This is a genomic window from Streptococcus mitis (assembly GCF_005144795.1).
Lineage (GTDB): Bacteria > Bacillota > Bacilli > Lactobacillales > Streptococcaceae > Streptococcus > Streptococcus mitis_BB.
Window position 1 is genome coordinate 57,672 of the sequence record NZ_SWFJ01000009.1, and the last position, 57,671, is coordinate 115,342.

Annotated in this window: 61 protein-coding genes and 1 pseudogene (1 of these 62 only partly in view); 15 read left to right on the top strand and 47 right to left on the bottom strand. The window is 38.8% G+C overall.

The window, feature by feature from the left end; translation table 11 throughout:
- The 6 genes from FBF73_RS07335 to FBF73_RS07360 form a co-directional block, all read right to left on the bottom strand.
- A protein-coding gene (locus tag FBF73_RS07335) for a toxic anion resistance protein (protein ID WP_136937385.1) crosses the window boundary here: on the bottom strand, positions 1-791 show its 5' portion. 457 nt of this gene lie to the left of the window's left edge; only the first 791 of its 1,248 coding nucleotides appear in the window; the start codon lies at positions 789-791; the stop codon falls past the left edge of the window.
- 21 nt (positions 792-812) lie between these two features.
- Positions 813-1,619, bottom strand: coding sequence for a hypothetical protein (locus tag FBF73_RS07340; RefSeq protein WP_136937386.1), 807 nt, complete (start codon positions 1,617-1,619; stop codon positions 813-815).
- A gap of 767 nt (positions 1,620-2,386) precedes the next feature.
- Complete coding sequence (locus tag FBF73_RS07345; protein WP_136937429.1) at positions 2,387-2,614, bottom strand: 16S rRNA processing protein RimM; 228 nt, start codon at positions 2,612-2,614, stop codon at positions 2,387-2,389.
- A gap of 38 nt (positions 2,615-2,652) precedes the next feature.
- The gene (locus FBF73_RS07350; protein WP_136937387.1) at positions 2,653-2,895 is read right to left on the bottom strand and encodes a hypothetical protein; all 243 of its coding nucleotides are present in this window, start codon (positions 2,893-2,895) and stop codon (positions 2,653-2,655) included.
- A 44-nt stretch (positions 2,896-2,939) separates the two neighbouring features.
- Positions 2,940-3,209 (bottom strand): hypothetical protein, encoded by a 270-nt coding sequence (locus FBF73_RS07355; RefSeq protein ID WP_136937388.1) that lies wholly within the window; start codon positions 3,207-3,209, stop codon positions 2,940-2,942.
- Positions 3,202-3,468, bottom strand: a complete 267-nt coding sequence (locus tag FBF73_RS07360; protein WP_169435196.1) for a hypothetical protein — start codon at positions 3,466-3,468, stop codon at positions 3,202-3,204. Before FBF73_RS07360 ends, FBF73_RS07355 begins: the two co-directional genes overlap by 8 nt.
- 677 nt (positions 3,469-4,145) lie before the next feature.
- Here FBF73_RS07360 and FBF73_RS07370 point away from each other — a divergent pair.
- A pseudogene (locus FBF73_RS07370) lies at positions 4,146-4,398 on the top strand (tyrosine-type recombinase/integrase); the annotation flags it as partial.
- Positions 4,399-4,681: 283 nt separating this feature from the next.
- On the opposite strand, the gene FBF73_RS07375 reads toward FBF73_RS07370, so the two are convergent.
- The 13 genes from FBF73_RS07375 to FBF73_RS07435 all read right to left on the bottom strand — a co-directional run bounded on the left by FBF73_RS07375 (position 4,682) and on the right by FBF73_RS07435 (position 11,471).
- Complete coding sequence (locus tag FBF73_RS07375; protein ID WP_088847271.1) at positions 4,682-4,897, bottom strand: hypothetical protein; 216 nt, start codon at positions 4,895-4,897, stop codon at positions 4,682-4,684.
- 53 nt (positions 4,898-4,950) lie between these two features.
- The gene (locus FBF73_RS07380) at positions 4,951-5,232 is read right to left on the bottom strand and encodes a hypothetical protein (protein ID WP_136937390.1); all 282 of its coding nucleotides are present in this window, start codon (positions 5,230-5,232) and stop codon (positions 4,951-4,953) included.
- A 464-nt stretch (positions 5,233-5,696) separates the two neighbouring features.
- Positions 5,697-6,116: a DUF1492 domain-containing protein gene (locus FBF73_RS07385; protein WP_061865001.1), complete on the bottom strand. Its 420-nt coding sequence runs from the start codon at positions 6,114-6,116 to the stop codon at positions 5,697-5,699.
- Positions 6,117-6,212: 96 nt separating this feature from the next.
- Positions 6,213-6,539: a hypothetical protein gene (locus FBF73_RS07390; protein ID WP_061865002.1), complete on the bottom strand. Its 327-nt coding sequence runs from the start codon at positions 6,537-6,539 to the stop codon at positions 6,213-6,215.
- A gap of 122 nt (positions 6,540-6,661) precedes the next feature.
- Positions 6,662-7,291 (bottom strand): hypothetical protein, encoded by a 630-nt coding sequence (locus FBF73_RS07395; RefSeq protein WP_061865003.1) that lies wholly within the window; start codon positions 7,289-7,291, stop codon positions 6,662-6,664.
- A 12-nt stretch (positions 7,292-7,303) separates the two neighbouring features.
- Positions 7,304-7,699 carry a minor capsid protein gene (locus tag FBF73_RS07400; RefSeq protein ID WP_004263713.1) on the bottom strand — a complete coding sequence of 132 codons (396 nt, stop codon included), beginning with the start codon at positions 7,697-7,699 and terminating at the stop codon, positions 7,304-7,306.
- Between the two features lie 89 nt (positions 7,700-7,788).
- A complete protein-coding gene (locus FBF73_RS10005; protein ID WP_004263715.1) occupies positions 7,789-7,959 on the bottom strand; it encodes a hypothetical protein in 171 nt (56 codons plus the stop codon).
- Between the two features lie 457 nt (positions 7,960-8,416).
- A complete protein-coding gene (locus FBF73_RS07410; protein WP_136937391.1) occupies positions 8,417-9,271 on the bottom strand; it encodes an ATP-binding protein in 855 nt (284 codons plus the stop codon).
- Positions 9,272-9,283: 12 nt separating this feature from the next.
- Complete coding sequence (locus FBF73_RS07415) at positions 9,284-10,129, bottom strand: phage replisome organizer N-terminal domain-containing protein (RefSeq protein WP_136937392.1); 846 nt, start codon at positions 10,127-10,129, stop codon at positions 9,284-9,286.
- Between the two features lie 9 nt (positions 10,130-10,138).
- Positions 10,139-10,405, bottom strand: coding sequence for a DNA-binding protein (locus FBF73_RS07420; protein WP_136937393.1), 267 nt, complete (start codon positions 10,403-10,405; stop codon positions 10,139-10,141).
- A gap of 14 nt (positions 10,406-10,419) precedes the next feature.
- Positions 10,420-10,623, bottom strand: coding sequence for a hypothetical protein (locus tag FBF73_RS07425; RefSeq protein ID WP_136937394.1), 204 nt, complete (start codon positions 10,621-10,623; stop codon positions 10,420-10,422).
- Positions 10,616-10,942, bottom strand: a complete 327-nt coding sequence (locus FBF73_RS07430) for a hypothetical protein (protein WP_136937395.1) — start codon at positions 10,940-10,942, stop codon at positions 10,616-10,618. Before FBF73_RS07430 ends, FBF73_RS07425 begins: the two co-directional genes overlap by 8 nt.
- A gap of 340 nt (positions 10,943-11,282) precedes the next feature.
- Positions 11,283-11,471 carry a helix-turn-helix domain-containing protein gene (locus tag FBF73_RS07435; protein WP_136937396.1) on the bottom strand — a complete coding sequence of 63 codons (189 nt, stop codon included), beginning with the start codon at positions 11,469-11,471 and terminating at the stop codon, positions 11,283-11,285.
- A 156-nt stretch (positions 11,472-11,627) separates the two neighbouring features.
- Between FBF73_RS07435 and FBF73_RS07440 the strand changes: the two genes are divergently transcribed.
- Together FBF73_RS07440 and FBF73_RS07445 are read left to right on the top strand one after the other, a co-directional pair.
- Positions 11,628-12,098 (top strand): helix-turn-helix domain-containing protein, encoded by a 471-nt coding sequence (locus FBF73_RS07440; RefSeq protein WP_136937397.1) that lies wholly within the window; start codon positions 11,628-11,630, stop codon positions 12,096-12,098.
- Between the two features lie 173 nt (positions 12,099-12,271).
- On the top strand, positions 12,272-13,435 hold the full coding sequence (locus FBF73_RS07445; protein WP_136937398.1) for a tyrosine-type recombinase/integrase: 1,164 nt from the start codon (positions 12,272-12,274) through the stop codon (positions 13,433-13,435).
- A 385-nt stretch (positions 13,436-13,820) separates the two neighbouring features.
- Here FBF73_RS07445 and FBF73_RS07450 read toward each other — a convergent pair whose 3' ends face one another.
- Positions 13,821-15,152: a hypothetical protein gene (locus tag FBF73_RS07450; protein WP_136937399.1), complete on the bottom strand. Its 1,332-nt coding sequence runs from the start codon at positions 15,150-15,152 to the stop codon at positions 13,821-13,823.
- Positions 15,153-15,202: 50 nt separating this feature from the next.
- On the bottom strand, positions 15,203-15,379 hold the full coding sequence (locus FBF73_RS10260; protein WP_419991806.1) for a DUF7720 family protein: 177 nt from the start codon (positions 15,377-15,379) through the stop codon (positions 15,203-15,205).
- Positions 15,380-15,693: 314 nt separating this feature from the next.
- On the opposite strand from FBF73_RS10260, the gene FBF73_RS07455 reads away from it, so the two are divergent.
- From FBF73_RS07455 to FBF73_RS07470, 3 genes are all read left to right on the top strand, one after another.
- Positions 15,694-16,152, top strand: coding sequence for a hypothetical protein (locus tag FBF73_RS07455; RefSeq protein WP_136937400.1), 459 nt, complete (start codon positions 15,694-15,696; stop codon positions 16,150-16,152).
- A gap of 291 nt (positions 16,153-16,443) precedes the next feature.
- Positions 16,444-17,424, top strand: coding sequence for a hypothetical protein (locus tag FBF73_RS10045; protein ID WP_206146677.1), 981 nt, complete (start codon positions 16,444-16,446; stop codon positions 17,422-17,424).
- Between the two features lie 8 nt (positions 17,425-17,432).
- Positions 17,433-17,846: a hypothetical protein gene (locus tag FBF73_RS07470; protein WP_136937401.1), complete on the top strand. Its 414-nt coding sequence runs from the start codon at positions 17,433-17,435 to the stop codon at positions 17,844-17,846.
- Positions 17,847-18,169: 323 nt separating this feature from the next.
- Here FBF73_RS07470 and FBF73_RS07475 read toward each other — a convergent pair whose 3' ends face one another.
- The gene (locus FBF73_RS07475; RefSeq protein WP_136937402.1) at positions 18,170-18,496 is read right to left on the bottom strand and encodes a helix-turn-helix domain-containing protein; all 327 of its coding nucleotides are present in this window, start codon (positions 18,494-18,496) and stop codon (positions 18,170-18,172) included.
- Positions 18,497-18,679: 183 nt separating this feature from the next.
- Here FBF73_RS07475 and FBF73_RS07480 point away from each other — a divergent pair, with 183 nt between their 5' ends.
- From FBF73_RS07480 to FBF73_RS07500, 4 genes are all read left to right on the top strand, one after another.
- A complete protein-coding gene (locus tag FBF73_RS07480; protein ID WP_136937403.1) occupies positions 18,680-19,519 on the top strand; it encodes an excalibur calcium-binding domain-containing protein in 840 nt (279 codons plus the stop codon).
- Positions 19,512-19,949 (top strand): thioredoxin domain-containing protein, encoded by a 438-nt coding sequence (locus FBF73_RS07485; RefSeq protein WP_136937404.1) that lies wholly within the window; start codon positions 19,512-19,514, stop codon positions 19,947-19,949. Before FBF73_RS07480 ends, FBF73_RS07485 begins: the two co-directional genes overlap by 8 nt.
- A 62-nt stretch (positions 19,950-20,011) precedes the next feature.
- The gene (locus FBF73_RS10140) at positions 20,012-20,965 is read left to right on the top strand and encodes a hypothetical protein (protein ID WP_240798248.1); all 954 of its coding nucleotides are present in this window, start codon (positions 20,012-20,014) and stop codon (positions 20,963-20,965) included.
- A 6-nt stretch (positions 20,966-20,971) separates the two neighbouring features.
- On the top strand, positions 20,972-22,075 hold the full coding sequence (locus FBF73_RS07500) for a DUF6287 domain-containing protein (RefSeq protein ID WP_136937405.1): 1,104 nt from the start codon (positions 20,972-20,974) through the stop codon (positions 22,073-22,075).
- Between the two features lie 241 nt (positions 22,076-22,316).
- Here FBF73_RS07500 and rpsD read toward each other — a convergent pair whose 3' ends face one another.
- The 10 genes from rpsD to FBF73_RS07550 all read right to left on the bottom strand — a co-directional run bounded on the left by rpsD (position 22,317) and on the right by FBF73_RS07550 (position 32,963).
- Positions 22,317-22,928, bottom strand: coding sequence for a 30S ribosomal protein S4 (gene rpsD, locus FBF73_RS07505; protein WP_000092756.1), 612 nt, complete (start codon positions 22,926-22,928; stop codon positions 22,317-22,319).
- A gap of 194 nt (positions 22,929-23,122) precedes the next feature.
- Positions 23,123-24,175 carry a sensor histidine kinase gene (locus FBF73_RS07510; RefSeq protein WP_136937406.1) on the bottom strand — a complete coding sequence of 351 codons (1,053 nt, stop codon included), beginning with the start codon at positions 24,173-24,175 and terminating at the stop codon, positions 23,123-23,125.
- Complete coding sequence (locus FBF73_RS07515) at positions 24,172-24,870, bottom strand: response regulator transcription factor (RefSeq protein WP_000520650.1); 699 nt, start codon at positions 24,868-24,870, stop codon at positions 24,172-24,174. The genes FBF73_RS07510 and FBF73_RS07515 overlap by 4 nt, the downstream gene beginning before the upstream one ends.
- Before the next feature lie 123 nt (positions 24,871-24,993).
- A complete protein-coding gene (locus tag FBF73_RS07520; RefSeq protein WP_136937407.1) occupies positions 24,994-27,246 on the bottom strand; it encodes an SSURE domain-containing protein in 2,253 nt (750 codons plus the stop codon).
- Positions 27,247-27,370: 124 nt separating this feature from the next.
- A complete protein-coding gene (locus FBF73_RS07525) occupies positions 27,371-28,036 on the bottom strand; it encodes a potassium channel family protein (protein WP_084923581.1) in 666 nt (221 codons plus the stop codon).
- Between the two features lie 13 nt (positions 28,037-28,049).
- The gene (locus FBF73_RS07530; RefSeq protein ID WP_125411704.1) at positions 28,050-29,429 is read right to left on the bottom strand and encodes a TrkH family potassium uptake protein; all 1,380 of its coding nucleotides are present in this window, start codon (positions 29,427-29,429) and stop codon (positions 28,050-28,052) included.
- A 33-nt stretch (positions 29,430-29,462) separates the two neighbouring features.
- Positions 29,463-30,227 carry a nucleoside phosphorylase gene (locus FBF73_RS07535; protein ID WP_125411705.1) on the bottom strand — a complete coding sequence of 255 codons (765 nt, stop codon included), beginning with the start codon at positions 30,225-30,227 and terminating at the stop codon, positions 29,463-29,465.
- 272 nt (positions 30,228-30,499) lie between these two features.
- Entirely contained in the window at positions 30,500-31,123 is a 624-nt protein-coding gene (locus FBF73_RS07540) for a TetR/AcrR family transcriptional regulator (protein WP_000361928.1), read from the bottom strand.
- A 39-nt stretch (positions 31,124-31,162) separates the two neighbouring features.
- A complete protein-coding gene (locus FBF73_RS07545; RefSeq protein ID WP_136937408.1) occupies positions 31,163-32,245 on the bottom strand; it encodes an ABC transporter permease in 1,083 nt (360 codons plus the stop codon).
- A 1-nt stretch (position 32,246) separates the two neighbouring features.
- On the bottom strand, positions 32,247-32,963 hold the full coding sequence (locus FBF73_RS07550) for an ABC transporter ATP-binding protein (protein ID WP_136937409.1): 717 nt from the start codon (positions 32,961-32,963) through the stop codon (positions 32,247-32,249).
- Between the two features lie 614 nt (positions 32,964-33,577).
- Here FBF73_RS07550 and FBF73_RS07565 point away from each other — a divergent pair.
- On the top strand, positions 33,578-33,811 hold the full coding sequence (locus FBF73_RS07565; RefSeq protein WP_136937410.1) for a hypothetical protein: 234 nt from the start codon (positions 33,578-33,580) through the stop codon (positions 33,809-33,811).
- Between the two features lie 248 nt (positions 33,812-34,059).
- Here the strand turns inward: FBF73_RS07565 and FBF73_RS07570 are convergent, their stop codons facing one another.
- Positions 34,060-35,310 carry a carbohydrate-binding domain-containing protein gene (locus tag FBF73_RS07570; RefSeq protein ID WP_136937411.1) on the bottom strand — a complete coding sequence of 417 codons (1,251 nt, stop codon included), beginning with the start codon at positions 35,308-35,310 and terminating at the stop codon, positions 34,060-34,062.
- 229 nt (positions 35,311-35,539) lie between these two features.
- On the opposite strand from FBF73_RS07570, the gene FBF73_RS07575 reads away from it, so the two are divergent.
- Together FBF73_RS07575 and FBF73_RS07580 are read left to right on the top strand one after the other, a co-directional pair.
- Positions 35,540-36,316 carry a polyphosphate polymerase domain-containing protein gene (locus FBF73_RS07575; protein WP_136937412.1) on the top strand — a complete coding sequence of 259 codons (777 nt, stop codon included), beginning with the start codon at positions 35,540-35,542 and terminating at the stop codon, positions 36,314-36,316.
- Entirely contained in the window at positions 36,309-36,992 is a 684-nt protein-coding gene (locus FBF73_RS07580) for a DUF4956 domain-containing protein (RefSeq protein ID WP_136937413.1), read from the top strand. The genes FBF73_RS07575 and FBF73_RS07580 overlap by 8 nt, the downstream gene beginning before the upstream one ends.
- A gap of 151 nt (positions 36,993-37,143) precedes the next feature.
- Here the strand turns inward: FBF73_RS07580 and FBF73_RS07585 are convergent, their stop codons facing one another.
- The 9 genes from FBF73_RS07585 to FBF73_RS07630 all read right to left on the bottom strand — a co-directional run bounded on the left by FBF73_RS07585 (position 37,144) and on the right by FBF73_RS07630 (position 46,057).
- Complete coding sequence (locus tag FBF73_RS07585; RefSeq protein ID WP_000200261.1) at positions 37,144-37,701, bottom strand: sugar O-acetyltransferase; 558 nt, start codon at positions 37,699-37,701, stop codon at positions 37,144-37,146.
- A 106-nt stretch (positions 37,702-37,807) separates the two neighbouring features.
- Positions 37,808-38,662: a VOC family protein gene (locus tag FBF73_RS07590; RefSeq protein WP_136937414.1), complete on the bottom strand. Its 855-nt coding sequence runs from the start codon at positions 38,660-38,662 to the stop codon at positions 37,808-37,810.
- Positions 38,663-38,879: 217 nt separating this feature from the next.
- Positions 38,880-39,917 (bottom strand): aldose epimerase family protein, encoded by a 1,038-nt coding sequence (locus tag FBF73_RS07595; protein WP_136937415.1) that lies wholly within the window; start codon positions 39,915-39,917, stop codon positions 38,880-38,882.
- 312 nt (positions 39,918-40,229) lie between these two features.
- Positions 40,230-41,396 carry an SIS domain-containing protein gene (locus tag FBF73_RS07605; RefSeq protein ID WP_136937416.1) on the bottom strand — a complete coding sequence of 389 codons (1,167 nt, stop codon included), beginning with the start codon at positions 41,394-41,396 and terminating at the stop codon, positions 40,230-40,232.
- 252 nt (positions 41,397-41,648) lie between these two features.
- Positions 41,649-42,053 (bottom strand): PTS sugar transporter subunit IIA, encoded by a 405-nt coding sequence (locus FBF73_RS07610; protein ID WP_080977736.1) that lies wholly within the window; start codon positions 42,051-42,053, stop codon positions 41,649-41,651.
- 3 nt (positions 42,054-42,056) lie between these two features.
- The gene (locus tag FBF73_RS07615; protein WP_049502319.1) at positions 42,057-42,878 is read right to left on the bottom strand and encodes a PTS system mannose/fructose/sorbose family transporter subunit IID; all 822 of its coding nucleotides are present in this window, start codon (positions 42,876-42,878) and stop codon (positions 42,057-42,059) included.
- Positions 42,865-43,770: a PTS mannose/fructose/sorbose/N-acetylgalactosamine transporter subunit IIC gene (locus tag FBF73_RS07620; protein WP_049491985.1), complete on the bottom strand. Its 906-nt coding sequence runs from the start codon at positions 43,768-43,770 to the stop codon at positions 42,865-42,867. Before FBF73_RS07620 ends, FBF73_RS07615 begins: the two co-directional genes overlap by 14 nt.
- 26 nt (positions 43,771-43,796) lie before the next feature.
- Positions 43,797-44,273 carry a PTS sugar transporter subunit IIB gene (locus FBF73_RS07625; RefSeq protein WP_000156971.1) on the bottom strand — a complete coding sequence of 159 codons (477 nt, stop codon included), beginning with the start codon at positions 44,271-44,273 and terminating at the stop codon, positions 43,797-43,799.
- Entirely contained in the window at positions 44,270-46,057 is a 1,788-nt protein-coding gene (locus tag FBF73_RS07630; protein WP_136937417.1) for a glycoside hydrolase family 35 protein, read from the bottom strand. Before FBF73_RS07630 ends, FBF73_RS07625 begins: the two co-directional genes overlap by 4 nt.
- A 322-nt stretch (positions 46,058-46,379) precedes the next feature.
- On the opposite strand from FBF73_RS07630, the gene FBF73_RS07635 reads away from it, so the two are divergent.
- Entirely contained in the window at positions 46,380-47,096 is a 717-nt protein-coding gene (locus FBF73_RS07635; RefSeq protein WP_136937418.1) for a GntR family transcriptional regulator, read from the top strand.
- 298 nt (positions 47,097-47,394) lie between these two features.
- On the top strand, positions 47,395-51,795 hold the full coding sequence (locus FBF73_RS07640; RefSeq protein ID WP_136937419.1) for a G5 domain-containing protein: 4,401 nt from the start codon (positions 47,395-47,397) through the stop codon (positions 51,793-51,795).
- Positions 51,796-51,850: 55 nt separating this feature from the next.
- Here the strand turns inward: FBF73_RS07640 and purB are convergent, their stop codons facing one another.
- The 5 genes from purB to purE all read right to left on the bottom strand — a co-directional run bounded on the left by purB (position 51,851) and on the right by purE (position 57,568).
- Positions 51,851-53,149, bottom strand: a complete 1,299-nt coding sequence (purB, locus tag FBF73_RS07645; RefSeq protein WP_136937420.1) for an adenylosuccinate lyase — start codon at positions 53,147-53,149, stop codon at positions 51,851-51,853.
- Between the two features lie 18 nt (positions 53,150-53,167).
- Entirely contained in the window at positions 53,168-54,247 is a 1,080-nt protein-coding gene (locus FBF73_RS07650) for a hypothetical protein (RefSeq protein WP_136937421.1), read from the bottom strand.
- Positions 54,248-54,259: 12 nt separating this feature from the next.
- Positions 54,260-55,828, bottom strand: a complete 1,569-nt coding sequence (locus FBF73_RS07655; protein WP_136937422.1) for an AAA family ATPase — start codon at positions 55,826-55,828, stop codon at positions 54,260-54,262.
- A gap of 170 nt (positions 55,829-55,998) precedes the next feature.
- On the bottom strand, positions 55,999-57,090 hold the full coding sequence (purK, locus tag FBF73_RS07660; protein WP_136937423.1) for a 5-(carboxyamino)imidazole ribonucleotide synthase: 1,092 nt from the start codon (positions 57,088-57,090) through the stop codon (positions 55,999-56,001).
- On the bottom strand, positions 57,077-57,568 hold the full coding sequence (gene purE / locus FBF73_RS07665; RefSeq protein ID WP_136937424.1) for a 5-(carboxyamino)imidazole ribonucleotide mutase: 492 nt from the start codon (positions 57,566-57,568) through the stop codon (positions 57,077-57,079). The genes purK and purE overlap by 14 nt, the downstream gene beginning before the upstream one ends.
- Positions 57,569-57,671: the final 103 nt, after the last annotated feature.

The following is a 57,671-nucleotide window of genomic DNA, read 5'->3' on the forward strand; positions in this document are numbered from 1 at the left end:
ATCTGAGGTGTTGTTGCCCAGGCAACATAGAGACGGCTGACATACTCAGTATGTTGTTGTTCAAGGGTATTGACCACTTCAGCCATGCGGGCCAATTCTTGTGACTTGGTTTGGTATTCTACCGTACTTGTATCGAGTTGGTCAACTTGAGCCTTTAGTTCGGCAGCGCGCTTGCCAGCTTCTGTCTGGCTGGCTTCGATAAAGGAAATCACTCCCACTAGATTTTCAATGGATTTGGTATTATCCTCAATCAACATCTCAGCTGAGACGATATTTCGAGCTAGCACATCTTCTTGCTTGACCACTGCGGCAGCCATGCCATCCAGCTTTTGCTCTACTGTTTTTGAGTCAAAGTAAAATTCTTGTAGCGTATTTTTACTCTTGTTAAACAATCGTTGCAAAAAGTTTGGCTTCTCTTCTAACTCAGCAATTTCAGCGTTCTTGTATTTGACGACAAAACCTTGCAACTCACGGTTGGTATTCTTGAGTAGATCATCTACTTGGGGAATCTGCAGTTTCTTTTGTTCTGACAAGATACGATTGACTGTATTGTTCACACCTTCTACAGCAGATTGCCCAAAATCTAAGAGAGCATTTTGATTGGTGACAAACTGGTCGACTAACTGCGGCACGTGCGACTTGATTCCTTCTTGCTGCTCAGGGCTCAACTTTTCAAGGAAGGTCAAGGTCTTGTCTGAGCCAGTATTGGTCTCGATGATTTGGGTTGTTTTATCCACCTTAGCTACCGTATTATTGGCAATCTGGTCAATATCGAAATTAAATTCTGTCATGGTTACTCCTTTGTTTCTAACCTATTCTTTACGATCTTTTTCTAGGATACGCAGACTGATATCAAAATCACGCATATCTGTTTCATTGAGTTCTCTCAACACCTGGTCCAGCTCAAGGTCAAATTGTTCGATGGCTGCTTTAGCTTGTTGCAAACGTTCTTCTGCCCGATTATAGTTTTTAGGATTGGCCTTAATCTTTAAATAGCCTTCTAGAATCGTTTGGAATTTCTCCATCTTCAAACTATGAATGGCAGTCAATTCTTCCTTATCCCCCTCGGCAGAGGTAGCAATCTTGTCTAAAATAGCCTGATGGTCAATAGCAATATTGGCCAAGGTCTGGGATAATTCTGGAGCTAGTTCCTCTGGCTCCGCATTTTCAAGGTCTACCTGACTTTCCCTATCCAAACGTTCTAGCTGAACATCGATGTTTGCCCTTACTGTACGAACCTTTTTATCAATACGATTATAGACATCATCATCGATATAGGACTTGAGACGATCTGCCTCCTGATGGATTTCTCGCAGTTCGATCAATACTTGATTAGCCAAACTCTTATAGGAATCTGAGCCTTTCTCTACCAAGACTCCCTCTAACTGCTGAATATCTTTGTCCGCCTGGCGAATCCGAGCTTTTAAAAGCTCAATCCGATCGTCTAGAGAGGCATCCTGCAAAAGTGGATAGCGCCAACGTTTATAGAGACGATAACCACCATAACCTAGCAGGACACAAGCCGCAAGTGGGAGAGCATATTGAACCAAAAGGCCCAGTAAGAACAAGAAGCCCCAAAAATAGAGACAACCTTTCCAAAAACCATTACCCGATTTCATAAACATTCCTTATTTTCAATTTATAAGTCTATTTTAGCACAAAAGACAAAAATGAGGGCGGAAATCCCCTAGAAAAGAGTTGATTTCTTTGCTGTAGAATGGAGGCTAGAAGCGCATATGCTAATTTCAGTGAAGCGGACTCAAACCACAAACATACTCTGGGGAAATATCAAAACAAAAGCTTGAAATATCGAAAGGGTTGTGTTAGAATGAACTTATAGTGATGATAATTGTCTAACAAGGCAACAAAAAGCCCCAACGTTCCCGCGTTGAGGTTTTTTTGGCTTATTGCCCCTTAAAGGTTATTTCTTGCGTGAGTTAAGCCATTTCTCAAACAAGGTTGTCAAAATATTGACTACTAAGGGTGCTAGAAAAATTGTGATGATAATTTCTAACATCGGCAACACCTCCCTTCCTTAAAGTGAGGGGGCAAAATATTATATCATACCAGATTTATATCATCAACATCGCGTCATTATTGGCATAGATAGACTCAGATACACCAATAACCTCACTAGCAAATCTCTATACAAACCCAGAAATCAACATTTTAAGACAAAGCAAAAAGCCCTAGATTCGTTTCTAAGCGCTGATTTATTTGCAAGGATAGGCAGGACTGTCGGAGCTCCTGCATTTCTCGACCCACTATAAGTGGCGCGTTGGTGACAGATTCTCAACCTCTATCCTTCATGTCTTCATTATATCACTTTTTCTCAACTTTCAATCCGTGCATTTCAATTTATTACCTATCTTTTCTCTAGTGTCCTTCAACCATATTGCACTTCCACCTCACTCATGATTTCCAGCAAAGTTTTCCCATTAATCTGTAAAGAAATTAACTCATCAAAAGATGACACTTTAAATTCATTATCTCCAAGCACGACTACAATGTCATAAACAGAATTAGGAAAAATACCACATACTTGACCCTTATAATCAAAAGAAGCGTCCCAACCATTGTCATACAATGCTCGTAAATCATCTAATATTGCCATCATATATATTGATTCTCCTCTATAAGATATTCCACAACTTATCCAAAGGCATACGAAAATTTATCTGGCAACTCTTTTCCTAACTTAATACTTTTACTTAAAGTATCTTTTACAAACGAAGCGAATTGTCCTAAATCGTCTCCAACATAGCTATATTCCAAAGTAATTTTATCGATAGTTGCAATACCTTTACAACCTCCACTCACAATAGAATACTGCCTCTTAGACGAGCTATCTTCTATTTTGTACATAGTAATAATTTGTTTATCAATCTTTATCATTTTCTATTTATTGTAAAATAAGGCACTGGAATTATTCTTGACTCTCAAAAATATAATTGCAACAAGGTATCGAAATCGTCTTCGAAAACATTTTGACTATTCTGTTTTATTTGCTCAATGATTTTATCCTTTTTATCTCTGTCCAAAGGGAGTGTTTCAAACGCTTCTTCTTTTACTAAGAATTCACCATTTTCTCCCTGGAATTCTTTTGTAATTTTTCTAATATGACTCTCGAAATCGATAGATTGAAGTTCTTCGTCGTTGATGTTATCTTCAATCGCATCTAGCAACAAATTGATTGAAATTTTAATCATCTTTAAATACTTCCCTATGCGTAAATACCGCCACTTTATTCATCAAGTCGTCCTCTGTGTAGTCAATTGTAAAAGTATCTAAATTAAAGATAGATTTAGGTGGAGTTGCACAAATCATAGGGACACTATGTACCCTATACTCGTTTTCCCCAATTCTAACAAACTGATTGATTTTCAAATCTGAAAAATCAGGATTCTCAACAGTAATAGAAACAAGACGATGCGCTATTTTATAAACATCAATTATCTTATTTTTCATGTTTAACTTATCCATAATTATTATTTCAATACTTGCGTTCTAGGGAATCAAAACCAATTTTTAGATTTAATACTATAAAATAAATCTAAAATAGATTAGGGAGTACTTTCTTAAACAATAAAGAAGGTTTATCTTGGTCTGGATAAACTTAGTCAACCCACTCATCAATTTGATTATAAAAAATCAAGAGCTCTTTGCTTTGTGGTATTATCAAATCTAAAACGAAATCTCCTTTACTTTAACTTCATTATAAACTTTCCTAGCCTAATATTCAATCAACAAGATACCATTACAATAGCTTTTTAGCTTCTTTTCTACTTCGTCAGTGGTCAAGCTCCTACTCATTTATGATATAATTAGTTTAAAGAGAAGTGAGGTAGAAATGATAGTGTCGCTACGCAACTTCATAGTATGAGATGACGGGACAGGCACACCGTCCACTACTCTCGAGCGCTTAGATTATGCTAAGTGCTTTTTTACATTTTCTCGATGTTCGCTCTTGGTTCAAGTCCATTCTCCATACTATTTGGTAAGGAATTAAGAGGCATTTTTATCTCTCCTATCTCCTTGTCATTCTGCGAGCAACTAAGGCAAGTTATTACTTTGCTTATCTGCTTATCATTTTGTAAGCAACAAAACCAAAAGAACAGACTTTTAAACTTCTCTTATTTCCTCAATACCCAAACAATAAAATACTAGCCACTCGTTTAAACACACGTTTCAAACATGCTGGTGTACCTAATATTGGATTCCATGGTTTTAGACACACACGCTAGTCTCTTGCTAAACTCTGGAATACCATATAAAGAATTACAACACCGTCTAGGTCATTCTACATTAGCTATGACTATGGACACTTACAGTCATCTCTCCAAAGAAAAAGCAAAAACAGCCGCCTCATTTTATGAGAAAGCTGTTAGTTCGTTATAAGTGATGACAAAAATGATGACAAACCCAGAGATCAACATTTTAAGACAAAACAAAAAGCCCACTGTTGTAGGCTTTCTGTAAGATATTTCTTAAAATTAAAGCATTTTGTTATCTTGCAGTGATTAGGTACAGAAAAACAGGCCTAAGCCTGCTCTAAATCTAACTTGATTTTCTCAAAAACTATTAAATTCAAATAAGCTGAGAAAACATAAAGGGGAACAAAAAGGGGACTTAAATTGATGAGTTCAGTAAGCAAGTAAATTGCACCTGTCATAGGTGCTTTTTATTTTACCTCTTGAATAGTACTGATTTCAGTCTCAAAGAGAGAAATCTCAGTTGGTTCATCAGGGCTAGGATTGTCAATGAGGATAGTGATTTCATCTTGCTCATCATTGTCCATTTCGTCAATAAAATCTGTGACAAAACCTTTTATGACTTTACCGTCACTAGTTACTACCTGAACTCTTGAACGTAGGTAGTTCCAAAGTTGTTTACTCATTTACGGTCTCCTTTCCCATAGTGTTTTTTGCAGGTAAAAACGCCTAGAATAAACTAAGAGCTATGGTTTACTAACTGTTTTGCTTTTTTGTAGTAAGGTGTTAGGAAATTGATAAATCCTTGTTTATCACTTGGGTCATGTTCCTCTAAGAACATCATCAACTCAAAGTCATTGAGAGCGTCAAACATTTCAGGGTTTTCATTGTCCCAAGCCTCAGCAAAGTCTTCATCTTCTCCAAAAAGGGCGTTAAACTTAAAGGAGAAATCCCAAAAATTATCAATCTGACCACTGACTGCTTGCTTTAGCATGTCTAATACTTGTTGACTGTATTTCATAACACTAGACCTCTTTTCTTGAGTTCAGCCATGATAGCCTCTTCATCTTCTTTTGAAAACGTAGTAAACCTCAAATGTGATAGCTCTTCGTCAGTCATTTCAGAAGGGATTAAGGGAGCAGGCTTTTTAAGATTTCAGCTGCTTACTTGTTTTAACGCTTCTTCCAAATTCATAGACTTTACTCCTCTCTTAAATTCATTTCTAAAACAATGATACCTTTGTTCTAGTTCTTTACTTTGTACTCATTGTTCTATCTTAATTTTACCACAACTCTTATACCTCACCAAAACCTCACCATTGTAAAACTTCGGTACCTAACCCTTACCTCACCGTTTTCTAACCCTCGGTAAACCTCTCCACCTTGCGGTAATCTTAGGGTTCTATCACTAGAAAAAAGGCCCTGTACCTTTGTAAAACCTTAGTATTTTTAAACTCAGTCTTAGGACTTTTTACATAGGTATAAATCAATCTGCATGTACCAGACCAGCCAAGTGTTCTATAGCTTCCTGCCTTACACGATATATCGAAGATTTAGATTTCCCTATTTCCTCAGCAACCTCCCAAGCGTCGAGATCATTCAAGTAAAAAAGCCTTAGAACAGAACGCTCAAACGGATTGGCCAGCTTATCGATCAGCCTAGATATTTCCATTCTCTCTTCAGTAAGTCGCTCAATTCTCTGTAAAGTGTCCTCTTTTAGCTTTAGAACACTTATAAGGTTATTCTCGGCCGTATTTACCCTGCTTGTTTGTACCCTGGTAGTGCTCAGTTCTTGCTTTTTGATAATACCACTTTCTAAAGCTGCAAGCTCTAAATATAAGCCCTCTATTTCTTTATTGATCCACTTGACGCCCTCTAGTTTTTCTTTTACCTGCTCTGGTGTCATGCCTTGGCCTCCTTTATGGTATAATAATATTATTGAGATTATAGCTGAGGCGGGGTGCCTTGGCTTTTTTGTTTTAGTTAAGTCCAAAAACGGACATTACTCATAGTATTCAACGTACTCAGGATCTCCGAAAAGACTTTCTGGCAATCCACAAACATCTATTAGGCGTTGTACTACTTGTACGTCTATCATTATCTCGCCCTTTTCTGTTATGTGATAGTATTTCTTATGTAAAGAGCCTAAATATACTCCATTTTTATAGATTGAAAGGCTGCCACTTCTACCAGGTAAAAGTCCTGTATAACGATTATATAAACCGTGTTTCATAGCATTATTGTTTCCATACTTCGGTTGTCTATTCCCTCGATTACCTCTAGCAACTTGATTACCTGGTAAAAAACGCCCTCTAACATCTCTCTCCATTTAGCACCCTCTCACCGTGTTCGTTTCGGAAATTATACTTCATTGGAACGCTCTAAACGCTCCGTAAACCGTTCTAAAAAGTGTATCAGGGTATTTTATCGCTGATACACTTTTGACTAGTTTTACAAGCTCTCAGATAGCCCTAGAGCCGTATCAAAATGATTAGAGTATGTTTCTAAAGCTGTATTTAATTCATCACTAGCTAAAACTAACATGAAAGCTAGATCACTTGCTGAACCGTTACTATCAATGATTGGAGTATCATGATAGCTCTTAGCATGTTGCTTGAATACCTTTAACAGTTCAGCTAGCCTATCTTCTTTCAGGATATAGCTAGGTAAAGCAATGTTGTTAGCTGCTCCGATTTCATGTAATTTCTTAATGGCCAACGGGTTACGCTTGTATTTCTCTAAGTAACTTAGTAGCTCCTGTTCCGATACTTTCATAGTGCTCAGCAAGTTCAACTCAGCAACATTATCAGCCGTTACTGTTTCGTACTCTGATTTAATTTTCTCTAGTTCTGTCTGTTCAAAGTTCTCTAGCTTAGCTAGAATATTGACAAACTCAGTATCTGAGTACTGATCGGCCTCTTTTTTAAAGTTCTCCAGGCGTAGCTCAGCCTCAGACTGATATAAAACCTGATTTCGAACTTTTTCCCAAAGTTCTTTTTTCATTGTTCCATAAGCCTCAATCTTTTGCTGCTTATAAGTGCCTAGGCTGTAAATTTGTGCCTTTATTTGTTGTAGTGTCATGGTAATTCTCCTTTATTTCAATTCTAGCGCTCTTTTAGCTACTTGTTCCCAGTCCTTAGAATATAGAGCGCTAGCTTTTTTATCCCATCTCGGTCCTGTTCCTGGGGCTTTTTTATATTTTAGTAGTTCCTCTTTATTCGCAAAGAAAAACTTACGCTGTTTATCTGAAACGAACCCTTTCCGTTTCTTGCCGTAAAACTGCATTCTTGCATACGGCGCATTATAGACTATTCTCCCATTGGCCTTAGTTAAGTTTCCTCTTAGTTCTCCAGATCGCCTAGGTATAAAACGGTGCATGTCCATAACCATCTGATTAGTAACTGCCTCTTTGGCTCTCGCTAATCCCATAGGTGTTACTTTACGCTCAATACCTTTTAGATTTACCTTTACTTTTACTCCTGTTCCCAAAGTCCCTCCTTTCTATGACTAAAACAAAAAGAGACATGACAAAGAGCAGTTAAACTCTTATATCATGCCTCTAGTTTTCTAGTCAGCAGCTAAATTTTTTCTTTTTGCCTTGTTTCCTTTTGAATGGGTTTACCATCTTGTGTTTTGATGATTAGACTACCAAACTCTGGTAACTTGGCTGACTCAATTATACCATTTTTTGAGAATAAAACAAAGCCTCTATCAAGCAAATCTTTAAGCTGTTCTGTCTTTTGTATCATATTAAACCTCCTCTATCTCGGGTGTACCTCCAGGTACGCCTGTAAACATTAAATAGTTTGGCCTGTAGTTATAGCTAGGCTACAACAAGTGTCCAAACGGGTACAGTTGTAAGCTGACCCATTTTAGGGCTATCTTTGAGCGACAAATATGTCGAAAAGTCTTCGGTTCCTGTATAACCGTTATTAGTTTTGTTTGCTACTCATTTTTGAGTCACAAATCTGTTAAGCAAAAATGACTAATAGCTTGAAAGATAAGTAAATGTTGTAATACTTGGAGCCCTAAAGCGTTGATATAACTGATATTTTTAACTATTCAACGCTTTTTACTACCCTTTTTAGTGTACTTTAGCTCATTTTTGAGCTTTTTTGAGTTCCATTTTTGGAATGCAAAGCCTGCACCTTTTAAGGGTGCACCTGCACCCAGTGCATACTTTTTTAACCTGCGTAGTTTTGAGTGCTAAAAAGGTAATCTTCTCTTGTCCTCTGCCGTCTCTGGATAAGTAAAGAAGTTTCTTCCCACTCCCTCCATAAGTCGGCTTACTATTGCAGAGTCATAAGTCTTTTTAAGCTGCTCCCCTGTCAGATTGGTATTGACAATCGTCCTTACCCTACTATCTAGCAACTCAAACAAAAACCGTTGACGGCTATTAGCGGCCTCTTTGCCTTGATTTCCAAAGGTGCTTTCTTTCCCTAAATCATCCAGGAAGAGAAAATCTACACCCGTTAGCAGTTTCATCATCTGCCCCTGGTTTCGCTGGTTCTCATTATAATCTACTCCGCTCTCTATCAGCCTAAAGAGATTAGCTACAGGATAAAAAAGCACGCTCTTAGGTTCTCCTATAGCCTTAAAATCCTCATTGAGTTTTCTAGCTATACTGATAGTTAAGTGACTTTTACCTACACCATGAGAACCCTGTATGATAGAATTCCCCTTTCCTCCCTGCTTAAAATAATACTCATTCAAGTATAAACCAAAATCATGGGCTTTCTTGTCAGTATCATTACTTACAGTAAAGGTTTTATAGCTCGCCTCTTTTAATTTAGGAGGTATAATGCTCCTAGCTTCTAACAAGGAATAACTAGTAGCTAATTCAGCGTTCAGCTCTTCTTGGCAAGCAGTATCAGCCTTTTCTTTCTCGATCTTTGGATTCATACACATAGGACAAGCTAACACATAGTGTAACTCTGTATTGTCAGTCGCCTTGACCTTATTCACTGTTTTCCATAGGTAAATACCATGTATTGGACAAGTTTGGGGACTAATTTCCACACGTTCGTTTAGGCGTTCACCTACTTTATATTCTTTCTGCATATCACATACCTCTTAAAATCCTAAATCATCAGCCTTACCTAGCTCACTGAAAGGAACGCCATTAGATTTTTGTGCATGCTTGTCCTTGTACTCTTTGGTGTTCTGTTTTGCTTGTTCTACAGTCTTGATACCTTGCCCCTGCAATCTCTCCAATATTGAACGAGTGTAACGAATATTACGCCCACCGCTCAGGATCGTCTCATCTAGTGCATACATCAGCAAGGCTTGTCCGTGAGTTTGTAGCAAGTCCTCAACTTCTGACACGATTGTCCCATTAACCGACATTTCACCAAAAGCTTGTTTGAGTTTTTCAAAGATTGGATTTTTACCACCGCCAGCACCAACATTTTTTGAGGCGTTAGCCTCTTCTTGCTCTAGCTGTAGCTCTATCTCTTTCTCTATATCTATCTCTTTCTCTATCTCTGTCTTACACGTAGTTAACAATGTAAGATTATCAGATGACATTGTAAGGTTTTCTTTGTTTTCTCGTTGCTGTTTCCGATATTCTCGCATATATGCTGCTTGGTTGGTTTCCTGCTGTACCAGGGCTTTAGCCTGGGGTAGTTCTGCGTTTTTATCTTCGTCAATCTGTATTAAACCGCATTTTGTAAAGTATGCCATGGTCATATCTATATCATCTTCTGATACATCTAATTTTAGGGCTAACTCTTCCTTGAGATTGTCAAAGTAGCCCTCATAGTATAAAATACAATCACTTTCCAAGCTCTCTAGCATGAGCCTAATATAAATAACTGTCATAGTGTACCCACCAGGTACTGTCTTTAGTCTCTTAATAAAAATATTATCAAAAAATTTCTTATCAATTTTTAGCCAAAAATATATTTTAGTTCTTCCCACTTTTACCCCCTAATCTACTGCAAGAAAGTTGTATATGTCACTTTTGCGATAATAAATTTTCTTACTGTTCTCAAAAGGGGACTGATACGGTCTTAAACCGTGCTTTTCCCAGTTGTTTAACGTAGTTCCACTGATCCCTAGCTTGTCTAGTAAATCAGGCCTAGAAATTAAATCCCAGCCGTCATTATGCTGCTTTTCAAGCTCAAGCCTTTTCTCTAAGTGATCTCCCACTTTCTCCAGTAGCTCAAGCTCTGCCTCTCTTGATAATAGTTGCATATTGCACCCCTTTTCTAATTGCTCCGCTTGCCTGCTAGTTGAATATAACACCCATAGCAAGGGTTTAAATCCTCTCTTGGTGTTTCTATCGCCCATTGGTTTTCTCGCTCAAATTGGGCGCTTTTTTTGCGGTCTCGGTGGTTTAGATAAAGCAGTAGGCCAATCAATACCACCATGAAGATTACCGATTGTGTATTGGTCAAATCTAGTTCATTCATGACATACCTCCAATCTACGCTCTACCCCTTGCGCTGGTAAACCGTTGACTGCTCTATAGATGATGTTATTAACAACAAGAATACCTAGACCATCACAAGCCTCCTCATAGGTATCTGCAAACCTTTTAAAAGTTTTCTTATAACTAGCCATAACGTTAAATAAAATCATGGTCGCTACACGTCCCCCGTAAAGTTGAGAAAGCTGAGCCTTGGCTCTTTCTTCGCTCTCGTTTCGTTTTTGCATTCTTTCCCATTGTTCAGGGGTATAGTCTGACTTCTTAACAGTAAAAATACTATTTTCTAATATAATTGCACTCATGTTCTTACCTCATTATGTTTTATTTGTACAGTTGCTCCAGGACTTTCTCCTAGAATTGGGAAAAAGTCCAAATAGCTTTTTAACGCCTTTCCTGCTCACATTCCTCACGCTCTGAGTCGCCAATATTTGAAAACGTGAGAAAATACCAGTTTTAAGAGTTAGCGCTCTCTCGTCTGGGCACAAATCACTATTTTGTGATATAATTAAATAAATACCTAACTAAATCCCATACTTGCTTTTTGTGGTTTTAGTTGTTTGAGTGAAAAGCCTTGCTAGTTTGCCGACTGTCTAGGCTTTTTTTGTTGCTTAGATTTCTATAAGTGAAAGGTAGCAAGAAATCTTATAAATCTTCTACTAGCCAGTTCATAACTGCCTCATAGATACGCTTTGGAGCGTTATAGTTCCCAGTTTCAACCTTGTTTAATGTTGTCCTAGCAATTCCAAGGGCTAAGGCTGTCTGACTTTTAGTTAAATTCTGTTTTCCCCTTTTTGATCGTATTTTTTCAGCTATTTCTACACTGATTAGCATAAGGCACCTCCTCAATTTATTCACTATCATTTTGATAGTAAGATTAGTTTATATTATCTTTTTGATAATGTCAAGTATTTTTATTGACATTTTGATAATTTTTTTGCTCATTGTTATCATTTTGTGTTATAATCATTTTTGAAAGGTAGTTAAAATATGGATAATAGACTGAAAGAACTTAGGAAACAGAACGGAATTTCTCTAAAAAAACTAAGCCAAAAACTTAATGAGCTTTATGGTGTTACTGTGAGTGATAGCCAACTTTCTTATTATGAAAACGGCAAACGATCTCCCAGAAATGGGAAGGTATGGATATATTTAGCCACTTTTTTTAATGTTCCTGTCGGTTACCTATTAGGGTATCAAGATGACCAAAAAGTATATGACTCAAGGAGTTCGCCACACTCTCAAAAAAATCTTGATTTCTTAAAAGATATTGAAGAAGTCAAAAAAATAAAGACTGATACCTTAATAGCTTTAGAATTTATAGAGCATATCTGTAGCCGTTTATCACAATATGAAGTAGTTAAACCAGACTCTTATGCCTCTGATATAGAGAATATCTTAGATACTTTACTAGACTTTCTAAGCGACCTAGAGCGCATTGAAGACTCTTTAACAAAATAACCCCTAAAACGCTCTCTAAGCGATTTTATAGCTCAGCTATATAAAAATTATCATCACACCTAAAACAAACGAAAATAGGGCTTTCTCGTAGCTCTCAGCACTATATAAAGACAATATTCATAAATACTTGACTAAATCCCATACTTGCTTACTGATGTTAGAAAGGTATGACTATGAATATTACAGAATACAAAAAGAAAAACGGTACTACAGTGTACCGCTCAAGCGTTTATTTAGGTGTTGATAAGCTTACAGGGAAAAAGGCTAGAACTACGGTCACGGCCAACACTAAAAAGGGCGTTAAAATCAAAGCTAGGGAGGCTGTCAATGCTTTTGCAGCTAATGGATATAGTGTAAAGGAAAAACCGACCATTACAACCTATAGGGAGCTGGTCGCTTTATGGTGGGAGAGTTACAAGAATACAATCAAGCCAAATTCCCAGCAATCCATGGAGGGGATCGTAAGGCTTCATATTTTGCCTGTATTCGGTGATTACAAGCTAGACAAGCTCACTACTCCCATTATCCAGCAACAAGTCAATAAGTGGGCTGACAAGGCCAATAAGGGCGAAAAAGGGGCATACGCAAACTATAGCTTTCTAAACAATATAAACCGCCGTATACTCCAGTATGGCGTGACTATGCAAGTAATCCAGCATAACCCTGCGCGTGATGTCATTATCCCACGTAAACAACAAAATAAAGAGCATAAGGTCAAATTTTTCAGCAACCAGGAACTAAAACGGTTTTTAGACTACCTGGAAGATTTGGATCAGTCTAGTTATGAGAATTTCTTTGACTACGTGCTTTATAAGACGTTGCTGGCTAGTGGTTGCCGTATCGGTGAGGCTTTAGCTCTTGAGTGGTCTGATATTGACCTTAAAAAAGGCACTATCAGCATATCTAAGACTCTAAATAGATACCAGGAAACAAACACGCCTAAGTCTAAAGCAGGTCTAAGAGAGATTGACATAGACAAGGCTACAGTTTCCCTACTCAAACAGTATAAAAAACGTCAACAAGTCCAGTCATGGCAACTAGGACGGTCTGAGGGGATTGTCTTTACTCCTTTTACCACAAAATACGCCTACGCTTGTTTGCTAAGAAAGAGACTACAAAGTCACTTTAAAGCTGCTGGCGTTCCTGATATTAGTTTCCATGGTTTCAGACATACTCACGCTACAATCATGCTATACGCTGGCATAGAGGCGAAAGATTTACAGTATAGACTAGGACACTCTAATATCTCAATGACTTTAAATACTTATGTCCATGCTACCAAAGAGGGTGCAAAAAAAGCCGTCTCAATCTTCGAGGCAGCTATCAGCAATTTATAAATAGAAAAGGGTGTCCCATTTTGGGGCTACCCTCTTACTATACCTAAAATTAGTTATGGGTAACTAAAAGGGTAGTAAAATCAAAAAAAGCACTCTAGGATAGAGGCCTAAAGTGCTTAATATCAAGGTTTTACAGCCTATCTCATTTAATAAAATATTACAACATTTTGTTGTAGAATAGATTTAGTATAAATTACACTTTGTTATGCTTTATAAATGTTGATTCTGTAGCATTTTTAGAATTTACATATTAAATAAAATAGATTAAACTTTACTCCAAGGTGGACAAAAAGGAGTACAAATTTCATGGTGATGAGTTCAGTAGGCAAGAACTAGCACGTATTAATCGTGCTTTTTATCTTCCCTCTATAATCTTTTTATCACCTTACTTTTTCCTACTCTTAGGAAATTTCTTTGAGATAATTTCGGCACATTTATCCATCTCTTCAATATCTTGTTCGGAAAGGTTCGATTCCGGTTCCAAGGGATCTATTATCTCTATTTTTAACTTAGCACCCTCTTTCTGATTAACAAAGTCAATAGTTCTTGAACAAATTTGACAAGGATATTTTGTAACTAAGAGTTCTATTTTCTCGTCAGCTACAAATTTTGGTGAAAACATCTTTGCAATTAACTTTCGTTCGCAACAAGTAAACATCCTGTTTAAATTCTCTTTTGAATCTGCATATTGAGAGTAGTTGATATATAAGTCAGGATTTACATAATACCTGGTATCAGGGGAAATTGAAACATACTCTACATCCCCCCCTAATAATTTTGCTAAAACATTTACAACTTTTTGTAAATTACTGCTATCTGCTCCATTTACTTTTATATTCTCATCTCTAACACCATTTAAGGTCATATAAATGATATTGTCTTTTATTACCGAAGCATAGCATTTAATTCTGTCTTCCTTAGATTTATTTATTTTTAAATCATTGATTGCCTTAGAGTATCGTTCTGCCATTTCATATATATCTAACCCTCTCCCTATTCTGTCTAACTCTGCTGTATTTAAACAGAATACAACAGATTCACATTTTTGTTGATATTCATCTAAAATATTCAATATTTTTCCACTTGTTTTGGTTAAATCTTCCCAGCTATCGCACGAGAAGAGTATTGAATTTTGGAGTTCCAAATCTTCAAAAAGAGCTGCATATATATAATTTAAAGAGTATAGCCTTAACATCAATTTTTGATTTTCTGTTAATTGATCTATAACATAACTTTCTCTTTTCTTTGTTTCCTTATATAACTCAATATGGAGGTCGTCAACTAATAAATCTATTTGTCGCTGATTCATCACGGAGAACAGAACTTGCCATCTATATCTCCAAAAGAAAAAAAACTCCTCACTGATATTCTTAAATATTTTCTTTAATTTGTCATCTAAAATCTCAACATTTTCTAATATATTGCATAATTCGTTCTGATAAAACAATTTCAGCCTTAAAATTCCACCATAACGATCAGTAACTTTCCTAATTATTTCATTATCAATGCTTTCTTCCGAGTATCCACCAACATTCTTATGTAATACTTCTACTGTATAAAAGTCGACTATTATATTTATGAAATCAATTTCTTCATCAAGAATTAGCCCCTTATCTACCTCCACAACTCTACTTTCTTTATCTTGACCTAGAAAAAGCCATGGAGAATTAAGTTTTTCTTTTAATTCCAAAATTGATTTGTTTTCTTTTCTGTCCATACTAGCCTCAATGTATTAAAGTGTCTTTTAATATTATTTTATCAAAATTATTACCATTGTCTATACTCTTTCTCCAACTTATGCATATCTACTGAATGAAGCACTAAATCCCGATACTTCCAAGTTGATAGCAGGTAATCTAGTAACTCTTTATCTTCTACCTTGAAATCTAATATGAGCAATAACTTTACCTTGTATTTGTTCTCTAGAATAGATTTAGTATAAATTACACTTTGTTATGCTTTATAGATGTTGATTCTGTAATGTTTTTAGAATTTACATATTAAATAAAATAGATTAAACTTTACTCCAAGGTGGACAAAAAGGAGTACAAATTTCATGGTGATGAGTTCAGTAGGCAAGTAAGAAGTACCATTTAGGTACTTTTTATTTTACTCTATTCATCTTGTAGATTAAGGTTGTATATTTACTTTAGTTAAAAATAATTTAAAAAAGATTAACTAAAGTATATTTATTTGTAGTATAATTAGGGTAGTGTTTAACAATATTTTAAACATAAATATAAAACAGGAGGCTTTTTATGAATAAAAAGAAAATATTGGGAGTTATATTATTGTCTATTCTTTTTGTATTGGCTGGTTGTAGCAAGAAAGAATTAAGTAAAATCGAAATGATTGAGGGAAGCTATAATACAGATTTAGGACTTATAACCATAGATAAAGATAAAAAACTAGTTGGTTTTGAGGGGGTTGGTTATATACGTTTCAAAGAAGATGTTGATAAAATGAAAAAGGAAAGTCTATCAGACTATTTTGGTGCTGGTGCTACTAAAAATGAATTAAAAGAAAATGAAGCTGTTGTTGAAATTTCCAAGTCATCTAATGAAAAATCTGTTTATGAAATATCATGGTCTGATAGTGATAAGACAAAAAAAGTTGACACCATAACTATAAATAATACCTTTAAAAAAACTTCTAAATTCCCTTTTACAGAACACGTTTATAAAAAGTATTCAGGAGTTAGAATACAAAATAAATAATGTTAGTACAGTTAGGAAAAGCTAAGAGGTTATTTCAATTTCTTTTAGTAGTGATGTTCTTGTTTTTGCTGTCAGGCTGTAGAAGTTCTCTAAACCGTATTGAAATTGGAGATGAAATCTATTTTTGGACTGTAGAACAGAATTTAGATACTGAAGAATTTGAATCTGTTAAGGTTACAGGGATAGTCTCACAAGTAGTTGAATATGAAGATTATTATATAGTGAGACTACAAGGAGATATAAGACCTTACCAGATAGATAAAGACAAATTTCACTGATAAAAGGTAAAGTATGAATAAAGGAAAAATTTTAAAGATAACTGAAAACACAGTGTACATAGGTTATGAAGATGGAAGTTTAAAGGAAATTGCCATTGAATCTTGTGACTTTGAGCCTAAAATGGGTGATTATGTAGAGGTTTATGGTGATATTGCTATAAAGGTTGAAGTAAGTAATGAAAGTACCCCAGTTAAAAAATCAGAGGCTAAAGAAATATCATTAGTTAGCAAGATAAACCTGATTTTATTTGTAGTTTTGGCTATGATAATCCTAAGTGCTGCTTTTTATGTGGGAGAAAGCATGTTGAAAGCTACAGCAATATTGTTTTTTGTAGTTTCGGTATTGATGATAGTATTAAATCTTATATTTATTATTATTTCATCTATTAAGAAGAGTGAAGTTAATAAAGAAAGTTCTATAAAATATTTTATTGTAGGTATTTTAACTGTTATTTTATCCATTGCTTTTGCTCAGTATGTAAATAATACCCCTTCAAATTCAAAGAAGACTACATCACAGAGCACTTCTAAGTCCTCTACGTCGTCATCTAAGAATAGTTCTAGCTCTTCATCGTCTTCAAAGGCAAGTAGCTCTACTACACCTTCATCATCTAAAGAGAGTAGCCCTAGTTCATCTTCCTCAGTACCATCAAAACCTAAGATTACTGTAGACAATGATAAAGCAAATTATGGTGAAGTGGATTATAATAGTTGGAATCATGATGAAGTAGCCGTAAATACTAAAGTAAGAGTATATGGGAAAGTTTTACAAGCTATGGAAGATAGGAAAGCCTATACTCTTCGTGTAGCTATAAATGATGACTATGATAAAATTATCTTAGTTTCTATTCCTTCGGAGTACAATAATAGAGTTATAGCTGAAGATGACCATATAACATTGTACGGACTAGCACAAGGAAGACAAAGTTATGAAACGGTCTTTAAAGCTACAAAAACACTGCCTTATATGGTGGCTTACATGTATGACAATTAGGAGAGGTTATGAATACTTATAAAGTTATTAAAATCGAAGAAACTCTAATCTATTTAGGTAAAGATGATGGAACTTTGCTAAAAGTTGAACAGACTTCTTTTAATTTTGTACCACAACTAGGGGATATAGTAGAGGTATATAAATCTGAAGGAACCTATATCATAACTAAAAAGTCTAGTGAAGTTCTCACAGAACAGAAAAAAGAAGAAAAAGGATATTGGACAGTAAAAAGAATTAAGTCTGTTGCATGGTGTGGGGTTATTCCCATTTTGATATGGCACCCTGTTTTTGCTGTAATCCCTTCAGTAATGTATCGCCTTCTAAAAGAAAAAGGAGAGAAAGATAGTGCTACTTTGATATTAGGAGCAACAATATTTGCTCTACTCCTATCAATAATCGTTAGAGTACTTCTAACGCTCTGATAAGAGGTAACACGTTTTTTAAGAAAATAGATGAGCGCTGGATATTCAAATTCGGTGCTTTCTTTTTTCTTTTTGTTTTTTAATCGACCTCTTCAATTAAGAAAAATAATTCTCATTCCTTATCTGAATAATGTAACCTCTAATCCTCACATTATACAAAAAGTACAGATAATTTCTAATCGCCCGACCTACAGTTTACTATTAAAAATCACTTCGAGAGAGACTATAACAATTTTAAGCATGATGAAATAGTAATAGATACTAAAGCAACTATATATAGTTGGATAGATTTAGTATAAATTACACTTTAGTACTTTTTATCACTAACTATCTTGGCTTAATTCAAGTATTTCCAGCACCTTATGAACAATCATCTTATGCTGTGGATGTTTCTGAATCTTCAATAATAGTTCCATCATCTCTGTATCTTGTGCCACAGAATAAGGTAAGAAAAAATCACTCAATGGAACTTCCAAAGCATCAACAATCTTCACAAAAGTTTCCAAAGAGATATTTCTGTGACTATTCTCTATTTGACTGATATAAGGAACACTTAGATTTGTTCTTTCTGCTAATTCTTGCTGTGTAATCTTCTTTGAAACTCGTAAATCTCGTATCTGATTACTTATAGTTTCTAATATATCATCCATTCCTTCACCCTCTATGTTAAATCTACTATCTATCTTATAGATTAAACAATCAGGTTTACATTCTCTATAGTTTAATATTAAATAAAAATATATTCTATTGTTAAAGTTTGTGTGATATAATTATAGCTATTAGGAAATATTTCTTCTATTTTATTAAATAAAGTTAAACATCGGAGGTTACATATGCTTAACAAGCTAAAGGAATTGAGTAAAGAACAAAAGATTATAGGTAGTATTGTACTACTGCTTATCCTCGTTCTGTTCTTCACACTATTAACTAGCGGTAGCACTAAACACTCACAAGTTCAAACTAAGGCTAGTGATTCTGTCAAACAGTCTTCACAAGTTAAACAGTCTAGTTCATCTTCCTCTACTTCATCATCCAGTAGTGAAACTAGCTCTAAAATAGAGAAATGGTCTCCAACTGGGCATATAGCCGTAGATGCTTATCTTAATACACCACAAATTAAAATCATACTGCGAGCCAAAGCACTGAGAGAGGTAGCACACAAACTCTCTAACACAGATAAACTCTACGAAGTTGAAGCTGAGGTAATTGGAATTGAAGAAAAAGATGAATACCGTGAGTACAACATAACAGGTAAGAAACTTCTTATCCGTACACCTGAATCACTAACTGTGAAAATGAATGAACTTATGGTCTATACAGGAAATACAGTATCTTTAGAAAAATATGATTCAATCGATAAAGGCTCGTTAGTAATCAGTGAAGTGAGAAAAACAGAAAAAGCACAAGAAGAGGAAAAAGCAAGTATTGAAGCCTCCAAATCAAAAGAGGAAGAAAGGAAAGCATCTTCACGAGCAAAAGAACAAGAACAAGCTTCATCTCACACTACAACTACTCCTACACAATCGTCTACACCTGCTCCACAATCAAATTTAAGACCGTTCAAAAACTGTAAGGAAGCACGAAAAGCAGGACGTGTAAACATACCTGCTAGTGACCCACAATATGGTCCATGGTTAGATAGAGACAAAGACGGATACGGATGTGATGAATAGTAAAAAAGTTCTTATTCTACTGTCACTACTACTTATTATAATCGTCACATTCACAGCATACTTAACTACTCTACCACAAACAGAATACCAGATAGCTATAAAGAGACTCCAAAAGATAAGTTTAGAGGCTGTGGAACAGAAAATACAACATAAAGAAAGCTTTTACCTATACACAGGGAGAGAGAGTTGTCCATACTGCCAAGAATTTGCTCCAAAGCTAGCAAAAGCAGTAGATAAAACTGAGACAACTGTGTATTACTTAGATAGTGAGCATATAGATAAGACAAGTTGGAATAACTTTAAAACAACTGTAGGATTCAAAACAATCCCCAATCTCACTTACTTCACAAATGGTACAGTATATGACATATTACCGAAAGCAAGTCAAGCTAATGTTGAAGTGATTACACAGTTTATTGAAGAGAAATAAAAAAACAAGTACAAACAGCTAATAACTTGAATGTTATAAGATAAAATTCAGGGAGACCAACAATGATTAAAGGAAAAATTATTAAAATAACTGAAGCTACAGTTTATATAGGTTATGAAGATGGAAGTTTAAAGGAAATTCCTATTGAATCTTGTGACTTTGAACCTAGTATAGGGGATTATGTCGAGGTTTATGGTGATATTGTTATAAAGATTGATAGTAAAAATAAAATTAGCAAAGTGAAAAAAAGTATTTCTAAAAGACTATCATTAGTCGCACATATAAATCTAGTTTTAGTAATAATTATAGCTATTATCACTGTAATTTGTTCAATATATCTAGGTTATCAGGAAACCATAGCCCTAGTTGTACTTGAGTCGACTATAATGTGCTTATTAAATCTTGCATTTCTAATAATTTCATCTATTAAAAAAAGTAAAGTAAATAAGGACATTTCTTTCAAATGTTTTATTATCGCTCTTGTATGTGTGATTTTGTCATTTATGGCATTTGGTTTTGTAGAAAAGTTTACAGAAAAGACACCAACGACAGTTTCAAGAAATACTACATCACAAAATAGTTCTAACTCCTCATCCTCTTTAAAGGCAAGTAGCTCTACTACACCTTCATCATCTAGAGAGAGTAGCTCTAGTTCATCATCCTCAGTACCATCAAAACCTAAGATTACTGTAGATAATGATAAAGCAATTTATGGTGAAGTAGACTATAACAAGTGGAATCATGATGAAATAGCCGTAGATACTAAAGTAAGAGTATATGGTAAAGTTTTACAAGCTATGGAAGATGGGAAAGCCTATACACTGCGTGTAGCCATAAATGATGACTATGATAAAATTATTTTGGTTTCTATTCCTTCTGAATACAACAATAGAGTTATAGCCGAAGATGACCATATAACATTGTACGGACTAGTAAAAGGAAGACAAAGTTATGAAACGATCTTTAAATCCACAAAAACACTTCCTCTCATGGTTGCCTATATGTACGAGAACTAATACTACATGAAAAATAAAAAACATAACCAAATTATTCAGGTTTCAGAAACACATATTATCATTCGACTCCACACAAACGAGACTCTAAATGTTCCTATCAATGAGTTAACTTTTCACCCTAAAGTAAATGATATTGTTGAAGTTTACCAAAATCAGAATCACGTAGTAGTTTGTCCTCTACCACAGAACAACAAGCTTTGGATTCTTATATCCTCAATTACACTTCTACTTCTTACCATTATAGGATCTACTTTTTTATTCTTTAGACATCCAGATAGGAATATAGAAACCGTAGATAGTCACTCTTCACAACAAATCTCATCTACTACTTCTAGTTCCTCTGCATCATCCAGCTCTTCTTCCAGCACATCTACTACAAGCTCTAGCTCAAATGAAGATACTATCATAGATACGACAGCCGAAGAACTTCGAGATATGGAGAATGATGGTAGATTAAAGACTGGTCAACTATACCGCTTCACAGCAGAACTAACACGTCAAAAGTTTTGGGAAGCATACGTAGGACACTTTAAAGCTCTAAATACATACCATACTATTTGGGTAAAAGCTAGTAATGCTCCTATGACTGGTGTACAAGTACAAATTAAGAAATCTATGATTGAGGGATGGCAAGAAGGAGCGACCGTTACTTTCACAGTCAAAATCATGGAAGACTCTGAAAAGTTTCAATTCTGGGTTGCTACTGATGCCACACTTATCACGACTCCCACAGAAGAAAAGCACACAGAAAATACAACACAAGAAATTGATACACAGGCAATACTAAAAGGCAACTTCTCTAGTATAGCTGGTACTTGGAGAAATGAAAAAGGAAATTGGGTTACATTTGATAATAACGGTTTAACAAGTGGAACAAAAATTGAAGGAATTTATCTTTCAAATGAAAACACCTTACACCTATCTTTACGTGGAGAGGGTGCTGGAGCTTCAATGGGAATTTATCCCCCTGGAACAAGTATACCTATGAAACGATTTGAAAATAATCAAATGGTATCAATCGAAGACCCAACTGATAAAAGTAAAACTAGAATTATTATTACTCAAACACATCCATCTGATGAAAAAGCTGTCTACTACAAAATAGACTAAAACAACATTCTCTATACTTATAGAGTTTTCCTAGTTACCTGAAAATCCCTGCAATTACTCATTGCAGGGATTTTGTATATCCTTTATATCACATGAACCTCCTTCAGACAATTCCACATTACTAACATATTTTTGATATAGAGAGTTAAAAAGTTTATAACTGAACAAACCCAGAAATCAACGGTTTAAGATAAAGCAAAAAGCCCACTGTTGTAGGCTTTCTGTATCATATATCTTAAAATTAAAGCATCTTGTTGTAGAATTCAACGACAAGTGCTTCGTTGATTTCTGGGTTGATTTCGTCGCGTTCTGGCAAGCGAGTCAATGAACCTTCCAATTTTTCAGCGTCGAATGATACGAATGCTGGGCGTCCAAGAGTAGCTTCTACTGCTTCAAGGATTGCTGGAACTTTCAATGATTTCTCACGAACTGAGATCACTTGACCTGGAGTTACGCGGTATGATGGGATATCAACGCGTTTTCCGTCAACAAGGATGTGACCGTGGTTTACGAATTGACGAGCTTGACGACGAGTAGTCGCAAGACCAAGACGGTAAACAACGTTATCCAAACGACGTTCCAAAAGAAGCATGAAGTTGAAACCTAGGATTCCGCCTTTGATTTTTGTAGCTTGTACGAACAAGTTACGGAATTGTTTTTCACCTACACCGTAAGTGAAACGAAGTTTTTGTTTTTCAGCCAATTGCAAACCGTATTCTGACAATTTAGAACGGTTGTTTGGTCCGTGTTGTCCTGGTACGTAGTTACGACGTGCCAATTCTTTACCTGTACCTGTAAGTGAAAGGCCAAGGCGACGAGCTTGTTTCCAAGATGGTCCTGTATAACGTGACATGTGAATGTCCTCCTGATATAAATAATATTTCGGTGGAAATAGTCACTTAGAAAGCCCTGATTCGTGCAGATGCCCTTCGCCTAAACAGCCAAGGTTACTTATCATAAGACACCTGTTGACGAGCTTCATGCTTTCCTGCTGATATTTCGCACAAAATCCATTCTACCATGAATGGCTAGATTTGTAAAGGGGTTTTAAGCTTTATTTTCACTGCCAGAGAGATTGAGAAGGAGGGTAAAGGTGCTTCCTAGACCGTACTGGCTGCTGACTGTAATTTCCCCACCTAATTGATGGGCCAATTCACGCGCAATCGCAAGCCCTAAGCCATGACCACCTGTTTTCATGTTACGCGAAGTTTCTACACGATAAAGGCGCTTGAAAATATTCTCCAAATCCTCTGGGGCAATCCCCTGTCCCTCATCGGTCACACTGATTGAAAGCTGGTTATTTTCCAGCTTAGCTACCACTTCCAACTTGGTCCCTGGAGCCGAGTATTTAAAAGCGTTATTGACCAGATTCACCAAGATGCGAGAAAGTTTGGCATAATCTCCTTCAATCCGGGCAGACTCTGGGATTACCTGCAAATGGACATCTCGCTCCTCCTGCTCAATCAAGAACTGAAATTCACTCATGCACTCAATCAAGAGCTGGTCCAGAAAAATGCTGTCCTTGCTGGTCGTTTCCACCTGATTTCTAGCTGTATTTAGGGTCAAAAAATTCAACTCCTCAACCAGTTTATTGAGTCTTTCCGTCTGACGCCCAATGGTTGCTAGATAATGGTCCTGTTCTCCTTCCTTGATAACCCCATCCAAAATCCCTTCTACTGTCGCTTGAATCGAAGTAATGGGAGTCTTGATATCATGCGATAGCTGGGCAATCATCAAGCCCTTTTCTCGTTCGCTTTCTTCCAAGGAATCAAAGGTGGCCTGCAAATCATGGGACATTTCATTGAAAGCTTGCCCTAATTGCTGAAATTCTACAGGTCCTTGAACCTCCAGATTTGATGGAAAGTCCTTGTCCGCTACCCGCTTGGCATGTTCCTTGAGTTTGCCCAATGAAGTAAAGACAGGCGATAGGAGAAAGAGACTAATTCCAGCACCGATAAAACTAGCCACGAGAGTCATACCCACTAGGAAATAAATTTCTCTTTCTGCAATTAGCATTCGCTGGATAGCCCAAAAAACCACGATAATCGTTAGGAGTGTTGAAATGACATACCCCACTAAAATATAACTTTTTAATTTCATTGACTACCTCGTGCTTTCTCAATTTTGTAGCCCAAGCCCCAGACGGTTTTGATGGTCGGTGTTTCTGCACTAGCATGTTTAGCCAACTCCTGTCGAAGAGCATGAATATGAACATTCAAGGTATTAGTATCATCCACATAGTCTTCTTGCCAGACCTTTTCATAGAGGTCTGTCTTAGAAAAAACTCGCTCTGGATTGCTGGCTAAAAGCCATAGAAGTTCGAAGGATTTGACTGTCAAATCAAGCGCCACATCTCCAACTTGGACCTCATGGCTACCGTGATTCATCCGTAAATCCCCGAGACTGACGACTTCTGTCTCACCTCCACGATGAAGGCGACGTAAGATATTGTGGACACGCAAAACCAGCTCTCGAGGGCTAAAGGGCTTGGCAATAAAGTCATCTGCCCCTAAGCTCAGACCATAAATTTTATCTTGCTCACTAGTCTTAGCCGTGATAAAGAGAAAAGGCTGATCCGGAGATTGATACTGGACTTCGCTAATCAAATCATAACCATCCATCCGAGGCATCATGATATCTGTAATAATCAAATCAATTGGTTTTCTCTTGAAGATTTCCAAGGCCTCTACTCCATCATGGGCCACCAAAACCTGATATCCTGCCTGAACCAGATAACGTTGATGAATATCTGTGATTTCTACCTCGTCGTCAACGAGTAAAATTGTCTTTCCCATCTGTCTCTCCTTTGAAAAAAACAGTGCTATACCACAATAGTATAACACTATTTTTATCTCTTTACGAACATTCTAAACGATATCTGGATTTTTCAAATCCTAGATAGAAAGTCTGTAGCTAGACTAGTCATTTTCCTCTTTTTTAGCTTTCAAACCGAGACCACCTAACAGTCCTGCTAAGGCGAGTCCAAAGAATCCAAGAGTAGCCATTGATGTTTGGGCTTCGCCAGTATATGGAAGCATGTCTTTTTGGTCTTTCATTTGAGCAGCCATCATTGGACTTGATACCTTGTTATTGGATGTCATCTTGCCTTCATCAGACATTTTGCTTGATGTTGCTGGAGCTTGATCTTGTTTCATGCTTGGTGTTGCCATAGGCTGGCTAGCATTCATGGTTTTGTCCTGCTCTTTGCTAGGCATCATCTTATCCTGGCTAGCAGCTGGCATTTTAGATTTCATCTCATCTTGATTGGCACTTGGCATTTGAGCGTTCATCTTAGACGCATCTTGATGACTATTCATCATTGGAGCCGGCATAGCTGAACCATTAGAAGATGGGACGAAGCCTGATTGCATCTGAGTAAGAGACTGATGTCCATTCAAGTTCACTGTCAAATCCTTAGTCGCTACGAGATTGCTCAAATCTGCCTTGCCGTCTTTCGCACCGTACACTTTGATGGTAGCTTTATAGCTTCGAGTACCATTTTGTTTCAAAAGGTCAAGAAGCTCTTTATCTGATTTGCCTTGAGTACCTGCCAAGTCCACTTCGTAGAAGTAGAGACCTTTGCCCAATTTTTCTACTGGTGGAAGGGCGGGATTTTTGGCTGAACCATTGTCTGACCATGGAGCCTTGTCTGAAGCTTTCAAAATCAGACGAGTCAACATGCCATCACCAGCGAAGAATTCATATGGAATAACTTGGTTGACACCAGCTGTGAACGGTCCTGGGAAGTTAGCTTTGTCCAAGTAAGTAGCTGGGACGTCTACTGTATCTTTAGTATTGTCAGCTACGCCTTTTTGCACTTCAGCTGGAGTAGTTAAGCCATTCAAGTTGACATCCAAATCCTTAGTCGCTACAAGATTAGTTAAATCAGCCTTGCCGTCTTTGGCACCGTACACCTTGATAGTAGCTTTATAGCTTTGCGTACCATTTTGTTTTAACAAGTCCAGAAGCTCTTTGTCTGATTTGCCTTGGGTACCAGCCAAATCTACTTCATAGAAGTAAAGGCCTTTGCCCAATTTTTCTACTGGTGGAAGAGCGGGATTTTTAGCTGAACCATTGTCTGACCATGGAGCCTTGTCTGAAGCTTTCAAAATCAGACGAGTCAACATACCGTCACCGGCGAAGAATTCGTATGGAATAACTTGGTTGACACCAGCTGTGAATGGACCTGGGAAGTTGGCTTTATCCAAGTATGTAGCTGGGACATCTACTGTGTCTTTAGTATTGTCAGCCACACCTTTTTGGACTTCAGCTGGAGTGGTCAAGCCATTCAAATTGACATCCAATTCTTTAGTCGCTACAAGGTTGCTCAAGTCTGCCTTGCCATCTTTAGCACCGTAAACTTTGATGGTAGCTTTATAACTTTGAGTGCCGTTTTGTTTCAAGAGGTCTAGAAGCTCTTTATCAGATTTACCTTGAGTTCCTGCCAAATCCACTTCATAGAAATAGAGGCCTTTGCCCAATTTTTCTACTGGTGGAAGAGCTGGGTTTTTAGCTGAGCCATTGTCTGACCATGGAGCCTTGTCGGATGCTTTCAATATAAGGCGAGTTAACATACCGTCACCAGCGAAGAACTCGTACGGGATAACTTGATTGACACCAGCTGTGAATGGACCTGGGAAGTTGGCTTTATCTAAGTATGTGGCTGGCACATCCACCGTATCTTTAGTATTGTCAGCCACACCCTTTTGCACTTCAGCTGGGGTGGTTGCTGGTTGAGCTTCATTTGCTTCACGGTCTTGTCCAGAAACTGTAGGCGCAGGTTTAACCGCATCTTCTGTTTCTTTCTTAGATTCTGGTTTTGCGTGCACTTCTTCTTTGGGTGCTGCTACTAGTTCTTTAGCAGCTACATCTCCTTTTTCTGGAGAGCTTGTAGTATCCAAGCTTGCTTTAGGTGTTGAATCTGCCTGTTCTGAAGGAAGAGCTACATCAACTGCTTTCTTGAGAACCTCTGCTGGTAAGTCGCTCTTTTCACTCACTGAAGCAGCGTCTGGCACAACTTGAGCAGGGGTCGGATTGACCACATCGGCACGTACAGAACTTGGTTGACCAACTAGAACAAAAAAGCCACTGGCTACAACAACTGAGGCAACCCCGACACTAAGACGGCGAATAGACCAACGAGTATATCTTTGATTTGGATTGAATTTCATAGGATTCTCCTTAGAGTTTTTCTTTATTTGATGACTCTAGTATAATCTCCTAAAATTAAAAAGGATTAAGAAAAAGTTAAAATTTTTCTTAAATCCCTCTTATAAAATACTTATATTAACTTTTTTACGAATTTAATTCTGCCAAGTCATCTAGATACTGGTTGTTAATGACCGCCAAGATATAGGCATCCGCCTTCAAGAGGTCATTGGGTCCAAACTGGACATCCAAGGGTGAATTTTCCTGTTCACGAAATCCTAGGACATTGAGGTTGTATTTGCCACGTAGATCCAGCTGGCTCAGGCTTTGACCTGCCCAAACACTGGGAATTTTCATCTCCACGATAGATACATTTTTATCCAGCTGAAAGACATCGACATTATTATGAAAGAGAATGGTCTGCGCTAGGGACTGCCCCATTTCATACTCTGGCGAGATCACTGAGTCAGCACCGATTTTTTCTAACACCTTCTTAGCTGTCTGGCTTTTGACCTTGACAATAACCCGTGGTACCCCCAAACTCTTACAATGCATAACTGCAAGCACACTCGACTCTAGATTTTCTCCTGTTGCCACTACAACCGTATCACAGGTATCAATTCCTGCAGTTCTGAGGAGTTCCTCATCTGTAATATCGCCCACAACTCCACGCGCCAAAACTGGCTCAAATTGATTGATTCGCTCGGCGTGGTCGTCAATGGCAATGATATTCATATCTTGCTTGGCTAGGGCTGTCAGGACACTACTCCCGAAAATCCCCAAACCTAAAATTCCAATCGTACGATCTGACATCATTCTTCCTTTCTTATCCAATACTAATATCTGCTTTCATATACTGAATCAAATCTTTCTTATCAGGCTGGTAGTCAGCTAGACTAACCAGCAAGGTCAAGGGACCGATACGGCCAATAAACATGAGCACCATGACAATGCTAAGAGCTAGCTTACCCAATTCTGGCGTCAGATTTGCCGTTACCCCAACTGTCGCAAGAGCTGAAATGGTCTCAAACATGAGGTAAATAAATCGCGGTGTTCCTTCTGCTGTAATTCCCAACAACATCAAGCCCAACAAGAAGGTCATCAAAAAGATAATGAAGACACTAAAGGATTTTTGGACTGTTCGAGTCTCAATGGTTCTCTGCGCAACATTAGCATGAGGTAAGCCCAGCAATTCACTACGCGCAAAAACCAACAAGACAAAGAAAGTCGTAATCTTGAGCCCCCCAGCCGTTCCTCCAGGTGCCCCACCCAGAAACATCTGTAGGATATAGATAAACAAGGTCACAGGCCGAGCTTGGGTGTAGTCAATAGAGGCAAAACCAGCCGTTCTCATGCTGACGGTTTGGAAAAAGCTGACTAGCACTTTCTCTGGAACACTGAGATTGCCAATGGTTCCTGGATTGTGCCATTCCGTAAAGAGTGTGGATACTGTCCCAAACAGCAAAATCCCTGCAGTCAAGAAGAGGACCAGCTTGGTGTGAAAACGCAGACGGCGTTTTTTCTTCTTGTCAAACTGGGTTGCCAAGTCAAACCAAACCATAAATCCAAGACCACCTGTGATAATTAAGCCAGCAATGACCAGATTGATTAAGGGATCCGTCTGAAAAGCCACTAAACTGCTACTGCCGAAATTATCAAAACCAGCATTACAAAAGGCTGAAATGGCTAAGAAGATAGAAGTAAAAATACCCCGTCCCCAGCCGAACTCAGGAATAAAACGGAAACTAAGAAGAAAAGCTCCCAAACCCTCTACCAGAAAAGTCGTCAAAAAGATGGAACGCATAAAAGACTTCAAAGACTTACTTTCCCCATAACTAAAACTCTCCTGTATGGTTTCACGACTACGCAGACTAAGCTTTTGCTTGCCTTGGATATAAAAAATCCCGATAAAAGTCATGAGACCTAAGCCACCAATCTGTATCAAAAGCATACAAATCAACTGACCCCAAACATTATAGGTCGTAGCCACTGGTTGCGTAAAAAGGCCAGTCACACAGACCATGGACACCGTCGTAAAAAGATGGTCAAAATAAGTAGCCTGCGAACCACTCGCCTGGACAAAAGGCAAACTTAATAGGAGAGAGCCTATAAGAATAACTCCAGCGAAACTTAAAAAGATACGACGAGCTGGCGAAAGTCCACCCAAGGCCCTTTCAATTTTTTTAACAAATAACTTGAATAACATACATCCATTGTACCATAAAAAGTAGGAGAGTAGCTATATCTGAAAGGCTATCTCAAGACAGAGTTCCAAGGCCTTCTCGAAAGCTTCTGAACCCCAGTCACGACTATCGTACTGGTCCAAGTCTGCTAAGGAATCAGCTGTAAACAACAATTCTCCCCAGAAAACCCCACGCAGTTGGGCTACTGCCGCAAGCGCAGAACACTCCATCTCCACAACAGCACAGCCTTCTTCCTTGCGATAAGCCACCTTTTCAGCAGTTTCTCGGTAAAAACCATCTGTCGTCCAGGTCATGACTTCTTCATAAGGAATCCCTCTAGCCTCCAAAACTTGCTCAATAGCAGCAATAGCCTCTGTCTGAATTTCCATATAACGAGAAGGTGCCACATAGTGATAACTGGCTCCTTCATCTCGCAGAGCGCGAACAGGGACTAGAAAGGCATTTTCTTCTATATCAGCCAGCACACCACAGGTACCAGTAGAGATAATCTGCTCCACACCATAGCCAATCAACCAATCCATAAACTGGGCTGCTGGAGCGGAGCCGACAGGTGCCTGAGCCAGACAAATCTCCTCGCCTTTGTGGTTCACGACATAGACTGGATAGGTCTTGGTGGCAGAAACGAATTCGCCGACACAGTCCGCCCCTACTTCCCTCGCATAGCGGTCAATCTCCTCACCTAAAAAAGCATAGACACACTTCTTTGGTAAATGCAAGTCCAACCCCTCGTGATTAGGCATGATAACCGCCTGAGGATTATCATCGAACTCTAAAATAGGAATCGCATGTTTCTGAATCATAATCTACCTCCTCTAATTTTGTACTATTGTATCAAAAGCTGACAAAGTGTCAAGGAATTCTCTTTAGCAAGCCAGAAATCTCCTCTTCCATACACTTGAGAAATCGTTGCACCGCTGGAGAAGTCGGTTTCTGTTTTGGCAAAGCGATTGAGGACTTATGAAGAATACAAAATCCAACAACAAAAAAGACATGAATCTGAAATAAGCAGAACATGTCTTTTTTAGCTTGTTTGAAAGTCAAGTAAATAAATCTTAGCTCTTCTAGAACTCCCTTATTTCCACAAACCACCTAAAATCTGTTTTTCTAATAAGTCTAGGTCCTCTTCCTTTATTTCTCCGTTGTCGCTAACGATATAAAGTTGAGCGAAGTAAGCCAACAATGGACCAACACAAATACGAACCATTTGAGGAATCGTTAACTCTGGATTTACACGTGGATCTGCTAGCAATTCTTTATGAAGCACTCGAAGTTTATCTTGAATAGCATTCCAGATAAAAATCTGTTCATTTTTTAGTTTCTTATTTGAAAAACTCTCCTGCAGAATGATTTTCATCAAAGCACGATTTTTTTTGAGATAGCTCATACGATCGTGGACGAGATAACGAACCCTCTCTTCTGTCGTTTCAAAAGCTAAGAGTTCCTCAACAAAACTACCGAAAATGCCTGGGACTACAGGATGTAAAATAGCCGTCAGTAGATCATCCTTCGTCTTAAAATACTTAAACAAAGTTGCCTGGCTTAGTCCAGCACGCTCAGCTATGTGAAGAGTTGAGGTCCCATGGTAACTCCTAGTTGATATGAGATCCACTGCTGCCTGCATGATTTTTTTCTTTCCTTGAGGGTAATTCGCTTCTTCTAAGTAATCTTCAAACGATTCAAAAACAGTCTTATCCATCTAATCTTCACACCTTTTTAGCATTATTTATGTTGATTTCTAAACTTTACGATAACGACGCAATCCAACAATATTGAGAATTGTTAAAATGATCAAGAAAATCATTAAAACACCAAGATTTGGCAAAATATCACCAAGATTGTGTCCGTAAAGAATAATCTGGCTTATTGCATCACCAGAATAGGTTAATGGCAAAAATTTCCCCACAGTTGGAGCCCATGCTCCCATGGATGACAATGGAATAATCCCTGAGAAAAAGAGTTGAGGCATAATCACGAGAGGAATAAATTGCATCATTTGGAATTCTGATTTTGCTAGAGTAGACAAGAGAATTCCAAAAGCTAGTGCTACAAGAGCCAGTACCACATTAACTATTATAACATTTAAAATATTTCCTACAACTTCTACATCTAGTAGCCAAATTGCTGCTAAGACGACAACTGCCGTTTGAAAAATCGCAATAATACCGTAAGACAACATATAGCCATAGACAATTTCAGAACGTTTCACTGGGGTTGCTAACAAGCGATCCAAGGTTCCACTTGTGCGCTCTTTCAAAAGTGCCATACCAGAAATCAAAAAGACAAAGAAGAAGACCACAAAGCCAATTAAAATTGGAATCATACGTGCAAAGAATCCAGTATTTTTATCTCCATATTGGTAAGATTCTTTGATTTCAGGCGCCTTTGCATCTAATTTCAATTGTGGAAGATCTTGTTTGATACGAGATAGTAACTGATCGGTGCCTTCACTGGCGATACTTGTTCGTAACACTTGTCGTATCATAGATGTCTTGGAGGCATCTGTATTTGCGTAGTCGACCTGATACTCACCGTCTTTATAAGAAATCACAGCATCGACTTTTTCATTTGCTAGCGCTTCTTTGGCCTGATCTAAGTCTTGATAAGTCTCGATGTCCACATGATCAAGCTCATCCATTTTCGTTATCAAACCAGTTGGTAGATCTTGTGTCGCTAACTTGACATTCACGGTTGTACTAGCTGAAAACATGAGGTTCATCAGCCACATAATAAATACCGGCGCTACAAACATCATAGCCAAGGTTCGTTTGTCACGAAGCAATTCTTTGATAACTTTTTTAGCAATAGCAATGGTTCTCATCTTACTCTCCTTCTGCTTTCAAAAATACTTCTTCAATACTTGAAACTTGATAACTTTCTTTTAAGTGTTGCGGTGTATCAAAAGCAATGATTTTTCCACCTAATAATAAGCCGACCTTATCCGTTAACTCTGCTTCATCCATAACATGGGTAGTAACTAATATCCCAACCCCATTGTCTCTAAGCGCGAATAATTCTTTCCAGATTTTCTTCCGAAGAGAAGGGTCGATTCCAACTGTCGGTTCGTCCAAAATCAAGAGCTGAGGATTCCCCAGAAGCGCGATGGCTAAAGACAAGCGTCGCTTCATTCCTCCAGAATAACCGGATACCGTTTTATTCAAATGCTCTGCCAGATCCACAACTTGAGCCACATGGGCAATTTCAGCTGTCAGATCTCTTTTGGATAGCCCTTTTAGCTGACCAAAAAATTCCAGATTTTCTTGACCTGACAAAGCCTCATATAAGGCATCTGACTGGGCCATATAACCAATATCTCCTAAAATATGACGATTGGGCATAGTATGATCCAATACCAAAGCAACCCCTCCGTCAGCTTTTTCCATCCCTAACATAGTCTTAATCATAGTTGATTTACCAGCACCAGACGGACCTATTAAGCCTATAATTTCTCCCAGCTGCAATTCAAAGCTGACATGATTCAAAACCATTTGACGACAAAAAGACTTATCCAAATCTTGTAAATGTAGCAATTTTTTCATATGCTTCCTCCTAGGTGAGTGTTTGCTCACTTACTGAATATAGACCTATTATAGTGAGTGTTTACTCACTTGTCAAGAAAAAAGTTGAAATTCTTTAAAAAATAAAGCACCAGATTCGTATCTGATGTTTATAATGCACATGTCTTATTTCTAAAAATGTTTTTGAACTTCCTCTCTATACTCCGAAATGGTCTTTTCTGTCCACTTTTTAAAGGCCTATTTTCCCTCTACTTTTCTCGGCTAATCCAACCATTGTCATTGCTATCGCAACTCTAATGACCTTGGTAATGGGAATTCATTTTACTCAATTTTATATGAAACAGACTAAGAAATTTTCAAGACCTAATTGAAACCAAATTAGCCCTTGGAAGTCAAAAAATCCTCGAACTCTACGCTGACCGTCTAGCAGAATCAGACCAAATACGGCATGGCATTTCTAAGAATTCGGTTAAGGGACGTAACCTACAAGTTGCTTACGTGGATGGATTTACTTTGAGAGATTTCTTCGCCTTCAACCAAGGACTAAATAAAATGGGTGACCAAGCACTTCCTTTTAAAATTCACCCTGAACATTTTGTATTTGCTGGAGTTCACGGTGGACAGGAAGTGAGGAGTTGATTGGAGAGTACGGTCAACCAACTTATCAAAAAATCTTTATCAGTCTAGATACTGAAAAAACAGGCGTTCCGGATGCCGATACAAAAATTTCTATGGCAGGTGATACTGCTACTCTCATGTCCGATACAAGCCTTGATATCAAGATGTATGGTATGCATCAGTTCAAGATGAAAAAAGGTGGACTCCGCATCAAATTAGGCGTCTTTTCCCCAGAAGCAATCCCAAGCTAGATGGAGCTCGGTCACCAAGAACACCTAGCAGTTGAATTTTTCAATTCCCTCACAATCGCCTACCAAAACAAAACATTTAAGGGAAAACTACTCAATATCTTCTTAAAATTCAAGAAATTTAAGTAAACAAAAACGGATGACTGAACAATTTAGCCTTTGAAAGCTACGATTATAAAATCCCTCGTAACATATCAATTTATCACCCATATAAAAAGATAGCCATTCTAATTGAATGCTATCTTTTTTGTTTATCCTTGTCCACCAGGGGCTGGACCGCCAGGACCACCATTTCCTTGAGGTCCTCCATTTGGTCCACCGCCTCCAGGCATAGAATTGACAATATCAGTTTGTTTTTCGCCGTTAATGTAAATATCCCCACCTGTGTAAGTTGCTGTTCCATCAAAGTCAAAGCCTGATTGTCCTATTAATTTAATAGTTCCACCTGTGACCGTTATATTTCCGTTTGAGTCGATTGGATCTGTGTCACCTTGACCGACTTCTACAGTTAGATTTCCACCTGTCATAGTAAAGTAAATATCACTTTGCTGGGCATTTTTATTAGCTGCATTCACCCCATCATCTGTCGAGTAGACATTGATATCGCCACCATTGATTGTAATGGATTTCCCTTCAATTCCTTCAGTCGCATTCTTGACTGTGTAAGTACCACTATCAATCACTAGATTTCCAGAAGCGTGAATGCCGTCCTCGCCTGCTGTGACTGTTATGGTATTGTTCGCCAAATACATATTTCCGACAGTCATATCGTCATCATTGTCAACTTTGACACCATCTTCCTTAGCATCGATCGTCATGGTCGCACCAGTGACATTAAGTTCATCATTGACATTAAAGGCATCGCCAACTGATGTGATGTTAAAGGTTCCACCTGTGATGTGGAGGGTGTCGTTAGCCTTGATAGCATTGCTTTTCTTACTATCTACAGTGAGAGTTCCTGAGCCATTGATGGTCAAATCAACCTTAGAAAAGAGAGCGGCATTTGCCTTTTCATCACTGTTAGAGTTTGAGTCAGAGAGACTGTTGGTGGTTCCCTCTGCTAGAGTGAGGTAGACATGACCTGCTGACGTCGCAGAAATTGCTGCATTGGTATTAGTCATGGTCGCACCTTTTAGGACTAGATGAACATCTGCCGACTTATCTGCCTCTACCTTAATCTGCACTCCGTCAGACTGACCTGAAATCACATAGGTACCTGCTTTTGAGATGGTCACCGTTGAGCCAGAAACTGTCACCCCGTCTCCAGAGATACTTGCAGATGAGCCAGATAACTCAATCTTAGAAGCAGTGCTTTCATCATAAGAAGTGTCGTAGTCCTTTTCTGTAAAGTAAGAAGATTGACTGTTTTTAGCTGAAGTTGTGATAGCAGTGGTATCTGCCGCTGCAGTTGTACTTGACTTGGTCGTTGACTGCCCACAAGCTGTCATCAAGGTCAAAGCTGTTAAACTGGTTAAGATTAGAGTCCATTTTTTTGATTTCATACTTTTTTCCTCGCCTTCCTTTAGCTTGACCTTAGTTTACAGGGTAAGTCTGAAAAAAATCTAAACTTTTTCTGAAAGTTTTCTTAAGTTCAGTTTCAGTTAAGTTATCTTTAACAAAAGTTTTAGGAAAATTCCATAGACTAATTACAAGCAAGTTCAACTTGCCCAGACACACCTATCTTCTAATAAGATAGTGTACTAAAATAGTTTGATAAAGGAGACAGGATTTATGAAACCAATTGAAACAAGCTTTAAACGAATTGAAACCAAATATGTCGTTGCCAAAGCTGACTTGGCTAATTTAATAGAGGACTTAAAAATATACCTCGTCGAGGATGATTATCCAACTTCGACCATTTCCAACATCTACTTTGATACAGAGCAATTTGATATGATTCAGGAAGATGGCCAAGGTACTAAGCGCAAAGAAAAGATTCGGATGCGAACCTATCTCAGTCAAGTCCAGCCTGATAGTCAGGTATTTTTAGAAATCAAATCTAAGGACAGAGCTGGTGTCGGACGAAAACATCGTCTCTTATCGACTCCCCAGTCTATCACCCAGTTTATGACCAAGGGACAGCTGGATAGCAGTATCAAGGACCGAATGATGATTGAAAAAATTCAGCAACTCCAAGAGGAATATCAGCAAGCAATTATCCCTCGTATGTATATTTACTACGACCGTTTTTCTCTCAAGGAAAAGAAAGAAATTAGCGGATTTCCCTACAATAAAATTCGTATCACTATTGACCAAAATCTAACCTATCGTGATGATAATGTCAGTTTATTCTCAGGAAAGGACGGTTGCCCTCTACTAAACGAGGACATTGTCATCATGGAAATTAAAGCACCTGGTAGAAAACCCCAATGGCTACAAGATATTCTCGACCAATATGGACTGGTAGAGCAGAAATTTTCAAAATACAGCTGTGCCTACCACAAGTCTCAAGGGCTGGACTATAGCCCACGACCAAGCACAGAAAGTGTAGGTACTACTTATGTCTAATCTTTTCAACTCTATTTTCAACGACACAACTGCCACTGCCAATCCTATCCAGCTCTTTCTGGCTCTCTTGGTCAGCCTGATTTTAGGCTTGGCGCTGACCTGGGCTTACAAACACCGTACCCTCTATACACGGGAATTTGCTGTTAGTTTGACCCTACTCCCCTGCTTGATGACCTTGGTCATCTTTCTGGTAAATGGCAGCTTAGGAACCTCTATCGCTGTTGCAGGAACCTTTAGCCTCATTCGTTTCCGTTCAGCCACCAGTGGCTCACGGGAACTAATTGCGATCTTCCTTGCCATGATTATCGGGCTGGCGGCAGGGACAGGCTACCTAGCCTTAGCTGTTCTCTTCACCGTCTTTATCTTAGCAGTATGGCTTCTTTTAGAAAAGCAACAAAGCAAGAGCAATCACCAACGTCGCAGACTATTGATCATCACAATTGCCAACCAAGAAGAAAAACTCCAAACTATCCAATCTGGGCTATCACAATTCTGTACTGAGTTAGATCTTATCTCGATTGATACCAGTAATGATGGAGAACAAGTCACCACTGTCTATGAAGTGGATTTCAAGGCTCAAACCAACGACTTTCAAATCATCAATTACCTCACTAGAGAACAGGATACTTACCAGGTTTCCCTGACCAAAAATGCCAAGAAGAGAAAGAATTTGTAAAACTTCTAGCGTGAAACCTATCAAAAAGCTAGGTAAACACTCAATTGAAAAAAAGTTAATCTAATTTATGATAAAAGGCATCATATCAACGTTTTTTAAACACCTGATATGATGCGCTTTTCTTATCTTAAAAACTTTTTTACCAATCTCTTTATTTAACAGGTATCTCCTTAATCACGCGCGCAGGATTTCCAGCTAGGACAACGTTGTCGCCAAATGACTTAGTGATTACAGCCCCTGCTCCAGCAACGACATTATTTCCAAGTGTCACTCCAGGAAGGACAATGACACCACCTCCAGCCCAGAAATTGTCACCGATGGTAATGGGCTTTCCGTATTCCACACCTGAATTACGTTCCTGCGGGTCCAATGGATGGAGGGGAGTCAAGAACTGACAGTTGGGACCAATCATAGCATTGTCTCCAATGCGAATAGGGCAAACATCCAGCATGGTCAAGTTCCAATTAGAATAAAAATTTTCCCCTAGATGAATATTGACCCCATAATCAACCACCAGGCGTGGACTGACAAAGATATTTTGTCCAGTCGAGCCGAACCAAGCCTTGATGATTTCGACTCCCTTCAAGGGATCTTCTTCCTTGTTAAAGGCAGACTGTTTTTGGCGAGAAGCCTGAGCCAAGGCCCGCAATTCTGGGTCCGATGGACGGTAAACCTCTCCCGCTATCATTTTCTGGTATTCACTGGTCATTGTATTCTTCTCCTTGTTCCCTACTATCATATCAAATTTTCTACATATCTGACTAGGATAAGGGGTGCTTTCTATAGTTTATGCTCTGATTTTCATCACAGCCTGTCTATCTTGCTAAACGAATACGGGTCACGATTCCGTCTGGGTCTGTGATTTCCAACTGGCTCGATGTCAGCCATTTGATTGGTGCATCAACTTCTTGTGCTCGCTGGGCAATCGTTAACAGTTCTTCTTTATGTGCGACTTCGATGACATAGTAGGCCAAACCTGGCAAGCCTTGCTTACGCGGAGCTAGGCCTTTTCCTCCCCATTCGTTGACTGCTAAATGATGATGGTAATCCCCAGCCGCAATCCAACTAGCGCTAGGTACACTGAATTTATCCTCTAGTCCTAACACCTTTTGATAAAACTGGCTGGACTTTCGACTATCCTTGACGGAAAGATGAATATGCCCCATTCTCGTACCTTCTGCTAGAATAAAGGGATCTACTCTTTCCCCCAACTCATAGATATCCTGTGCCGCAAGGGCCTCCGTCACTCCGATAATGCATCCATCTTCTCGAATATCCCATGTGGAAACCGGCTTATCTCGATAGAGCTCAATGCCATTTCCCTCCAAATCCTCCAAATAAAGGGCCTCACTGTAACCATGGTCTGCACCGCCGACAAGAGGAATCTGTAAATCTGTCAGGTGTTTCAAGATATCCGCCAAAGCCTTTCGTGTCGGCAAGAGAATAGCCAGATGGTAAAGACCATAATGTTCTCTTACTTGTCCACTCTCTTGTGCTTGAATCAGGTGTACCAAGGCCTTTCCATCAAGTCCTAGAATCGTCTCTGTCTCAGTCTGAGATAAGATTTCTAAACCAATGATTTGCTGATAAAAGGCTGTTTGACTTGCCAAATCCTTTACATCCAAAACTGCCTCTGCTAAATAAATGTGGCTCTTGTATTCATAGATCATAAATGGTTCTCTTTTCATGCTGTAATGTTTATTATTACATCTATTATATAATTTCCATCAAGAAAGTCAAGTTAGACAACTCAAGAGATGCTGTGTAATAACGCTATTTTAGGATAATATAAAGTGAATCTTTCCATAATAAAACGCATATTATCAAAGTTTTCAGCACCTGATAATATGCATTTTCCTAATTTTAAAGACTTTTTTCCCAGCTTTTTTACTTAACAACAAGTTCATAACGTGTCTTACTGGTAAAAGTTTGACCGGCTTTAAGAATGACTTGGTCTTTAAGGTCACTGTGAATAACATCTGGTAAAGCCTGTGCTTCAAGGGCAATTCCATTGTGCTGTACCATTGGCTTACCTCCTATGAGCACACTTTCATCCACAAAGTTTGCTGTGTAGACAACAAAGCAAGGAGCCTCTGTCTTGAAAAGTAGAAAGCGACCTGAGTTTTGGTCATAAAGGAAACCAGCATTGTCATGACCTGTAGGAAGGGCAAATGGATGGTCCAAGCCAGATACCAATTGGATTTGCTCATCTTCCTCTGCAAAGATATCCTTCAACAAGGCACCATTGTAGATGTGTTTGACCACATCACGATTTGCATCTGGAGTTTTGGCAGGAACACCGTCGGGAGCAATTGGGTAAATCCCCTCAGTATTTAACTGGAAGACATGACGGTCAATCGTCTGCGTGAAATCACCAGACAAGTTGAAGTAGCTGTGGTTGGTTGGATTGACCAGCGTATCCTGATCGGTCGTCACCTTGTAGCTGATTTCATAGGCACCAGTTTCTTCCAAGTGGTAACTGATCCAAATCTTAAGATTTCCAGGAAATCCTCCTGTCCCGTCTGTACGCTCTGTGTAGAGGGTCAAGCCATGGTCGCTCACTTCAACTAGTTCAAACAAGCTAGAATCCCAACCAGTTGAACCACTGTGGTTACAGTTGCTAGCATTGTTGACTTCAAGGTCATAGGTCTTACCATTTAATTCAAAACTCGCACCTGCAATACGACCCGCTACAGGACCTACGCTCGCTCCATGCTTAGGACTATTACCTACATAGCTGTCAAAGTCATCAAATCCCAAGATAACATTGGCAAAATTTCCAGCCTTGTCAGGTGTTACATAGCGCAAGATGGTCGCGCCATAAGTCATAACCTCGAGTTGGTAGTCACCGTCAGTCTCAAAGCGATAGGCCAAGACATCCTTGCCCTCAACATTTCCAAATACACGCTCTGTGTATGCTTTCATTCTGTTCTCCTTTTACTATTTCTCTCAAGCAAACAAACCATAGAAAGCCTACTGACAATCTATGGTTTATCTGATGATTTACAAATCCTCTTGTCAAGAATTCATAAATATTGCCTTATACTCAATGAAAATCAAAGAGCAAACTAGGAAGCTAGCCGCAGGTTGCTCAAAGCACCGCTTTGAGGTTGTGGATAGAACTGACGAAGTCAGCTCAAAACACTGTTTTGAGGTTGCAGATAAAACTGACGAAGTCCGTAACATCTATACAGCAAGGCGAAGCTGACGTAGTCTGAATTTGATTTTCGAAGAGTATTACTTTTGATATTCGTGGATGATCACACCTTGTACCACACGGTTTACTGTACCTGTAGGAGACGGTGTATCAGGTTTATTTTCTACCTTGAGTGAAGTCAATAGGGCAAAGAGTTGGGCATAAACGATGTAAGGGAAGACACGGTAAATATCATTCAAGACACCGCCACAACCAAGTGCCACTTCTTTGACATTTTCAAGACCAAAGGCTTGATCACTCAAAAGCACAACACGGCGAGCAATCTGATCACCAGCAACTTCACGAACCAAGTCCAAGTCGTACTTACGAGTGTAGTCTGTCGTTGTACCAAAGACTAAAACAACTGTATCTTCGTTGATAAGAGATTTTGGACCGTGACGGAAGCCGACTGGGCTTTCATACATAGTCGCAACTTGACCAGCAGTCAGTTCCAAAATCTTGAGCTGAGCTTCATGAGCAAGTCCAAAGAAAGGACCAGCGCCTAGATAGATGACACGATTAAAGTCTAAATCAACAAGCTCTTTGACATCTTCTGCCTTGTCTAGAATTTTACGGGCAAGACTAGATACAACTTCAAAACGTTCAGCTTTAACAGCAAATTCTGTAGGATCAAAGACCAAGAGAGCTGTTAACATCATAGACGTAAAGCTAGAGGTCATGGCAAAGCCAGCATCATTAGAAGCAGCTGGTTGCAAAAGCAAAAGATTGCGGTCATCTCCATGAGCTTGAAGAGCCAATTTACCATCTGCTGCACAAGTAATAGTCACTTGATAAAGCTCATCCACCAAGGCCTTGGCCAAATCAACAGTCGCCACACTTTCAGGTGAATTCCCACTACGAGCAAAAGATACAAGGACAGTCGCCACATCTTTTTTCAAATAAGTTTCTGGATTGGCAACGATATCTGTTGTCGCAATGGCATTGAAATTCCATTTGCGTTCGTCATAGGCTTCCTTAAAGTAAGGTACCAAGGTATCTCCTACATAAGCAGAAGTCCCAGCACCTGTCAAGATTACCTTGATATAGTCATGTTTATCAGCAATCCCTTGTAGGAAGGCTGCAATTTCTTCACGTTTTGCTTGATAAGATTCAAAAGCTTCTTTCCATACATCAGGCTGTTGGTAGATTTCACGTGTAGTGATTTCTGCACCCAATTCGAGCAAGTCTTCTTTTGTATAATGTAACATTGAATTCCTCTTTTTCTATTAAATATGGGAATGGGAGTAAGCCCCATTCCCATGTATATTCTATATAAAATGCTCTAACGATTTTCACGTTGTCACATCTTATACTCAATGAAAATCAAAGAGCAAACTAGGAAACTAGCCGCAGGCTGCTCGAAGCACTGCTTTGAGGTTGTAGATAGAACTGACAAAGTCAGTAACATATACCTACGGCAAGGCGACACTAGTATGGTTTAAAGAGATTTTCGAAGAGTATTATTCATCTTCGTCATCATCGAAGCCCGCTAACAGGTCATTAACTTTCACAATGCTTTCTGCAGCACGGCTCTTATAGTCCGCATCTGCGCCTGTAAGGCTCGCATTGATAAATTCAATCACCATTGGAAGATTCATCCCTGCGTAAAGGTCAATATCACGACCTTCCATAATCAAACGGCTTACCACGTTACATGGTGTTCCACCGAGAAGATCCGCAAAGACTAAGAAATCATCCAATCCTTCAATAGCAGCTTCAAATTTTGCAGTAAAGTCTTCTGGACCATCTTCTGGAAGAAGAGCCACTGCATGAATATTGTCTTGTGGACCCATGATCATTTCAGTGCTACCTTTAAGTTCTTCACAGAATCGACCATGACTCACCAAAATTAATGATTTCGTCATAAATTATGCACCCATTCCAAGCAAGAATTTACCGATGAATGAAAGACCTACTGCAAGAGCAATGATGATACCAATTGCTTTTGTAGAGTTCATACCTTTCTTACCAAGCAACCAGAAGATAAATGCAGTAAAGATTGCTGGAAGTAAGCGTGGGAAGATTGAGTTCAAGATGTCTTGGAAGTCAATCATTTTTTCACCGATTGGCAATTTATAAGAAACTTCAAAGTTGATCATTGTTGCTACAAGAGCACCCATCATGAAGACACCAAGTACAGATGCAGCGTCAATCAAAGCTGTCAAAGTACTTTGCATGTTGTTGATAAGGTTAACCCCTTCTTTGTAGGCAAATTCTAACTGTTTCCAACGGAAAATGTCATACACTACTGCAACTGCAATCCAAAGGAAGATACCCCATGGTTGGCCAGCGATAGCCATAGTTGCTGCGATAGATCCCATGATAGCAGGTACAAGTGAACCAAAGATAGTATCTCCAAGAGGAGCGAATGGTCCCATCAAACCTGTCTTGATACCGTTAACGGCATCTTTTGAACCTACACCATCTTTTTCTTCCATGGCAAGGTCAAAACCAGCGATGATTGTGTGGAAGAATGGTGAAGTATTGAAGAATTGAGTATGAACTTTCATCATTTCTTTCAATTCAGGAGTTCCATCCCCATACATTTTACGCAATTGAGGCAAGATCATGTAAAGGTAACCAGAAGCTTGCATACGTTCGTAGTTCCAACCTAATTGGAAAGTAAACAAGCTACGTTTGTTGATTTGATTAAAATCTTCTTTTGTAAGTTTGTAATTAGAATTCGTCATCTTCGATTTCCCCACTTTCTGATGGTGTAGAAGGTGCTGCTACAGCTACTTTTTGGCTATTTTTGAAGTGAAGCACTGCAAGGAAGATACCCACGATAGAGATACCAATCATAGACAAACCTTTAAAGTTGTTGACAAAAGCAATTTTTTCAGCCACATCTTTAGGTAGAGTTCCTACGATACCAGCAACAGCGCCACCAAGACCTGTTACATATGAGTAAAGAACAGTCAACATAGCTGTTAAACCGAATCCCATAGCAAGGTAGTGAAGGTTACGTTTAACTGGAAGGTAACGAAGCAAGATTGCAAATCCAAGACCTGGAAGCATACGTCCTGCAAGTGTCAAACCATCTGCAACCCATTGATATTGTTTAACCAAGTCTACTACTGTTTGTACAAATGCACCACCAAAGGCAAGGGCAAAGAAGACTGGAAGGGCACGAGAAAGAGCCCAAGGAAGAGCACCAAGAAGGTAGTTGCGTTCGATCGCTTTATAGTCAAAGCGTTCGATTGCAGCATCAATACGGTGTGCGAAGAAAGTAGTTGTCATACGTCCAAGAACGTCGAAGTATGTCAAAAGCGCTGCTACTGGTACAGCGATTGTTGTAATCGCAAGGTCTGTAGCAATTCCTTGTGAAACAGAGAAGGCTGTTGCAAGAACCGCACCAGAAGTTGCGTCGATACGAGAAGCACCACCGAAGGTACCAACCCCAAGAACGAACAACTGCAAGCTACCACCGATAAACAAACCAGTTGTCACATCTCCCATGATTAAACCAGTAATGAAACCAGCAAATACAGGGGAACCTGCAGATGAAACGATCGTCAACTCATCACAGATTTGATAAGCTGAGTACAAAGTGAGAAGTAAAATTTGCCACCATTGTATCATAACAATGACCTCCTAAAAATTTTTTCCTATTTTAATAAGCTCAAAAAGTCTGAAACTGGATCATTTGGAACCATTTGAGCAGTAAGTTTAACACCTTTTTCCGCCAGTTTGTGGAAGTCTTCCACATCCTTGTCCACTACGTTAATAGAACGTGTGATGGCGCGAGTTTCTGGTGTTTGAGACATATTCCCAACATTAAGGGTTTCAAGTGGTACACCTGCTTCTACCAAACCAAGGAAACGGTCTGGTTTACGAGCAACGATAAAGAGACGTTGGCTATCGTATTTACCAGCAAGAATATTGGCTGCCGCTTTCTCAATTGGCAAAATACTCAATTTCACACCTGGTGGTGTCGCTAGTTTCAAACCACTCTTTTCAACGTCGTTGTTGACAACTTCGTCATCCACAACCATAATACGTGAAACATTTAGTTTTCCAGCCCAAAGATTGGCTACTTGTCCGTGGATCAAACGTCCATCGATACGGCATCCTACAATTGTCATAAATTTTCCCCCTTTATATGTTTTAGTGTAGGTTTACGAGTTAAATGAATCTCTTCTTTATATTCACCCTCTGTTTCAAAGATAATGATACGATTGGCACCTTCCTTGAGATAACAATGAGGAATATAAAGCGAGAGTGTTGGGCCGACGTTCCAAAAACGTCCTAGGTGACGCCCATTGACAAAGGCAACTCCCTTACCAAACTCAGACAAGTCTAGGTAAGTATCTTTTGGCTCTTGGACTGTAAAGTCATAAGCGTAAAAGGCTGGTTGTCCTTCTGTCCATCCTTTTGAAAAATCAATTTTCTCAGGATTATCCAGTGGTAGTGGATATTGTTTCCAATTAAGTAAGAAGTGTAAATCCTTGCAGACACCTGTTCGGATTCCTTTACGTTGTGTATCAGCTAAGAACTTATGTCCATAGTTAACACGGCCCATATTTTCAATCAAGATGTCAAGTTGTGAAGCACCTTTTCGATTACCTTGACAGTAGATATCTTCTCCAATCTCTGTCTGGTATTGAGTGGCAATTCGTTGACCATCTACAAAGAGTTGAGCACGGTCACGTCCATCGATGATGCGAAGGCGTTCTTCTTCTGCATCCCAACTTGCCTCAGTACGATAAAGAAGATAGCCATAACATTGACCTAATTCCTCCATCGCTTTTGGATAGAGACTTTCTATTGGACTAGAAAGACTATCTAAGGTTTCAAATAAGGAAACTTTTTCAGCAAGTGGAATAGCGTCCACTTTCATGCTTTCCTTATAGAGTGGTTCCAACTGCGGATACTCTGGGAAATGTGTTGCCATCATCTTCTTGACTGCCAAATATTTGGCAGTTGGATTCCCTTCTTCATCCAGAAGGGCATCGTAATCATAAGATGTAACTTGTGGCAGGTCCAAAGTCCCTCGAGCCGAGCAACCATTCATGAAGCCAAAGTTTGTACCACCGTGGAACATGTAAAGGTTGATAGAGCCTTGCTCCAATACCTCTCGAACAGCTTCTGCCAATTCTTTCGGATCCCGTGTGATAATCGGTTCTTTCCAACGATTGAACCAGCCATCCCAGAACTCCATACACATGAGTGGCCATTTCTTACCATGCTCATCAAAGAATTCCTGCATCTGTGAAAAGTTGTAAGGCGCCTTAGAACCAAAGTTTCCTGTTACAAAGAGGTCATCTTCGATTAAGGTTCCAGCTTTCAAAGTAGCTCGCCATGGGCCATCTGAAGTAAAGAGCGGGCAATCAATCCCTCGTTCTTCCATCAATTTTCGAATCGCTCTTAGGTAAGATTTGTCCTCTCCATAAGAACCGTATTCGTTCTCGACTTGCATCATGAGAATATTTCCGCCATTGTCCAACAAACGTGGCACCAGTCTTGGCAATAATTGATCATAGTAGCGACCAACTGCCTCGATATATGCTGGGTCGGATGAGCGAATTCGCATGTTCTTGGTCAAGAGCCAAGCTGGTAAACCACCGAATTCCCATTCCGCACAGATAAAGGGAGACGGACGCACAATTGCGTAGAGACCCAAATCCTGCGCTATTTGGAGAAATTTCTCTAAATCCAGATCACCTTCAAAATCAAACTCCCCTTCAACAGGTTCGTGTAAATTCCATGCAACATAAGTCTCGACTGTATTAAAGCCAAGCGCTTTTAAGTTGTAGAGCGAATGATACCAATCCTCTGCTGGAATTCTAAAATAATGAATGGCACCAGACAAAATCTTGAACGGTTTCCCATCTAAATAGAAATCGTCCTCAATTTTAAACCTTGTCATTTTTACACCTCTGACTAACTAAGTTTGCGCTTTCATTTGTTATAATATTAAATATAATCAAATCTTTTGTATTTGTCAATAGGTTTTGGAAAATTCTTTAAAATTTTTCCATTTTTTTACTTATCTTTTACCAAAATTATCAAAAAATCGCATGAAAGTGCCTATTTTTGAAGTACAGAGAATTATCCAATTATAAAATGGATTTTTTTACATGTATTATAATGTTTCTAATCTATTATTTTAATTTTTTTACCTAAATACTACTATTTTCTTTACATTTATGGTAGAATCAAGGATGGAAAAATAGAATTGAGGTGAAATTATGGCTATTCCAAAATACCAATATATTAAAGATGAATTAAAAAATAAAATTATCTCTGGTCAATTTGCAAGTGGTGATAAATTTTACACAGAAGCAGAATTAATCGCAATGTACGACGTAAGTTCTATCACAGTTGTTCGTGCTTTAAACGATCTTGCTAAAGATGGTTACATCGTTCGCCAACAAGGAAAGGGCACATTCGTTTCACGCGCACGTAAACACAAACTCGTAGAATTTTCAGACGTCGAAGTTTTCGAAACGAAAGATGATAAGGTGACCGTTCTTTCTATCGAGCGTGGAAATAAACTTGAATATTTAGATAAACTTGGACTACGTGGTGATCAGTTCTACTACAAAATTGAACGTGTACGCGAAACAAATGGTGTTGTTTACATCTATCACACATCTTATGTTCCAGAACAATATATCAATGCCAATTATCCAAATCTTGAATATTATAGCTCTATCTATAAACGTTTCAAATTGGATTACCACATTCATATGAATGATGAGCATTTTGAGGAAATCAATGCAATTACATTCCCAACACCAGAGCATGCTGCTTCTATACTAGGAATTGATACACAATTCCCAACAGTACTTCAAACAAAAACTACTAAGCTTGAAGCAACTGGACAAGTTCTTGCCTATAGCGAAACGTATAAGAGAGCAGATTACTACAAAATCAAATTCATTTCATGTAACCGTGGTCACTAAGAAAAAGCTTGAGCCTTGCTCAGGCTTTTTCTATATATTATAGCACGAAAAAGCGAATATGAAAACGCTATTATTAAATATATTTATTTGTAGCACTTGTACTAAAAATAAGTTAAAAATCACTGATTTTTCCTTGATTTTACCTCCTTATATAAGTTGTTATTTCCAAAATCTTATGATTTCCTCCGTTTATTATAGTTATTATATAAATTTACTTGACTTTTTACTATATAGATAATAAAATTAAATTGGTTTTATGTAAACGTTATCAAAATAGTTGTATCAAGGAGGTTTTATCATGAAACTAGACAAGAAACAGCGTTTCTCGATCCGCAAGTATGCAGTCGGAGCAGCTTCTGTACTGATAGGATTTACCTTCAGTGCACAAGTCGTATCTGCAGATGGACTAACACCAGCACAAAAAGCTCCTGAAACTTTGCAAGCTGTTCCGGATAGCCCACAAGCATCAGAAGCACCAATTCAAGATAAAGAAGAAAAACTTGTAAAACAAGCTGATAAAACTATAAAAGAGGAAGTTAAAACTGAAAAAGATACTGTTAACACAGTTGTTCCAAAAACAGACAATGTGGTAACACCAGTAGTAACAGAACATGCTAGCCCAGCCCCTACTACGGAAGCAGAAAACACAACTCAAGTGGAAAAAAGCGCAGAGAGTGCCAATGCTGAGAAGAAAAACGAGCCTGCTACTCCTGCTGTACTCGCTCCGACTACTGAACGTGCCACTCAAACTAATGAAAAGCTAGCGAAAAAGAAAATTGTTTCTATTGATGCTGGACGTAAATATTTCTCACCAGAACAGCTCAAGGAAATCATCGATAAAGCGAAACATTATGGCTACACTGATTTACACCTATTAGTTGGAAATGATGGGCTCCGCTTCATGTTGGACGATATGAGCATCACAGCTAACGGCAAGACCTATGCGAGTGACGATGTCAAACGTGCCATTGAAAAAGGTACAAATGATTATTACAACGATCCAAACGGCAATCACTTAACAGAAAGTCAAATGACAGATCTGATTAACTATGCCAAAGATAAAGGTATCGGTCTCATTCCAACAGTAAATAGTCCTGGTCACATGGATGCTATTCTCAATGCCATGAAAGAATTGGGAATCCAAAACCCTAACTTTAGCTATTTTGGGAAGGAATCAGCCCGTACCGTAGATCTTGACAACGAACAAGCGGTCGCTTTTACAAAAGCCCTTATCGACAAGTATGCTACTTATTTCGCGAAAAAGACTGAAATCTTCAACATCGGACTGGATGAATATGCCAATGACGCAACAAACGCTAAAGGTTGGAGCGTTCTTCAAGCTGATAAATACTATCCAAACGAAGGCTACCCTGTAAAAGGATATGAAAAATTTATTGCCTACGCCAATGACCTAGCTCGTATTGTAAAATCGCACGGTCTAAAACCAATGGCCTTCAATGATGGTATTTACTACAATAGTGATACTAGCTTCGGAACTTTCGACAAAGATATCATCGTTTCAATGTGGACTGGTGGCTGGGGAGGTTACGACGTCGCTTCTTCTAAACTTCTAGTAGAAAAAGGTCACCAAATCCTAAACACTAACGATGCTTGGTACTATGTTCTTGGGCGAAATGCAGATGGCCAAGGTTGGTACAACCTTGATCAGGGATTAAACGGTATCAAGAACACTCCAATCACTTCGGTACCAAAATCCGACGGAGCAACTATTCCATTCATCGGTGGTATGGTAGCTGCTTGGGCTGACACTCCATCTGCACGTTATTCACCGTCACGCCTCTTCAAACTCATGCGTCAATTCGCAAATTCTAATGCTGAATACTTCGCAGCTGATTATGAGTCTGCAGAACAAGCACTTAACGAGGTACCAAAAGACCTTAACCGTTATACTACAGAAAGTGTCGCAGCAGTTAACGAAGCGGCAAAAGCCATCCGTTCGCTTGATAGCAACCTCAGCCGCGCCCAACAAGACACGATTGACCAAGCAATTGCAAAACTTCAAGAAGCAGTCAGCAATTTGACCTTCACACCAGAAGCTCAAAAAGAAGAAGATGCTAAACGTGAGGTTGAAAAACTTGCCAAAAACAAGGTGATTTCAATCGATGCTGGACGCAAATACTTTACTCTTGGCCAGCTCAAACGCATCGTAGATAAGGCCAGCGAGCTCGGATATTCTGATGTCCATCTCCTTCTAGGAAATGACGGACTTCGCTTCCTACTCGATGATATGACCATTACTGCAAACGGAAAAACCTATGCTAGTGATGACGTTAAAAAAGCTATTACCGAAGGAACAAAAGCTTACTACGATGATCCGAACGGGACTGCACTGACACAGGCAGAAGTGACAGAACTAATTGAATACGCTAAATCTAAGAGTGTCGGTCTCATCCCAGCTATCAACAGCCCAGGTCACATGGATGCTATGCTAGTTGCCATGGAAAAATTGGGAATTAAAAACCCTCAAGCTCACTTTGATAAAGTCTCCAAAACAACTATGGACTTGAGAAACGAAGAAGCGATGAACTTTGTAAAAGCCCTCATCGGTAAATACATGGACTTCTTTGCAGGTAAAACAAAGATTTTCAACTTTGGTACTGACGAATACGCCAACGATGCTACTAGTGCCCAAGGCTGGTACTACCTCAAATGGTATCAACTTTATGGCAAATTTGCCGAATATGCCAACACCCTCGCAGCTATGGCCAAAGAAAGAGGGCTTCAACCAATGGCCTTCAACGATGGCTTCTACTATGAGGACAAGGACGATGTTCAGTTTGACAAAGATGTCTTGATTTCTTACTGGTCTAAAGGCTGGTGGGGCTACAACCTGGCATCACCTCAGTACCTGGCAAGCAAGGGTTATAAGTTCTTGAATACCAACGGTGACTGGTACTATGTTTTAGGTAATCACAAAGCAGACGAAGCCTACCCACTATCAAAGGCAATTGAAAACTCTGGTAAAGTTCCATTCAATCAACTAGCTTCCACCAAATATCCTGAAGTAGACCTTCCAACAGTCGGAAGTATGCTTGCTATCTGGGCAGATAAACCAAGCGCTGAGTATAAGGAGGAAGAAATCTTTGAACTTATGACTGCCTTTGCAGACCACAACAAAGACTACTTCCGTGCTAATTATAATGCTCTCAGCGAAGAAATCGCACAAATTCCTGAAAACTTAGAAGGATACAGCAAGGAAAGCTTGGATGCCCTAAGTGCAGCTAAAACAGCTCTAAATTACAACCTCAATCGTAATAAACAAGCTGAAGTTGACACACTTGTAGCCAAACTAAAAGCCGCTCGCTTAGGTCTCAAACCAGCTGCAACTCACTCAGGAAGTCTGGATGAAAATGAAGTGGCTGCCAATGTTGAAACCAGATCAGAACTCATCACAAGAACTGAAGAAATCCCATTTGAAGTTATCAAGAAAGAAAATCCTAACCTCCCAGCTGGTCAGGAAAATATTATCACAGCAGGAGTCAAAGGTGAACGAACTCATTACATCTCTGTCCTTACTGAAAATGGAAAAACAACAGAAACAGTCCTTGATAGCCAGGTAACCAAAGAAGCTGTGAACCAAGTGGTTGAAGTCGGTACTCCTGTAACTCACAAGGGTGATGAAAGTGGTCTTGCACCAACTACTGAGGTAAAACCTAGACTGGATATCCAAGAAGAAGAAATTCCATTTACCACAGTAACTCGTGAAAATCCACTCTTGCTCAAAGGAAAAACACAAGTCATTACTAAGGGAGTCAATGAACATCGTAGCAACTTCTACTCTGTAAGCACTGTCGATGGCAAGGAAGTGAAAACTCTTGTAAATAGTGTCGTAGCACAGGAAGCCGTTACTCAAATTGTGGAAGTCGGAACTATGGTAACTCACAAGGGTGATGAAAGTGGTCTTGCTCCAGTTGCAGAAACAAAACCTAGACTAGATGTCCAAGAGGAAGAAATTCCATTTACCACAGTGACTCGTGAAAATCCACTCTTACTCAAAGGAAAAACACAAGTCCTTACTAAAGGTGTCAACGGGCGCCGTAGTAACTTCTACTCTGTGAGCACTTCTGCAGATGGTCAGGAAGTGGAAACTCTTGTAAATAGTGTCGTAGCACAGGAAGCCGTTACTCAAATTGTTGAGGTCGGAACTCTAGTAACGCATGTAGGCGATGAACATGATCTTGCTCCAGTCGCAGAAACAAAACCTAGACTGGATATCCAAGAGGAAGAAATTCCATTTACCACAGTGACTCGTGAAAATCCACTCTTGCTCAAAGGAAAAACGCAAGTCCTTACTAAAGGTGTCAACGGGCGCCGTAACAACTTCTACTCTGTGAGCACTTCTACCGATGGCAAGGAAGTGAAAACTCTTGTAAATAGTGTCGTAGCGCAGGAAGTTGTTACACAAATAGTCGAAGTCGGAACTCTGGTAACACATGTAGGCGATGAAAACGGACAAGCCGCTATTGCTGAAGAAAAACCAAAACTAGAAATCCCAAGCCAACCAGCTCCAGCAACTGCTCCTGCTGAGGAAAACAAAGCTCTTCCTCAAGGTCCAGCTCCTGTGGCAACAGAGAAAAAACTTCCTGAAACAGGAAGTCACGATTCTGCAGGACTAGTAGTCGCAGGACTCATGGCTACACTAGCAGCCTATGGACTCACTAAAAGAAAAGAAGACTAAGTCTTTTCGATAAAACAATAAACAGCGAGATTGAAGCTCGCTGTTTATTTTTTAATTAATCACCCAGTCCAAGACGGTCAAAGATATCGTCCACTCGTTTAGTGTAATAAAGAGGGTTGAAGATTTCATCGATTTCTTCTTGTGTGAGACGTGATGTTACTTCTGGATCTGCTTCAAGAAGTGGTTTGAAATCTACTTGGTTGTCCCAAGAGTAGGCTGTTTTTGGTTGCACCAAGTCATAGGCTTGCTCACGGGTCATGCCTTTTTCAATCAAGGTCAACATGGCACGTTGGCTAAAGATAAGACCAAACGTAGAGTTCATGTTGCGGATCATATTTTCTGGGAAGACCGTCAAATTCTTGACAATATTTCCAAAACGGTTGAGCATGTAGTCAATCAAAATGGTCGTATCCGGTGTGATGATGCGCTCAGCTGATGAGTGAGAGATGTCACGTTCATGCCAAAGTGCGACGTTTTCATAGGCTGTAATCATGTGACCACGGATAACACGCGCAAGACCTGTCATGTTCTCAGAACCGATAGGGTTACGTTTGTGAGGCATTGCAGATGAACCTTTTTGTCCTTTGGCAAAGAACTCTTCCACTTCACGTTGTTCTGATTTTTGAAGACCACGGATCTCAGTCGCCATACGCTCGATAGAAGTTGCGATGCTAGCAAGTACTGCAAAGTACTCAGCGTGAAGGTCACGAGGAAGCACCTGTGTAGAGATTTCTTGAGCACGGATACCAAGCTTGTCGCAGACGTATTGCTCTACGAATGGTGGGATGTTGGCGAAGTTTCCAACCGCACCAGAGATTTTACCAGCCTCAACACCAGCAGCTGCATGCTCGAAACGCTCGATATTGCGCTTCATTTCGCTATACCAAGTCGCCAATTTAAGACCAAAGGTTGTAGGTTCAGCGTGCACACCGTGGGTACGACCCATCATGATGGTGAACTTGTGCTCCTTAGCCTTATCAGCGATGATGTTGGTGAAGTTTTCAAGGTCACGACGGATGATGTCGTTGGCCTGCTTGTATAGGTAACCGTAGGCCGTATCTACCACGTCGGTAGAGGTCAAACCATAGTGAACCCACTTGCGCTCTTCACCAAGAGTTTCAGAAACCGCACGTGTGAAAGCAACCACATCGTGACGAGTCTCTTGCTCAATCTCCAAAATACGGTCGATGTCAAAGTCCGCCTTCTCGCGAATCAAAGCCACATCTTCCTTAGGAATTTCCCCCAACTCAGCCCATGCCTCGTCAGCTAAGATTTCCACCTCAAGCCAAGCACGGTATTTATTTTCTTCACTCCAAATGTTCGCCATTTCAGGGCGAGAGTAACGGTCGATCATGTTGTTATTTCTCCTTAATTATATACGTACTTTACTCAATGAACATGCAAAAGTATAAATTTTTTTAATTAAATTATTATAATCTGCTACCAAATAATCAGGAATTTCCTTAAATAAATCTATTAGATTTTCATCTTGTGCCACGTCTGTGACATCAATTAACAAGCTAAATTCTTTAGTGTATAACTTTTTTTTAGCAAATTGTGTTAATGCTTGCTTTCCAATACTTTTCATACTATTAGTTAGACATAATTCATCTTTGACTTCAGAATTTTTATCATATCTCATTGATTTATTTTTGTCAGATAGCTTCACAAATGCTAAATATTCTTCCTTCTTAGTTTTCTCGAAGCTTTTCAAATGACGTAGTGTAATTTTTTTACTAGATGAGAACTCTGAATATTCCAGATATAAACTCGGTAAAATTAAATTTTCTTTTTCTCTGACATTTAAAATATATAAATCAGAAATCGTGGACGATTTTGCTAATTCCTGCCACCTACTCAAAACTTGTCCTGAAGTACCGCCAATCTCATCATCCATATTTTTTTTGTCGCTATCGACAATGCATAAAACAACCTTCTTGCTATTAATTCGTCTCTCTAATAACTCGCTGGTACCACACCCTGCACCATTATCAATTTCAAAAGACAACCTAACTTCATCTTTAAATAATTCAGGGTAGTGACCGAAATGCTTTGCATTATAAACCATAGACAAATAAAATTCACAATCTGATACATTTTCAGAAAGAAGCCAACATTGTGTTAACTCTCGATCGAAATAGGAGATATTGATTTTTACCACTCTTGGTTCCTTTTCAAATGAAATGCTATACTCATCTAATCCAACTTCGACATACTGTTGAACTTGAGTACGAAGAGCACTAATATTCTGTCGTTGAACTTTATAATATTCGATTGCTTTTCTAATATTTGTATTATCCTCAAATAAAGGAATTAAATTGTCCTCCAATAAAATCAGATTTTCAAAATCAATTATGTGCTTTCCTCTATAAAAAGAGTCTAACAAATATTCTATAGAGTCTTTATATTTTTCTGCCTCTTGCAATACTTCTTCATTTATTAGAAAAATCATAAATATCGACCTCTATAAAAAACCTATCGGCCATTTGGCAATAATACCATTTTTGTCATAGCGTGTTTGTACAATTTTTTTCTTAGATTCATTGCTGTTAACCAAAAATAAATTAAAGTTATCCTCAGGTATTAAATCTGGATTTTCATAATGACTACGTTCTATAAGTTCTCCAATACGATTAATTATTGTTACACTATGTGTTTCAATAATAAAATTTATATTATCTGCTTCAACTACTAAATTAAATAATAAATCTGCAAATTGAGCCTGCATTTTAGGATGCAGGTGTAATTCTGGCTGTTCAATTATTATAACTTTTTGACTCGTCTTCTTATCCATGAAACCAAGTGAAAAATCATTCCCAAAATTCTCGTTCTTTCGTTCTTCTTGCCAGAGCATTAAAAGTATAGGTAAAAATTGAGAATAGCCAAATCCTGTATCAGCTAGATTATAAAATTCATTATCAATTAACACTTCAATCGAAGTATTCCCTCCTTGAGTAGTAGCTCGATATTTTGTTTTAAAATGTTCCATTGTCCAATCTTGCCACTTTTGCTCCAATTCGGAATTTGAATTCATATAATCTAGAATCATAGGAACATTAGTTCCCATAGGATCAACTTCCTCTACCGAAAGCCCCTGAACCCTGTAATATCTTTCGGCAGTAGCTCTTATTGGTGCAATATAAATTGTATCTTTAAAATAGTCAGAAATAATCCGATTCATATTTCTAATTAACTTCACAGATACGACTATATCAATATAATTATATAAATTATCTAGATTAGAGGCTTCATTACTTAAAAATTTATCTCGAATTGTTTTTGGAACTTCTGATGCAGAAAGCTTTTGAAAAAGAAAATTCTTATCTTGAGAATAACTAATCCTATCAAAAATTTTTTCCCATGTATTCACACCTATTCTTTTATTAGTGTTTTCTTGCAAAAGTTTTATAATTTTATCTATGTAATGATACTCGATAGAAACTTTTTTTACTTCATGTTTAACTGCCAAAGAGGGTAAAAGAGGATATTCCGACTTCACAGGGATGATATCAATATTATCAACACATTTTTCTCCATGAATCACTTTTCCGTTTAAAATATCAAACTCTATCTTTCGAGAGTCAAAAAAGAATTTCAGCTTCGAGAATTCATTTTTTAAAATAGTAACTTCAACTTTCTCAAAATCTATCTCTATTTTCTTTCCAAACCATCCAAAAAAATCAATATTATTATTAAAATAATGATTATATTTAGGATAATCCTTTAACAAATCGGATATTAACTTACTTGAAATTTCAATTTTTTGATTAAATTCTAAAGTAAAGGTAAGGCCTTCATCTCGATTCTTTTTATTTATAGATTCATCGTAACTCCCAAAATCAACTCCATCTTTAGCATACCACAAAATGGGAGAGCTACTTTTTTGCAAAATAGTTTGCTTAATTAAAGGGAAAAAACGTAAGATTGAACTTTTCCCCGTGCCATTAGCTCCTATAAAAAAATTGCATTTATTAATTTGAATATTCTGAGAATCTTCAATAGATCTTAAATTTTTTATGCGTATACTCTTCATATGAGATTACTCCCTCTCTTTTTATAATATCAATTAATGGATAAAGCTGAATTCATTCCCAAATATAAATCGTATATATCAAGAAATCTACTAAGGGGAAGCAGTAGTTCACCCTTTACATGATATTTTTATACATAAGAATTAACTATAGTTCGAGTCATAGGCCTTACCTAAAAATCAATCCCTTTCCCGAACTCAATTACACTATCCGGCACATCACTAAACAAAGTCACATGTCCCATCTTGCGGTTGTGCTTCGCTTCTATTTTACCATACATGTGGAGGTGGGCGCTCGGATTTTCTGTGACATATTTTTCAGCAGCCTCGACATGCTGGCCGAGGACATTGAGCATGACGGCTGAGGCATGCAGGTGGATAGCTGGCAATGGTGCTCCGAGAACACCTAAGATATGAGTATCAAACTGGGAGAAGTCACAGGCTTCGATCGAGTAGTGGCCTGAGTTATGTGGACGTGGCGCGATTTCGTTGACAATGATGTCATCAGCTGTCGCAAACATTTCCACGCAAAGCGTTCCAGACAGATTAAGCTGTTCTGCGATTCGCACCGCCATGGCTTTGGCTTTATCAGCCAGACTTTCTGAAATGCGGGCTGGTACGATGGTCTTAGATAGGATGTTGTTACGGTGAATATTTTCCTGAACCGGGAAAACTGTTACATCCTTGCCATTTCCTGACACGATGACAGAGATCTCAAGGTCAAAGTTGACGAATTCCTCCAAAACGCAGTCGGCTGAATCTGCTAGTGCATAGGCTTCTTCCAAATCGTCTGCTGAACGAATAACCTTTTGACCATGGCCATCGTAGCCACCTGTCGCAGTCTTGAGAACATAGTTTTTAGAAAGGTCGATATCTATCAAATCTTGGCTTGAGGTTACAACCTTGTAAGGAGCCACCGTTACTTGAGCCTTGTTTGAGAGAAAGTCTTTTTCAAAAATGCGGTTTTGTGAAATACGAAGCAGGTCGGTACCTTGAGGGAGTTGTCCATCCTTGATGACCGCATCCAGACCGTCAGCATCGACATTCTCAAATTCATAGGTCAGAACATCGCAACGCTCCGCCAACTGACGGAGAGCGTCCACATCATTATAAGGAGCCACTATGATTTCCGCTACGCGAGAGGCCGGGCAATCCGTCGCAGGATCTAGCGCGATAACCTTGTGCCCCATGTAGATAGCAGAAATGGCCATCATCTGCCCCAACTGACCCCCACCGATAATTCCGATTGTTTTAGATGAGCTCATTTGTCGACTCCTCTGCGATTTTTCCTTGTTCTTCTGCGAAAACTGCCAAAGCTGTCGCGATAGCCTGATCCTCTACTGACAGGAGACGGAGGGCAAAGAGAGCCGCATTGGTCGCACCTGCTTCACCGATAGCCATTGTCGCAACAGGCACACCACCCGGCATCTGTACGATAGAGTAGAGCGAGTCCACGCCACTAAGAGCACGAGATTTGACGGGCACTCCAATGACAGGAAGGGTTGTTTTGGCAGCTACCATTCCTGGCAAATGGGCTGCGCCTCCAGCACCCGCGATAATGACCTTGATACCACGGCTACGGGCTTCTTCTGCATGTTTGAACATGAGATCAGGTGTGCGATGGGCAGAGACAACCTTCTTCTCGTAGGCTACACCGAAGCGGTCTAGGACTTCAGCGGTTTTTTGCATGGTTGCCCAGTCTGATTTTGAGCCCATGATGATGGAAATAATTGGTTTAGTCATAATTTTTCCTTTTTTCTTCTTTTTTGATAATGGTCTTAGGTGGTGGGGACGGAAGCAAACCTTCGGTTTCATTCCTAAACTTTGAGCCTAGGGTCTCAAAGTT

Bases quoted from the DNA above. Each gene is read 5' to 3' on its own strand.
- FBF73_RS07630 (WP_136937417.1), bottom strand. From the start codon at position 46,057: ATGACAAGGTTTAAAATTGAGGACGATTTCTATTTAGATGGGAAACCG.
- FBF73_RS07380 (WP_136937390.1), bottom strand. From the start codon at position 5,232: ATGAAATACAGTCAACAAGTATTAGACATGCTAAAGCAAGCAGTCAGT.
- FBF73_RS07575 (WP_136937412.1), top strand. From the start codon at position 35,540: ATGAAACCAATTGAAACAAGCTTTAAACGAATTGAAACCAAATATGTC.
- FBF73_RS07535 (WP_125411705.1), bottom strand. From the start codon at position 30,227: ATGATTCAGAAACATGCGATTCCTATTTTAGAGTTCGATGATAATCCT.
- FBF73_RS07545 (WP_136937408.1), bottom strand. From the start codon at position 32,245: ATGAGAACCATTGCTATTGCTAAAAAAGTTATCAAAGAATTGCTTCGT.
- FBF73_RS07345 (WP_136937429.1), bottom strand. From the start codon at position 2,614: ATGGCAATATTAGATGATTTACGAGCATTGTATGACAATGGTTGGGAC.
- FBF73_RS07610 (WP_080977736.1), bottom strand. From the start codon at position 42,053: ATGACGAAATCATTAATTTTGGTGAGTCATGGTCGATTCTGTGAAGAA.
- FBF73_RS07520 (WP_136937407.1), bottom strand. From the start codon at position 27,246: ATGAAATTCAATCCAAATCAAAGATATACTCGTTGGTCTATTCGCCGT.
- FBF73_RS07550 (WP_136937409.1), bottom strand. From the start codon at position 32,963: ATGAAAAAATTGCTACATTTACAAGATTTGGATAAGTCTTTTTGTCGT.
- FBF73_RS07570 (WP_136937411.1), bottom strand. From the start codon at position 35,310: ATGAAATCAAAAAAATGGACTCTAATCTTAACCAGTTTAACAGCTTTG.
- FBF73_RS07340 (WP_136937386.1), bottom strand. From the start codon at position 1,619: ATGAAATCGGGTAATGGTTTTTGGAAAGGTTGTCTCTATTTTTGGGGC.
- FBF73_RS07530 (WP_125411704.1), bottom strand. From the start codon at position 29,429: ATGTTATTCAAGTTATTTGTTAAAAAAATTGAAAGGGCCTTGGGTGGA.
- FBF73_RS10005 (WP_004263715.1), bottom strand. From the start codon at position 7,959: ATGATACAAAAGACAGAACAGCTTAAAGATTTGCTTGATAGAGGCTTT.
- FBF73_RS07360 (WP_169435196.1), bottom strand. From the start codon at position 3,468: ATGAAAAATAAGATAATTGATGTTTATAAAATAGCGCATCGTCTTGTT.
- FBF73_RS07515 (WP_000520650.1), bottom strand. From the start codon at position 24,870: ATGGGAAAGACAATTTTACTCGTTGACGACGAGGTAGAAATCACAGAT.
- FBF73_RS07540 (WP_000361928.1), bottom strand. From the start codon at position 31,123: ATGGATAAGACTGTTTTTGAATCGTTTGAAGATTACTTAGAAGAAGCG.
- FBF73_RS07475 (WP_136937402.1), bottom strand. From the start codon at position 18,496: ATGGATGATATATTAGAAACTATAAGTAATCAGATACGAGATTTACGA.
- FBF73_RS07585 (WP_000200261.1), bottom strand. From the start codon at position 37,701: ATGACCAGTGAATACCAGAAAATGATAGCGGGAGAGGTTTACCGTCCA.
- FBF73_RS07655 (WP_136937422.1), bottom strand. From the start codon at position 55,828: ATGAAGAGTATACGCATAAAAAATTTAAGATCTATTGAAGATTCTCAG.
- FBF73_RS07615 (WP_049502319.1), bottom strand. From the start codon at position 42,878: ATGACGAATTCTAATTACAAACTTACAAAAGAAGATTTTAATCAAATC.
- FBF73_RS07430 (WP_136937395.1), bottom strand. From the start codon at position 10,942: ATGAGTGCAATTATATTAGAAAATAGTATTTTTACTGTTAAGAAGTCA.
- FBF73_RS07470 (WP_136937401.1), top strand. From the start codon at position 17,433: ATGAATACTTATAAAGTTATTAAAATCGAAGAAACTCTAATCTATTTA.
- FBF73_RS07440 (WP_136937397.1), top strand. From the start codon at position 11,628: ATGGATAATAGACTGAAAGAACTTAGGAAACAGAACGGAATTTCTCTA.
- FBF73_RS07375 (WP_088847271.1), bottom strand. From the start codon at position 4,897: ATGAGTAAACAACTTTGGAACTACCTACGTTCAAGAGTTCAGGTAGTA.
- FBF73_RS07420 (WP_136937393.1), bottom strand. From the start codon at position 10,405: ATGCAACTATTATCAAGAGAGGCAGAGCTTGAGCTACTGGAGAAAGTG.
- FBF73_RS07485 (WP_136937404.1), top strand. From the start codon at position 19,512: ATGAATAGTAAAAAAGTTCTTATTCTACTGTCACTACTACTTATTATA.
- FBF73_RS07385 (WP_061865001.1), bottom strand. From the start codon at position 6,116: ATGACACCAGAGCAGGTAAAAGAAAAACTAGAGGGCGTCAAGTGGATC.
- FBF73_RS07580 (WP_136937413.1), top strand. From the start codon at position 36,309: ATGTCTAATCTTTTCAACTCTATTTTCAACGACACAACTGCCACTGCC.
- FBF73_RS07435 (WP_136937396.1), bottom strand. From the start codon at position 11,471: ATGCTAATCAGTGTAGAAATAGCTGAAAAAATACGATCAAAAAGGGGA.
- FBF73_RS07635 (WP_136937418.1), top strand. From the start codon at position 46,380: ATGGCTATTCCAAAATACCAATATATTAAAGATGAATTAAAAAATAAA.
- FBF73_RS07445 (WP_136937398.1), top strand. From the start codon at position 12,272: ATGAATATTACAGAATACAAAAAGAAAAACGGTACTACAGTGTACCGC.
- FBF73_RS07425 (WP_136937394.1), bottom strand. From the start codon at position 10,623: ATGAATGAACTAGATTTGACCAATACACAATCGGTAATCTTCATGGTG.
- FBF73_RS07390 (WP_061865002.1), bottom strand. From the start codon at position 6,539: ATGGAGAGAGATGTTAGAGGGCGTTTTTTACCAGGTAATCAAGTTGCT.
- FBF73_RS07500 (WP_136937405.1), top strand. From the start codon at position 20,972: ATGAAAAATAAAAAACATAACCAAATTATTCAGGTTTCAGAAACACAT.
- rpsD (WP_000092756.1), bottom strand. From the start codon at position 22,928: ATGTCACGTTATACAGGACCATCTTGGAAACAAGCTCGTCGCCTTGGC.
- FBF73_RS10140 (WP_240798248.1), top strand. From the start codon at position 20,012: ATGATTAAAGGAAAAATTATTAAAATAACTGAAGCTACAGTTTATATA.
- FBF73_RS07410 (WP_136937391.1), bottom strand. From the start codon at position 9,271: ATGCAGAAAGAATATAAAGTAGGTGAACGCCTAAACGAACGTGTGGAA.
- FBF73_RS07510 (WP_136937406.1), bottom strand. From the start codon at position 24,175: ATGAAATTAAAAAGTTATATTTTAGTGGGGTATGTCATTTCAACACTC.
- FBF73_RS07625 (WP_000156971.1), bottom strand. From the start codon at position 44,273: ATGACAATTGTAGGATGCCGTATCGATGGACGTTTGATCCACGGACAA.
- FBF73_RS07525 (WP_084923581.1), bottom strand. From the start codon at position 28,036: ATGTCAGATCGTACGATTGGAATTTTAGGTTTGGGGATTTTCGGGAGT.
- FBF73_RS10045 (WP_206146677.1), top strand. From the start codon at position 16,444: ATGAATAAAGGAAAAATTTTAAAGATAACTGAAAACACAGTGTACATA.
- FBF73_RS07450 (WP_136937399.1), bottom strand. From the start codon at position 15,152: ATGGACAGAAAAGAAAACAAATCAATTTTGGAATTAAAAGAAAAACTT.
- FBF73_RS07350 (WP_136937387.1), bottom strand. From the start codon at position 2,895: ATGATAAAGATTGATAAACAAATTATTACTATGTACAAAATAGAAGAT.
- FBF73_RS07455 (WP_136937400.1), top strand. From the start codon at position 15,694: ATGAATAAAAAGAAAATATTGGGAGTTATATTATTGTCTATTCTTTTT.
- purB (WP_136937420.1), bottom strand. From the start codon at position 53,149: ATGATCGACCGTTACTCTCGCCCTGAAATGGCGAACATTTGGAGTGAA.
- purE (WP_136937424.1), bottom strand. From the start codon at position 57,568: ATGACTAAACCAATTATTTCCATCATCATGGGCTCAAAATCAGACTGG.
- FBF73_RS07590 (WP_136937414.1), bottom strand. From the start codon at position 38,662: ATGATCTATGAATACAAGAGCCACATTTATTTAGCAGAGGCAGTTTTG.
- purK (WP_136937423.1), bottom strand. From the start codon at position 57,090: ATGAGCTCATCTAAAACAATCGGAATTATCGGTGGGGGTCAGTTGGGG.
- FBF73_RS07355 (WP_136937388.1), bottom strand. From the start codon at position 3,209: ATGATTAAAATTTCAATCAATTTGTTGCTAGATGCGATTGAAGATAAC.
- FBF73_RS07620 (WP_049491985.1), bottom strand. From the start codon at position 43,770: ATGATACAATGGTGGCAAATTTTACTTCTCACTTTGTACTCAGCTTAT.
- FBF73_RS07595 (WP_136937415.1), bottom strand. From the start codon at position 39,917: ATGAAAGCATACACAGAGCGTGTATTTGGAAATGTTGAGGGCAAGGAT.
- FBF73_RS07605 (WP_136937416.1), bottom strand. From the start codon at position 41,396: ATGTTACATTATACAAAAGAAGACTTGCTCGAATTGGGTGCAGAAATC.
- FBF73_RS07650 (WP_136937421.1), bottom strand. From the start codon at position 54,247: ATGATTTTTCTAATAAATGAAGAAGTATTGCAAGAGGCAGAAAAATAT.
- FBF73_RS07640 (WP_136937419.1), top strand. From the start codon at position 47,395: ATGAAACTAGACAAGAAACAGCGTTTCTCGATCCGCAAGTATGCAGTC.
- FBF73_RS07395 (WP_061865003.1), bottom strand. From the start codon at position 7,291: ATGACACTACAACAAATAAAGGCACAAATTTACAGCCTAGGCACTTAT.
- FBF73_RS07480 (WP_136937403.1), top strand. From the start codon at position 18,680: ATGCTTAACAAGCTAAAGGAATTGAGTAAAGAACAAAAGATTATAGGT.